General features: G+C 69.6%; 56 protein-coding genes (1 of these 56 running past the window's edge). 28 read left to right on the top strand and 28 right to left on the bottom strand.

Features of this window, described 5'->3' with window-relative positions; all coding sequences use genetic code 11:
* Positions 1-145: 145 nt before the first annotated feature.
* Positions 146-574 (bottom strand): SRPBCC family protein, encoded by a 429-nt coding sequence (locus tag ACWFRJ_RS40810; protein ID WP_453543451.1) that lies wholly within the window; start codon positions 572-574, stop codon positions 146-148.
* Positions 575-735: 161 nt separating this feature from the next.
* Positions 736-1,488 (bottom strand): hypothetical protein, encoded by a 753-nt coding sequence (locus ACWFRJ_RS40815; RefSeq protein ID WP_453543453.1) that lies wholly within the window; start codon positions 1,486-1,488, stop codon positions 736-738.
* Positions 1,489-1,679: 191 nt separating this feature from the next.
* Here ACWFRJ_RS40815 and ACWFRJ_RS40820 point away from each other — a divergent pair, with 191 nt between their 5' ends.
* Both ACWFRJ_RS40820 and ACWFRJ_RS40825 read left to right on the top strand, forming a co-directional pair.
* Complete coding sequence (locus ACWFRJ_RS40820; RefSeq protein WP_453543455.1) at positions 1,680-3,725, top strand: SpoIIE family protein phosphatase; 2,046 nt, start codon at positions 1,680-1,682, stop codon at positions 3,723-3,725.
* Between the two features lie 80 nt (positions 3,726-3,805).
* Positions 3,806-4,318 carry a carboxymuconolactone decarboxylase family protein gene (locus tag ACWFRJ_RS40825; RefSeq protein WP_453543457.1) on the top strand — a complete coding sequence of 171 codons (513 nt, stop codon included), beginning with the start codon at positions 3,806-3,808 and terminating at the stop codon, positions 4,316-4,318.
* A 52-nt stretch (positions 4,319-4,370) separates the two neighbouring features.
* Here ACWFRJ_RS40825 and ACWFRJ_RS40830 read toward each other — a convergent pair whose 3' ends face one another.
* The 4 genes from ACWFRJ_RS40830 to ACWFRJ_RS40845 form a co-directional block, all read right to left on the bottom strand.
* Positions 4,371-5,891, bottom strand: a complete 1,521-nt coding sequence (locus ACWFRJ_RS40830) for a catalase (protein ID WP_453543459.1) — start codon at positions 5,889-5,891, stop codon at positions 4,371-4,373.
* 179 nt (positions 5,892-6,070) lie between these two features.
* Positions 6,071-7,801: a thiamine pyrophosphate-dependent enzyme gene (locus ACWFRJ_RS40835; protein ID WP_453543461.1), complete on the bottom strand. Its 1,731-nt coding sequence runs from the start codon at positions 7,799-7,801 to the stop codon at positions 6,071-6,073.
* Entirely contained in the window at positions 7,801-9,420 is a 1,620-nt protein-coding gene (locus ACWFRJ_RS40840) for an FMN-binding glutamate synthase family protein (protein ID WP_453543463.1), read from the bottom strand. Before ACWFRJ_RS40840 ends, ACWFRJ_RS40835 begins: the two co-directional genes overlap by 1 nt.
* A gap of 71 nt (positions 9,421-9,491) precedes the next feature.
* Positions 9,492-10,319, bottom strand: coding sequence for an alpha/beta fold hydrolase (locus tag ACWFRJ_RS40845; RefSeq protein WP_453543465.1), 828 nt, complete (start codon positions 10,317-10,319; stop codon positions 9,492-9,494).
* A 78-nt stretch (positions 10,320-10,397) separates the two neighbouring features.
* On the opposite strand from ACWFRJ_RS40845, the gene ACWFRJ_RS40850 reads away from it, so the two are divergent.
* The 5 genes from ACWFRJ_RS40850 to dgoD all read left to right on the top strand — a co-directional run bounded on the left by ACWFRJ_RS40850 (position 10,398) and on the right by dgoD (position 14,347).
* Positions 10,398-11,021, top strand: a complete 624-nt coding sequence (locus ACWFRJ_RS40850) for a sigma-70 family RNA polymerase sigma factor (RefSeq protein WP_453543467.1) — start codon at positions 10,398-10,400, stop codon at positions 11,019-11,021.
* Positions 11,022-11,126: 105 nt separating this feature from the next.
* A complete protein-coding gene (locus ACWFRJ_RS40855; protein ID WP_453543469.1) occupies positions 11,127-11,624 on the top strand; it encodes a cupin domain-containing protein in 498 nt (165 codons plus the stop codon).
* Between the two features lie 73 nt (positions 11,625-11,697).
* The gene (locus ACWFRJ_RS40860; protein ID WP_453543471.1) at positions 11,698-12,234 is read left to right on the top strand and encodes a GNAT family N-acetyltransferase; all 537 of its coding nucleotides are present in this window, start codon (positions 11,698-11,700) and stop codon (positions 12,232-12,234) included.
* Positions 12,235-12,355: 121 nt separating this feature from the next.
* Positions 12,356-13,132, top strand: a complete 777-nt coding sequence (locus tag ACWFRJ_RS40865) for an SDR family NAD(P)-dependent oxidoreductase (RefSeq protein WP_453543473.1) — start codon at positions 12,356-12,358, stop codon at positions 13,130-13,132.
* A 69-nt stretch (positions 13,133-13,201) separates the two neighbouring features.
* Positions 13,202-14,347, top strand: a complete 1,146-nt coding sequence (dgoD, locus tag ACWFRJ_RS40870; protein WP_453543475.1) for a galactonate dehydratase — start codon at positions 13,202-13,204, stop codon at positions 14,345-14,347.
* Positions 14,348-14,412: 65 nt separating this feature from the next.
* On the opposite strand, the gene ACWFRJ_RS40875 is transcribed toward dgoD, so the two are convergent.
* The gene (locus ACWFRJ_RS40875) at positions 14,413-14,865 is read right to left on the bottom strand and encodes an Lrp/AsnC family transcriptional regulator (RefSeq protein ID WP_453543477.1); all 453 of its coding nucleotides are present in this window, start codon (positions 14,863-14,865) and stop codon (positions 14,413-14,415) included.
* Between the two features lie 112 nt (positions 14,866-14,977).
* Between ACWFRJ_RS40875 and ACWFRJ_RS40880 the strand changes: the two genes are divergently transcribed.
* Positions 14,978-15,598: a LysE family translocator gene (locus ACWFRJ_RS40880; RefSeq protein WP_453543479.1), complete on the top strand. Its 621-nt coding sequence runs from the start codon at positions 14,978-14,980 to the stop codon at positions 15,596-15,598.
* Between the two features lie 28 nt (positions 15,599-15,626).
* Here the strand turns inward: ACWFRJ_RS40880 and ACWFRJ_RS40885 are convergent, their stop codons facing one another.
* Positions 15,627-16,184, bottom strand: coding sequence for a GNAT family N-acetyltransferase (locus tag ACWFRJ_RS40885; RefSeq protein ID WP_453543481.1), 558 nt, complete (start codon positions 16,182-16,184; stop codon positions 15,627-15,629).
* A gap of 151 nt (positions 16,185-16,335) precedes the next feature.
* Between ACWFRJ_RS40885 and ACWFRJ_RS40890 the strand changes: the two genes are divergently transcribed.
* The gene (locus ACWFRJ_RS40890) at positions 16,336-16,974 is read left to right on the top strand and encodes a TetR/AcrR family transcriptional regulator (RefSeq protein WP_453543697.1); all 639 of its coding nucleotides are present in this window, start codon (positions 16,336-16,338) and stop codon (positions 16,972-16,974) included.
* Entirely contained in the window at positions 16,971-17,651 is a 681-nt protein-coding gene (locus ACWFRJ_RS40895; protein WP_453543483.1) for an ankyrin repeat domain-containing protein, read from the top strand. The genes ACWFRJ_RS40890 and ACWFRJ_RS40895 overlap by 4 nt, the downstream gene beginning before the upstream one ends.
* 23 nt (positions 17,652-17,674) lie before the next feature.
* On the opposite strand, the gene ACWFRJ_RS40900 is transcribed toward ACWFRJ_RS40895, so the two are convergent.
* Together ACWFRJ_RS40900 and ACWFRJ_RS40905 are read right to left on the bottom strand one after the other, a co-directional pair.
* On the bottom strand, positions 17,675-18,277 hold the full coding sequence (locus ACWFRJ_RS40900; protein ID WP_453543485.1) for a response regulator transcription factor: 603 nt from the start codon (positions 18,275-18,277) through the stop codon (positions 17,675-17,677).
* Complete coding sequence (locus ACWFRJ_RS40905) at positions 18,274-19,410, bottom strand: sensor histidine kinase (protein ID WP_453543487.1); 1,137 nt, start codon at positions 19,408-19,410, stop codon at positions 18,274-18,276. Before ACWFRJ_RS40905 ends, ACWFRJ_RS40900 begins: the two co-directional genes overlap by 4 nt.
* Positions 19,411-19,596: 186 nt before the next feature.
* Between ACWFRJ_RS40905 and ACWFRJ_RS40910 the strand changes: the two genes are divergently transcribed.
* Together ACWFRJ_RS40910 and ACWFRJ_RS40915 are read left to right on the top strand one after the other, a co-directional pair.
* Positions 19,597-20,514: an ABC transporter ATP-binding protein gene (locus tag ACWFRJ_RS40910; RefSeq protein ID WP_453543489.1), complete on the top strand. Its 918-nt coding sequence runs from the start codon at positions 19,597-19,599 to the stop codon at positions 20,512-20,514.
* Between the two features lie 37 nt (positions 20,515-20,551).
* The gene (locus tag ACWFRJ_RS40915; protein WP_453543491.1) at positions 20,552-21,271 is read left to right on the top strand and encodes an ABC transporter permease; all 720 of its coding nucleotides are present in this window, start codon (positions 20,552-20,554) and stop codon (positions 21,269-21,271) included.
* Positions 21,272-21,296: 25 nt separating this feature from the next.
* On the opposite strand, the gene ACWFRJ_RS40920 is transcribed toward ACWFRJ_RS40915, so the two are convergent.
* Positions 21,297-22,076 carry an NAD(P)H-dependent oxidoreductase gene (locus tag ACWFRJ_RS40920; RefSeq protein ID WP_453543493.1) on the bottom strand — a complete coding sequence of 260 codons (780 nt, stop codon included), beginning with the start codon at positions 22,074-22,076 and terminating at the stop codon, positions 21,297-21,299.
* Positions 22,077-22,167: 91 nt separating this feature from the next.
* Positions 22,168-23,388, bottom strand: coding sequence for an erythromycin esterase family protein (locus ACWFRJ_RS40925; protein ID WP_453543495.1), 1,221 nt, complete (start codon positions 23,386-23,388; stop codon positions 22,168-22,170).
* A 58-nt stretch (positions 23,389-23,446) separates the two neighbouring features.
* Between ACWFRJ_RS40925 and ACWFRJ_RS40930 the strand changes: the two genes are divergently transcribed.
* Complete coding sequence (locus ACWFRJ_RS40930) at positions 23,447-24,178, top strand: TioE family transcriptional regulator (protein WP_453543497.1); 732 nt, start codon at positions 23,447-23,449, stop codon at positions 24,176-24,178.
* Positions 24,179-24,317: 139 nt separating this feature from the next.
* Here ACWFRJ_RS40930 and ACWFRJ_RS40935 read toward each other — a convergent pair whose 3' ends face one another.
* The 5 genes from ACWFRJ_RS40935 to ACWFRJ_RS40955 form a co-directional block, all read right to left on the bottom strand.
* Positions 24,318-25,562: a cytochrome P450 gene (locus ACWFRJ_RS40935; RefSeq protein ID WP_453543499.1), complete on the bottom strand. Its 1,245-nt coding sequence runs from the start codon at positions 25,560-25,562 to the stop codon at positions 24,318-24,320.
* A gap of 107 nt (positions 25,563-25,669) precedes the next feature.
* Positions 25,670-26,872 carry an NAD(P)/FAD-dependent oxidoreductase gene (locus ACWFRJ_RS40940; protein WP_453543501.1) on the bottom strand — a complete coding sequence of 401 codons (1,203 nt, stop codon included), beginning with the start codon at positions 26,870-26,872 and terminating at the stop codon, positions 25,670-25,672.
* A complete protein-coding gene (locus tag ACWFRJ_RS40945) occupies positions 26,869-27,069 on the bottom strand; it encodes a ferredoxin (protein WP_453543503.1) in 201 nt (66 codons plus the stop codon). The genes ACWFRJ_RS40940 and ACWFRJ_RS40945 overlap by 4 nt, the downstream gene beginning before the upstream one ends.
* A complete protein-coding gene (locus tag ACWFRJ_RS40950) occupies positions 27,066-27,695 on the bottom strand; it encodes a helix-turn-helix domain-containing protein (RefSeq protein ID WP_453543698.1) in 630 nt (209 codons plus the stop codon). The genes ACWFRJ_RS40945 and ACWFRJ_RS40950 overlap by 4 nt, the downstream gene beginning before the upstream one ends.
* Before the next feature lie 244 nt (positions 27,696-27,939).
* Positions 27,940-28,956, bottom strand: coding sequence for a LacI family DNA-binding transcriptional regulator (locus ACWFRJ_RS40955; protein WP_453543505.1), 1,017 nt, complete (start codon positions 28,954-28,956; stop codon positions 27,940-27,942).
* A gap of 225 nt (positions 28,957-29,181) precedes the next feature.
* Between ACWFRJ_RS40955 and ACWFRJ_RS40960 the strand changes: the two genes are divergently transcribed.
* From ACWFRJ_RS40960 to ACWFRJ_RS40990, 7 genes are all read left to right on the top strand, one after another.
* Positions 29,182-30,648 (top strand): extracellular solute-binding protein, encoded by a 1,467-nt coding sequence (locus ACWFRJ_RS40960; protein ID WP_453543507.1) that lies wholly within the window; start codon positions 29,182-29,184, stop codon positions 30,646-30,648.
* Between the two features lie 86 nt (positions 30,649-30,734).
* Positions 30,735-31,643 carry a carbohydrate ABC transporter permease gene (locus tag ACWFRJ_RS40965; RefSeq protein ID WP_453543509.1) on the top strand — a complete coding sequence of 303 codons (909 nt, stop codon included), beginning with the start codon at positions 30,735-30,737 and terminating at the stop codon, positions 31,641-31,643.
* Positions 31,644-31,645: 2 nt separating this feature from the next.
* Positions 31,646-32,539 carry a carbohydrate ABC transporter permease gene (locus ACWFRJ_RS40970; protein WP_453543511.1) on the top strand — a complete coding sequence of 298 codons (894 nt, stop codon included), beginning with the start codon at positions 31,646-31,648 and terminating at the stop codon, positions 32,537-32,539.
* 69 nt (positions 32,540-32,608) lie between these two features.
* Positions 32,609-34,129: an arabinosylfuranosidase ArfA gene (gene arfA / locus ACWFRJ_RS40975; protein ID WP_453543513.1), complete on the top strand. Its 1,521-nt coding sequence runs from the start codon at positions 32,609-32,611 to the stop codon at positions 34,127-34,129.
* A 92-nt stretch (positions 34,130-34,221) separates the two neighbouring features.
* Positions 34,222-35,421 carry a sialidase family protein gene (locus ACWFRJ_RS40980; protein WP_453543515.1) on the top strand — a complete coding sequence of 400 codons (1,200 nt, stop codon included), beginning with the start codon at positions 34,222-34,224 and terminating at the stop codon, positions 35,419-35,421.
* Positions 35,422-35,583: 162 nt separating this feature from the next.
* Positions 35,584-36,000, top strand: coding sequence for a hypothetical protein (locus ACWFRJ_RS40985; protein WP_453543517.1), 417 nt, complete (start codon positions 35,584-35,586; stop codon positions 35,998-36,000).
* Positions 36,001-36,114: 114 nt separating this feature from the next.
* Positions 36,115-36,492, top strand: a complete 378-nt coding sequence (locus ACWFRJ_RS40990) for a hypothetical protein (protein ID WP_453543519.1) — start codon at positions 36,115-36,117, stop codon at positions 36,490-36,492.
* Positions 36,493-36,576: 84 nt separating this feature from the next.
* On the opposite strand, the gene ACWFRJ_RS40995 is transcribed toward ACWFRJ_RS40990, so the two are convergent.
* On the bottom strand, positions 36,577-37,326 hold the full coding sequence (locus tag ACWFRJ_RS40995; RefSeq protein ID WP_453543521.1) for a dienelactone hydrolase family protein: 750 nt from the start codon (positions 37,324-37,326) through the stop codon (positions 36,577-36,579).
* Positions 37,327-37,499: 173 nt separating this feature from the next.
* Here ACWFRJ_RS40995 and ACWFRJ_RS41000 point away from each other — a divergent pair, with 173 nt between their 5' ends.
* Positions 37,500-38,042: a flavoprotein gene (locus ACWFRJ_RS41000; protein WP_453543523.1), complete on the top strand. Its 543-nt coding sequence runs from the start codon at positions 37,500-37,502 to the stop codon at positions 38,040-38,042.
* Positions 38,043-38,165: 123 nt separating this feature from the next.
* On the opposite strand, the gene ACWFRJ_RS41005 is transcribed toward ACWFRJ_RS41000, so the two are convergent.
* The 3 genes from ACWFRJ_RS41005 to ACWFRJ_RS41015 all read right to left on the bottom strand — a co-directional run bounded on the left by ACWFRJ_RS41005 (position 38,166) and on the right by ACWFRJ_RS41015 (position 40,990).
* On the bottom strand, positions 38,166-39,074 hold the full coding sequence (locus ACWFRJ_RS41005) for a DUF2382 domain-containing protein (protein ID WP_453543525.1): 909 nt from the start codon (positions 39,072-39,074) through the stop codon (positions 38,166-38,168).
* A 221-nt stretch (positions 39,075-39,295) separates the two neighbouring features.
* The gene (locus ACWFRJ_RS41010; RefSeq protein ID WP_453543527.1) at positions 39,296-39,799 is read right to left on the bottom strand and encodes a hypothetical protein; all 504 of its coding nucleotides are present in this window, start codon (positions 39,797-39,799) and stop codon (positions 39,296-39,298) included.
* Positions 39,800-40,030: 231 nt separating this feature from the next.
* Positions 40,031-40,990, bottom strand: coding sequence for a YihY/virulence factor BrkB family protein (locus ACWFRJ_RS41015; RefSeq protein ID WP_453543529.1), 960 nt, complete (start codon positions 40,988-40,990; stop codon positions 40,031-40,033).
* 317 nt (positions 40,991-41,307) lie between these two features.
* Between ACWFRJ_RS41015 and ACWFRJ_RS41020 the strand changes: the two genes are divergently transcribed.
* The 4 genes from ACWFRJ_RS41020 (at position 41,308) to ACWFRJ_RS41035 (ending at position 45,976) form a co-directional block, all read left to right on the top strand.
* The gene (locus tag ACWFRJ_RS41020) at positions 41,308-41,913 is read left to right on the top strand and encodes a hypothetical protein (RefSeq protein WP_453543531.1); all 606 of its coding nucleotides are present in this window, start codon (positions 41,308-41,310) and stop codon (positions 41,911-41,913) included.
* A 208-nt stretch (positions 41,914-42,121) separates the two neighbouring features.
* Complete coding sequence (locus ACWFRJ_RS41025) at positions 42,122-42,928, top strand: ABC transporter ATP-binding protein (protein ID WP_453543533.1); 807 nt, start codon at positions 42,122-42,124, stop codon at positions 42,926-42,928.
* Positions 42,925-43,905, top strand: coding sequence for an ABC transporter substrate-binding protein (locus ACWFRJ_RS41030; RefSeq protein WP_453543535.1), 981 nt, complete (start codon positions 42,925-42,927; stop codon positions 43,903-43,905). Before ACWFRJ_RS41025 ends, ACWFRJ_RS41030 begins: the two co-directional genes overlap by 4 nt.
* Positions 43,906-43,909: 4 nt before the next feature.
* Entirely contained in the window at positions 43,910-45,976 is a 2,067-nt protein-coding gene (locus tag ACWFRJ_RS41035; RefSeq protein ID WP_453543537.1) for an iron ABC transporter permease, read from the top strand.
* Between the two features lie 27 nt (positions 45,977-46,003).
* Here the strand turns inward: ACWFRJ_RS41035 and ACWFRJ_RS41040 are convergent, their stop codons facing one another.
* From ACWFRJ_RS41040 to ACWFRJ_RS41055, 4 genes are all read right to left on the bottom strand, one after another.
* On the bottom strand, positions 46,004-46,309 hold the full coding sequence (locus ACWFRJ_RS41040) for an NUDIX domain-containing protein (RefSeq protein WP_453543539.1): 306 nt from the start codon (positions 46,307-46,309) through the stop codon (positions 46,004-46,006).
* 280 nt (positions 46,310-46,589) lie between these two features.
* A complete protein-coding gene (locus tag ACWFRJ_RS41045; protein ID WP_453543541.1) occupies positions 46,590-48,137 on the bottom strand; it encodes a SulP family inorganic anion transporter in 1,548 nt (515 codons plus the stop codon).
* 54 nt (positions 48,138-48,191) lie between these two features.
* Complete coding sequence (locus ACWFRJ_RS41050; protein WP_453543700.1) at positions 48,192-48,833, bottom strand: carbonic anhydrase; 642 nt, start codon at positions 48,831-48,833, stop codon at positions 48,192-48,194.
* A gap of 494 nt (positions 48,834-49,327) precedes the next feature.
* Positions 49,328-50,233, bottom strand: a complete 906-nt coding sequence (locus ACWFRJ_RS41055; RefSeq protein WP_453543543.1) for an NAD(P)H-binding protein — start codon at positions 50,231-50,233, stop codon at positions 49,328-49,330.
* Between the two features lie 149 nt (positions 50,234-50,382).
* Here ACWFRJ_RS41055 and ACWFRJ_RS41060 point away from each other — a divergent pair, with 149 nt between their 5' ends.
* Positions 50,383-51,237, top strand: coding sequence for a LysR family transcriptional regulator (locus ACWFRJ_RS41060; protein ID WP_453543545.1), 855 nt, complete (start codon positions 50,383-50,385; stop codon positions 51,235-51,237).
* Here ACWFRJ_RS41060 and ACWFRJ_RS41065 read toward each other — a convergent pair.
* Both ACWFRJ_RS41065 and ACWFRJ_RS41070 read right to left on the bottom strand, forming a co-directional pair.
* Positions 51,218-51,715 carry a DUF5709 domain-containing protein gene (locus tag ACWFRJ_RS41065; RefSeq protein WP_453543702.1) on the bottom strand — a complete coding sequence of 166 codons (498 nt, stop codon included), beginning with the start codon at positions 51,713-51,715 and terminating at the stop codon, positions 51,218-51,220. The two genes, ACWFRJ_RS41060 and ACWFRJ_RS41065, sit on opposite strands and share 20 nt — an antisense overlap.
* 134 nt (positions 51,716-51,849) lie before the next feature.
* Positions 51,850-53,121, bottom strand: coding sequence for a PP2C family protein-serine/threonine phosphatase (locus ACWFRJ_RS41070; RefSeq protein WP_453543547.1), 1,272 nt, complete (start codon positions 53,119-53,121; stop codon positions 51,850-51,852).
* A 250-nt stretch (positions 53,122-53,371) separates the two neighbouring features.
* On the opposite strand from ACWFRJ_RS41070, the gene ACWFRJ_RS41075 reads away from it, so the two are divergent.
* A complete protein-coding gene (locus ACWFRJ_RS41075) occupies positions 53,372-53,551 on the top strand; it encodes a hypothetical protein (RefSeq protein WP_389915565.1) in 180 nt (59 codons plus the stop codon).
* A 104-nt stretch (positions 53,552-53,655) separates the two neighbouring features.
* Positions 53,656-54,678 (top strand): PHP domain-containing protein, encoded by a 1,023-nt coding sequence (locus ACWFRJ_RS41080; RefSeq protein WP_453543549.1) that lies wholly within the window; start codon positions 53,656-53,658, stop codon positions 54,676-54,678.
* Positions 54,679-54,698: 20 nt separating this feature from the next.
* Here the strand turns inward: ACWFRJ_RS41080 and ACWFRJ_RS41085 are convergent, their stop codons facing one another.
* Positions 54,699-55,022, bottom strand: the 3' end of a protein-coding gene (locus ACWFRJ_RS41085; RefSeq protein ID WP_453543551.1) for a xanthine dehydrogenase family protein molybdopterin-binding subunit. It continues 1,773 nt past the right edge of the window; only the last 324 of its 2,097 coding nucleotides appear in the window; its start codon lies beyond the right edge, outside the window; it ends in the stop codon at positions 54,699-54,701.

The following is a 55,022-nucleotide window of genomic DNA, read 5'->3' on the forward strand; positions in this document are numbered from 1 at the left end:
TCGGCCCCCCCCCAACCCCCCCCGACCCGGGCCTTCCCGCGGGTGGGGGGGCCCCCGGGTCGCAAACATAAACTTCTGCAGAAGTATCTGAAGCGAACGCGGCGCCGTATCTCGTCCGTGGTCCCGCCGTGCAGGGCTCAGGGATCTACCGTGCCGCCGCTGCCTTCTCCGCGATCTTCTGGAACTCACCCAGGTCGTAATTGGCCAGGGTGGAGTCGAGATTGGTGAGGGCGCCCAGGTGTTCCACGAAGCCCTTGGGGTCGTACTCGATCTGGAGTGTCACCCGGCTCGTGGTGTCGCTGAGGCGGTGAAAGGTCACCACGCCCGCGTGGTCCACCCCCTCGACGGTGTGCCAGGCGATCCGGTTCTCGGGCACCACTTCGGTGAGCTCGGCGACGAAGTTCTTCTCCGCGCCCGGCAGTTCCAGCTGCCAGGCGAAGCGCCGCTCGTCCATCGGCTCGACCAGGCGTACGTGGCTGAGGAAGGAAGGCCAGCGCGTCACGTCGCTCCACAGCTCCCAGGCGACGGAAACCGGTGCCTGGACATCGACGGACTCGAGCAGGGACGCGGACATACGCACCTCTCTTTCTGTGCGGGGGAGTGGCCACGGAGTCGGTCTCCGGGCCGGTGGAACATGGACCTCCGGTACCCCGCCGCAGCCGGACCATGCGAAGACGTCACGCCACTTGCGCGGGTGTCGGGGCCCTGCGTGGATGTCACGCCACCGCGTGGGCGTCAGGCCTTCTGGCCGGACGCGGCGAGCTCCTTGAGGTCCACGGTCTCGCCGGGCGCGGGCTCCTGCGGGCTGACCGACTTGCCGTAGTCGCTGAAGGTGGCGGTGTTGGGGCTCTTGCCGCCGGTCGACGTCGTACGCAGGATGTACGGCTTGCCCTCCGTGGCCACGTACAGCGTGACGGTCTCGCCGCCGGAGGTCTTCTTCGTCAGCCGGATCGTCTCGGTGCCGTCGACGCTCGTCGTAGAGCCCTTCTTCATGCCCTTGCGCTCCGACTTGTCCTTGTCCATGGAAGCCATGAGCGCCTTCTTGTCGCACATGTTCTTCGTCGTCGCGTCGTCAGCGGGTGCCTTCACCCACTTGTCCGCCACCTTCGGCACGATCTTGTCGCTGCCGGACTGGCCCTTGAGGGCGTTCTCCCAGTACTTCTCGTCGCCCCGCAGATAGAACGTCCCCTTCGTGTGCCGCACGTCCGCGGACGCACCCTCCGACCGGATGGTGCCGTCACAGTTCTTCTGCTGGTCCACCGACAGGTCGATGGTCATCGAGGAACCCGCGGACTGCTGCATCGTCCCCTTCATGTGCATCGAGTCGGCCTGCTCGGTGGCCTCGACCGCGTCAGCGGCTATCTGATCGGCGCTCTTGCCCGCGAACGGCTTGTCCTTGTCGTCCGAGCCGTCGCCGCCGCACCCGGCCAGGGCCACTAACGCAGCTCCGGCTACCGCGGCCGCCATGGTTCGACTGCCCTTCACCATGTCTGCTCCTTCCCGGGACGCGCCTGCGCCCTCCGCTTCATCCGCGGCCCCGACGGGGCCGCGAAACAACCGGTTACCCCCTCGCCCCGACAGATCACCGGAAGGTCGATTTCCACTTTCTGCGCCGGTCCACGGCCGCGCGTCCGGGGCGCCTGGCGCTTATGGTGACCGAGCGGCATACGGAGACAGACATGACGTCAGCCAAGAAGTCACACATCGATCTGGAACAGCGCCTGCTCCTGACCGGCATGGGCAGCTTCGACTGGGACCTGGACAGCGGTGAACTCAGTCTCGACGCCAGTGCCCTCGTGGTGCTCGACCTGCTCCCCGACGAGTTCAGCGGCACGGTGACCTCACTGCGGGAGCGCGTGCCCCCGGAGGAGGTCGTGCGCATCAGGCACGCCGTCAAGGAGGCGGCCGCCACGGGCGTCGACCTCTACGGTCTCTACTTCCGTGTCCGCCACCGCGACGGCTCGCTGCACCTCAGTCACGCCCGTGGACGCATCCTGCGCGACGACGACGGCAGGGTCGGGCGCGCCGTCGGATTCGTACGGACGGCCGAGCACGACGGGACGGAACTCGCGGCCACCGATCCCAGGGAGGAGCGCCGCCAGGGCATCGCCCTGATGGTGCAGGGCACCACGGAGGCCCTCTCCCGGGCCGTCACGGTCGACGACGTGGTGGCCGTCCTCTCCGGCGCGAGCGGTCTTGACCGGTTCGCCGCCGACGGCCTCGTCCTCGGCCTGGTCGAGGGGGACGACCTGAAGCTGATCGCCCTGGTGGGCCAGACGATGCAGGCCCTCGACGAACTCAAGCTGTACAAGGTCGACGAATCGCTGCCGCTGGTCGAGGCCGTCCTGACCCGACAGCCCAGCTTCGTGGGCGCGTTGCCCGATCTGGGGCAGCGGTTCACCCGCCTCGGGCCCTACATCGACCACATGGAGCTCGACTCGGCGGCGTTCCTGCCTCTGGTCGCGCAGAACCGCGCCATCGGCGGACTCGCCCTCTTCTACCGTGGCCGCAAGGACTTCACCGACGCGGACCGCAACCTCTGCATCGGTCTCTCCGGCATCGTCGCCCAGTCGCTCCAGCGCGCCATGCTCTTCGACGAGGAACGCGACCTCGCCAAGAGTCTGCAGGCCACGATGTTGCCGCGCGGGGTCCCCGACGTCCCTGACTCCGAGGTCGCCGTGCGCTACCACGCGGCCTGGGGCGGCCGTGACGTCGGAGGTGACTTCTACGACGTCATCACCCTGCCCCGCGGGCGCATCGGCGTGGTGGTGGGCGACGTACAAGGACACGACACCCATGCCGCGGCCATCATGGGGCAACTGCGCATCGCCCTGCGGGCCTTCGCGGGCGAGGGGCACCCTCCCGCGACGGTGCTCTCGCGCACCTCCCGCTTCCTGTCCGAGCTGGACACCGAGCGGTTCGCCACCTGCACCTACGCCCAGTTCGACCCCACCACCGGCATCGTGCGCGCCGTGCGGGCCGGACATCTGCCACCCCTCGTGCGGCATGTGGACGGCAGGGTGGGCGTGCCACGGGTCCGTGGCGGGCTGCCCCTCGGCCTTGCCACCGACTTCGGCATGGAGGACTACCCCGAGGTGCGGCTCGACCTCGTGCCGGGCGAGACCATGGTCCTTTGCACGGACGGACTCGTGGAGGACGCCGGTCTCGATCTCGACACCGGGATCCAGAACCTCGCCGACGTGTTGTCCGCGGGACCCGAGACGGCCGAAGACCTGGCGGACCACCTCTCCCGCGCGCTGTGGGAGAGATGGGGCAGCAGTGACGACGTAGCACTCCTGGTCCTGCGCAGGCTCCCCGACCCCGGCACGCTCCAGGAGCCTCGCATCCATCGGTACGTCCACCAGGCCGACCCCGAAGGACTCGCCGACGCCCGTGCGGCGCTGCGGGAACACCTCGCTTCGTGGGGGCTCGGGGCAGTCGCCGACGATGTCGAGGTGGCGGCGGGCGAACTCCTCGTCAACGCCCTGGTCCACACCGACGGGGGTGCCATCCTCACGCTCGAAGTGCTCACAGGACCGCCCCGCCGTGTCCGCCTCTGGGTCAAGGACCGCTCAAGTACCCGCCCCCGCAAGAGGTCGCCGGTGGAGACCGCCACATCCGGCCGTGGACTGCTCCTGGTGGAGGCGGTCGCGTCACGCTGGGGAGTCGAGCCGCGCGGCGAGGGCAAGGCCGTCTGGTGCGACTTCGCCGCGCCGGAAGCCTGATCGACTCCCTCGCTGTCACGTTTCTCCGCCGCGATCCGTCAGGGCAGTGAAAGCAGCATGAAAACCCTGAGGAGACAGTGATGGAAACACGTTCGATCACGGCGCAGGTCGCGACGGTTCCGCGGATGACCGAGGACCCCGCGCAGCTCGTCCCCGAACTTGCCGCGGTGTCGGCGGCGCTGTTCAAGGTCACCGGCAACGGTTCCGTGCCCCGCACCACGATCAGCCTTGTGCAGCTGCGGGCGGGCCAGATCGTCGGCAGCACTTACCTGACCGTGCTGCACACGGGCTTCCTGCGCAAGGCCGGTGAGTCGGAGGAGCGCATCACGTCGGTGGCCTCCTGGCAGGACTCTCCTTACTTCACCGGTGCCGAACATGCCGCGCTCGCACTGGTGGAAGCCGTGCTTCAGCCGTCCGCGCACGGCAATGGCGAGCGGGTCTCCGACGAGCTCTACGCCCAGGCGGCGGAGCATTACGAGCCCAAGGCCCTTGCCACCCTGATGTTCGCGATCGGCCAGGTCAACTTCTTCATCGCCGTGGCACTCATCGCCAAGCCGGTGCCCGGCCGTTCGTTCACCGACCCCTGGAACTGAGAACGCCCGTCGACCGCTGCCTTCCCAGGAGCGGCCGACGGGCGCAGATGGTTCAGGCCTTGCCCTGCATGCTGCTGCGAGCCGGGTTGGCCTGCTCCCCGGCCTTGGGGTCCTTCTGGTCCGCCTTGGCGCGCACTCCTTGCGCGATGCGCTCACCGATGGACTTGTCGATGTTCGACCAGTACGCGAAGGCCCTGGCGAGCACGGGTTCGCTCACCGCGTTGAGCAGATGCCCGACGACGTTGTTCACGAGGCGGTCGCGCGCGGCGTCGTCGAGGACCTCGCGGACCATGGTGCCCGCCTGTCCCCAGTCGTCGTCCTCGGCGTGATCGACGTACGCGGCACGGGTGATGTCACCGTCCGCGTACCAGCTGGGCGGGGCGTAGCGGCTCGTGTCGGCTGCCGGGCCACCCTTGGAGTTCGGTGCGTAGACCGGGTCCTCCGTCTTGTTGTACGCCATGGCCCCGTCTTTGGAGTACGTACGCAGGGGCGCGACCGGAGCGTTGACCGGCAGCTGCTGGTAGTTGCCGCCGATGCGGTGACGGTGTGCGTCGGCGTAGGAGAACAGCCGCGCGAGGAGCATCCGGTCGGGGCTCGGGCCGATGCCGGGGACCAGGTTGTTCGGCTGGAACGCCGCCTGCTCGATCTCGGCGTGGTTGTCCGTGGGGTTGCGGTCCAGGGTCATCTTGCCGACCTCGACCAGCGGGTAGTCCGCGTGCGGCCACACCTTGGTCAGGTCGAACGGGTTGAAGCGGTAGGTGGCCGCGTCGTCGTACGGCATCAGCTGCACGTGCAGGGTCCAGCTGGGGTACTCGCCGTCCCGGATGTGCTCGAAGAGATCCCGGGTGTGATAGTCCGTGTCGGCCGAGGCCATCTGGTCACCCTCGTCCTGGGTGAAGTGCTCGACGCCCTGGTCGGTCTTGAAGTGGTACTTCACCCAGAACCGCTCACCCTGCGCGTTGATCCACATGTAGGTGTGCGAGGTGTAGCCGTTCATGTGCCGCCAGGAGCGCGGGATGCCCCGGTCACCCATCAGCCATGTGACCTGATGGGCGGACTCCGGCGAGAGGGTCCAGAAGTCCCACTGCATGTCGTGGTCGCGGAGGTTGTTGTCCGCCCGGCGTTTCTGGGACCGGATGAAGTGCTGGAACTTCATCGGGTCCTTCACGAAGAAGACCGGGGTGTTGTTCCCGACCATGTCGTAGTTGCCCTCGGTGGTGTAGAACTTCACCGCGAATCCGCGCGGGTCACGCCAGGTGTCCGGGCTCCCGCGCTCGCCGGCGACGGTGGAGAACCGGGCCACGAGGTCGGTCCGGGTGCCCGGCTGGAAGAGGGCGGCCTTCGTGTAGGCACTGACGTCGTTGGTGACTTCGAAGTGTCCGAAGGCGCCGCTGCCCTTGGCGTGCGGCTGCCGCTCAGGGATCCGCTCCCGGTTGAACTGCGCCATCTGTTCGATCAGATAGGAGTCCTGCAGGAGGATCGGCCCACCGGCGCCGACGGTGAGCGAGTGCTCATCGCTCTCGACCGGAGCACCGGCGTCCGTGGTGGTCGCCTTACCTGTGACGTCGCTCATGGGTGACGAGTGCCTTTCGGTGGGTGGTGATCTCTGCGCCGCATAGGGCCGGAGGCGGGTCGGCGTCGAGTCCATCTTGCGGCTTTTATTCACATGTGGCCATTTGCCAGAGTCCGAGTGCCCGACTTGGCGCCGCTGATACGTGGTGAGCGCTTCCGATCCCTCTCAGTGGCCGCTGATCAGTGGCCACCGGGGCTCGTGAGGTTCTCGCGGATCTTGGCGATGGCGAACCCCCAGCCCTGCTGAACGGTCGGCTTGCCCGGTACCGCGATCTCCTCGGGGTTGGTGAGGACGTCAAGGAGGACAGGACCCGGCGTGGAGAAGGCCCGGCCGACTCCCTCGGCGAGGTCCTCGGCGCGGCTCACCCGGATGCCGGTGATGCCGATGGCCTCGGCGACCGCGGCGAAATCCGGGTTGTCGAGTTCGGTGCCGAACTCCGGAAGCCCCGCCTGCTCCTGCTCCAGCTTCACCATCCCGAGCCGCTGGTTGTCGAAGACGACGAGCTTCACCGGCAGCCGTCGGCTGCGGATGGTCATGAGGTCGCCCAGGAGCATCCCGAGGCCGCCGTCGCCGCAGAAGGCGACGACCTGCCGGTCGGGATCCAGGAGCTGCGCGCCGATGGCCTGTGGCATCGCGTTGGCCATCGAGCCGAGGTTGTACGAGCCGAGCAGGCGCCGGGATCCCCGCATCTCGACGAACCGCGAGAGCCACACGGTGGCCATCCCGGTGTCCGAGGTGAAGACGGTGTCATCGGCCGCCAGAGTGTCCACAGCGGCGGCCAGCGCTTCCGGGCGTACGAGGTGATCCCGGTTGTCGAAGGCGGACCGCACCTTGCCGATGAGCCCGCGGTCGTGCCCGGGTGCGGCGAGCCGCTGCTGTCCCTCTTGCCAGGTGGTGAACTTCTTCCGCGCTCCGTCCAGATGGTCGCGCTCCGTGCGCCGCTCAAGACGATCGAGGAGTCCACGCACCGTGGGGCCGACGTCCGCGGCCAGGGCCACGTCGACCGGTACACGCCGGCCGATGTGCTCGGCGACCCGGTCGACCTGCACGACCTTCTTGCCCTGGGGATACCACTCCCGGTACGGAAAGTCGGTGCCGAGCAGCAGCAGGGTGTCGGCGTGGTCCATCGCGTGCGAGGCGGCCGGGTTGCCGATGAGCCCCGTCTGGCCGACCTGGTAGGGGTTGTCGCCCTCGAAGCCGTCCTTCGCCTTGAGCGTGAGCACCATGGGCGCGGCGAGGCGCTCCGCGAGAGCCAGGACATCCTCGCGGGACCCGCGCGCCCCGCGGCCCACGAGCATGGTGACCTTGCCACCGTCGGAGAGGGCCGCGGCAGCGTCGTCGAGCACCGGGTCGTCGGGCCGGTTGGCGGACTCGGCGACGGAGAGCCGGACCGGCCGGTCCTTCGGCAGCTCCTGGTCGCCGATGTCGCCGGGGACCGTCAGTACGGCCACGCCGCGGCGCCCGATCACATTGCGTACGGCGATCTCGAGGAGGCCGGGCATCTGCTCCGGGGAGGTGACGGTGGCGCGGAAGACGGCGACGTCACGGAAGAGGAGGTCGTTGTCGACTTCCTGGAAATAGTCGGTGCCCACCTCGGCGAGCGGCACCTGGCCGGCGATGGCGAGCACCGGGGTTCCGCTCTTGGCGGCGTCGTACAACCCGTTGAGCAGGTGCACGGAGCCCGGCCCGACCGTGCCCATGCAGACGCCGAGGGTGTCGGTGAGCTGGGACTGGGCGCCGGCGGCGAACGCCGCTGCCTCCTCGTGGCGGCAACTCACCCATTCGACGGACCCGCTGTCGCGGATGGCATCGGTGAGGGGGTTCAGCGCATCCCCCACGACGCCGAAGACATGGCGCACTCCGAGTTCTTCCAGGGCGTCGATCACGACGCGGGCAACAGTGCGGGCCATCAGGTGTTCCTCTCGACGGATCGGGGCTTTCGCTGTCCCATCGCGAAGGTGTCCGGATCGGCCGCCTGCCAGTCGGCGGCCCAGCTCTCGGGCGGTGCGGCGAGCAGTTCGCCGGGGGACAGCCATTCGTAGAGCTCGGCGTAGGAGCGGAACCGGCCGTGGTCCTCGCGGCGCCGCAGGAGATGCGGGCCGAGTTCCGCGGCGTCGCGGACGCCCATCGCGGCCATGATCTGCAACGCGCTGCGGACGGTGCTCTGCTGATAGCGCGTGACGCGCTGGGCTTTGTCCACGACGTCCAGGGCGCGGGCGCGGTGCGGGTCCTGGGTGGTGACGCCGGTCGGGCAGTGGTTGGTGTGGCAGCGCTGGGCCTGGATGCAGCCGACGGCGAACATCATCGCGCGGGCCGCGTTGGTGTAGTCGGCGCCCATGATGAGGCGCTTGACGATGTCGGAGCCCGTCGCCACCTTGCCGCTGGCGCCGATGCGGATACGTTCCCGCAGCCCCGTGCCCGTCAGGGCCGTGTGCACGGTGATGAGGCCCTCGGTGAGCGGCGTGCCGATGTGGTCGGCGAATTCCAGTGGTGCGGCGCCCGTGCCACCCTCCACACCGTCCACCACGATGAAGTCGGGGGTGATCCCTTCCGCCGCCATGGCCTTGCACACGGCGAGGAACTGGGTCCGGGACCCGGGGCACAGCTTGAAGCCCACCGGTTTGCCGTTCGCCAGTTCCCGCAGCCGGGCGAGGAAGCGGACGAGTTCACGAGGTGTGGAGAAGACACGGTGGTAAGGCGGTGAGACAACCGTCTCGCCCTCGGGCACACCCCGCACCGAGGCGATCTCGGCGTTGACCTTGCTGCCGGGGAGGACACCTCCCATCCCCGGTTTCGCGCCCTGCGACAGCTTGAGCGACACGCAGCGCACGGCGGGATGCGCGGCCTTCTCGGCGAACTGCCGCGCGTCGAAGTCTCCGTCGCGGGTGCGGCAGCCGAAGTAGCCGGTGCCGATCTCCCAGACGAGATCGCCGCCCGGCCGCAGATGGTACTCGGACAGGCCGCCCTCGCCGGTGTCGTGCGCGAACCCGCCGCGTTCCGCGCCCGTGTTCAGCGCCAGGACGGCGTTGGAGGAGAGCGAGCCGAAGCTCATCGCCGAGACATTGAGGAGCGCCATGTCGTACGGCTGGGTGCAGTCGGGGCCGCCGATCCGGACGCGGGGCGGCTCGTCCAACACCTTCGCCGGCGCCATGGACGGTACGAGAAACTCGTAGCCGCGTTCGTCCATGTCACGCTCACTGCCGAACGGTTCCTCGGCAGCGACACCCTTGGCCCGTTCGTAGACGATGCTGCGCGTGTCGCGGTCGTAGGGCCTGCCGTCGTAGTTGCGCTCCACGAAGTACTGCTGGAGCTCCGGGCGCAGCGATTCCATGAGGAACCGCAGATGACCGAGCACGGGATAGTTCCGCAGCACGGAGTGCCGCCTCTGGGCCAGGTCGTACACCCCGGTCAGGGCAGCGGCCACGAACAGAGCCCCGGCGAACCACCACCACGGGGATACGAGGAGGGCGAGCAGTACACCGCCCACTGCGCAGGCCGTCAGCAGGCCCACCATTGCGAAACGCGTCATGGGCCCCATCTGACCGGAATTCAGTCGGTCATACATGCGCACGGCCGACGCGTCGGGGGCCTTCCGGGGTGCTACTCCAGGAACGCCGCGGTGGTCGCCACGAACTGGTCGGCGTCATCCAGCCAGGGATAGTGACCCGCTGCCGGTTGCACCACGAGAGCCGCATCGGAGAACAGCGCCGCGAATTCGGCCGTCTGCTGAGGAGGGCTGTTCACGTCGAACTCCCCGGTGAGCAGCAGGACGGGTGCATCACAGTCCGCGAGGCCCGAACGAGTGGCCTCCGTGTCGAAGGCGCCCTCTGCCGCGAAGCCGGTGACCGCTTCCTCGTTCCTCGGCCGACTGGCCGCGCAATGCTGCCGGGCGGCGGCGTCCCACCGGCCGTAGAAGAAGGGGCTGATGGCCTCCCAGTCCGTGCCGGAGCCGTCCATGATCGCCTCCAGGGCGGCGAAGGCAGGTGGGAACCACGGCTCGTTCTTGCGAGACAGCGCGAGCTCACGGCGCGTCTCCCCGGTGATCTCGATACCGACGGCCCGGGTTCCCGGGCCGATCAGGGCGAGCTTGCCGATATTGCGCGGATACCGGGCCGCGTACTGCGTGGCGATGTTCGCACCGCCGGAGTGGCCGAGCAGGTCCATCCGGGGGAGTCCGAGGTGCTCGCGCAGGGCCTCGACGTCCTCGACGAGGCGGTCGCACCGGTAGGAGGTGGGGTCTTCGGGGATCGCGGACCGGCCGGTGCCGCGCGTGTCCAGGACGATCAGCTGCCGGTGCGCGGAAAGCCCGCCGAGGTCGCCGAGATAGCGGGAGTCCGCGGGGCCGCCGGGGACGCACACGACAGGGTCGCCCTCTCCGTGCAGGTGGTAGGCGAGTTGGGTTCCGTCGAGTGCGGAGTAGGTAGGCATGACGCGGATCCTGACACTTATAACCAAGTTATACAACCCGGTTATGGGGGGCGGGGCGCTGGACTGTATAACCGAGCCATGGCAGGTAAAGGGGACACTCACCGGAACTCCGGGGCGCTGACCGAGAAGCAGGCCGGGCGGATGCTCGCCGGCATGAACGAAGTCATCCGCGCGGGCGAGGAGATGCGGAAACTGCGCGCGGAGATGATCAAGCTCTTCGCCGACTTCGGCTGGACGCAGGACAAGATCGCCGAGCTCGCGGACATGAGCCAGCCCGCCGTGTCCAAGCAGATGACGAAGCACGCGCAGATGACGGAGCACCTGCAGCCGGGCGACCGGCCGCCCCCGATGAACCTCCACCTCGACCAGCGAGACCTCCCCTGGCTCGAAGGGCGTCTGTGGGGCCTTGCCGAGGAGGTCTCCGAGACCCTGGACGACAGTGCCCGGTGCACCCGCTGCGTCAACGCCCTCGCCCGGGGCAAGAAGCGCTTCACCTCCCAGAGCGTCGACGAGCTACGGCGTCTCCTCGAAGAGGACTTGAGGCAGCATCAGGCGCAGCTGCCGGGTAACTACCGGGAGGCGTACGACGGGATCAGCCGCGCGCTCGACATCCCCGCGAACGTCACCGTCACCGTCACCGGCTCGGCCTCCGTGCGTCGCGCCCTCGCCCGTGAGATCCAGCGCGACCAGCTCGGAAATTGACCCTGCATTCTGGCACCAAATTGCACTCTGGCACAGGTCTTTCGGCTTCATACAGTGGTGATCACAAGGACGCGAGTTCGTCGCAGAACCGAAGGGGACACCACCATGAACAGCAAGAACGCCGACTTCGCCGCTCTCCTCACCCGCGCCGCGGAGGCCGAGACCTCCGCCGACCCGAGCAGTGTGATGACGCTGCTTGCCGACACGGACGGACCGGAGGGCGGGTTCACCGCGTACCGCTCCACTTTCACCGAGGGGGCCGTCGGCGCTCCCGCGCACTTCCACACCAAGGCCACGGAGCTCTTCTTCGTGATCAGCGGCTCTCTCCAGGTCTTGGTGGGCGACGAGATCACCGTCCTGAACGCCGGTGACTTCCTTGCCGTGCCACCGCACACCCCGCACGCCTTCGCCGCCGCACCGGGCTGCGAGGCGGACGTCCTGTTCCTCTTCACGCCCGGCATGGCCCGCTTCGACTACCTGCGCCTCCTCGGCAGCGTGATGCGCGGTGAGACCGACCCGGAGAAGATCGCGGAGTCTTCGGAGCGCTATGACAACCACTATGTCGACAGCCCTGTCTGGCGCGATGCGCTCGCTGCCTCGTGAGCGGGAAAAGGGGACGTAGGCCGAGGTCTCGGGCTCCTGGCGGCGTGCTCGGTGCCGATGACAGACTGCGGTGATGATCCCTGACCTTCCTGGTGGACTGACGGCACGGCACCTTGCCGAGGACGACCATCCGCGAGTGCTCGAGGTGTTGGACGCGTGGTGGGGTGGTCTGAAAGGGCAGGCAGGGGCGTTGGAACGTGCGCTGCTCCTGCCGCGGCTCTACTTCCAGCACTTCACCACCACCAGCTTTGTGATCGAGCGCGACGGGGGAAATGACGGGGGAAATGGGGAACAGCTCGCGGCCTTCCTGGTCGGCTTCCTCTCGCAGACCGAACCCGACGCCGCCTACGTGCACTTCGTCGGTGTCGACCCGCAACTGCACGGGCAGGGCATCGGGCGCGCCCTGTACCGGGCCTTCTTCGCTCTCGCCCGATCGCACGGCCGCCGGTACGTGCACTGCATCACCAGCCCGCAGAACACCGCGTCGCAGTCCTTCCACACCCGGCTCGGCTTCACGGTCTCGACCGTGAAGCCGAACTACGACGGCCCCGGCCTGGACCGGGTGGCCTTCACCATCGACCTTGCCGCGCAGCCGGTCCGTCCCACGTGATGCGGGCGATCTGAGGGCGGAGGGGGTGTTGGCGGCAGCGTGTCGGGTGGTGGTTAATGGTGGGGGCGGGGGATGTCTGTCTGTTTCCGTGTGAGCCGGTGCGTAGGGCGGGGAGTTGCCTGTGAGTGCTGAGTCGTCGGGGCCCGGTCAGCGGTTCGTCGGTCGTTGTGTGGTGGTGAGCGGGGGAGCCAACGGGATCGGCGCGGCGACGGCCGGGCGGCTCGCCGCCGAGGGGGCCGGGGTGGTGGTCGCTGATGTGGATGCCGAGGAGGGCGAGCGCACCGCACATTCCATCCGTAAGGACGGCGGGCGCGCGGTGTTCACGGCGTGCGATGTGGCGGAAGAAGAGTCGTGGGCGCGGGCGGTGGCGGTCGCCCGCGCCCACTTCGGTCCGGTGGCCGGGCTGCTCAGCAATGCCTACACGGTGCGCGGCGGCGCGGCCGACGCGATCGAACCGGCCGACTGGAACCGGCAGTTGGCGGTCATGCTGACCGGTGCGTTTCTCGGCGTACGAGCCTGTCTGGACGACCTGCGCGCCACACGAGGCGCGGTGGTCCTCGTCTCGTCCGTGCACGCTGTCATGGGGCTGCCCGGACGTCCTGCCTACGCGGCGGCGAAGGCGGGCCTGACCGGTCTGGCCCGCCAGCTCGCGGTGGAGTACGCACCCGGCGTACGGGTCAACGCGCTCCTGCCGGGACCCATCCTGACCCGGGCCTGGGACGCCATCGGCGCGGACGATCGGGCCCGGAGCATCGAGCAGACCCCCGCGGGCCGGCTCGGGCGCCCGGACGAGGTCGCGGCGAGCGCGGCTTTCCTGTTGAGCGATGAGGCGTCCTTCGTCACCGGGGCCAGCCTCGTCGTGGACGGCGGCTGGAGCGTGTACAAGACATCGGCCTGAGCCGACACCGACACCAACCTCGCCGCATCGAAACCCGGATCTGCCCCGCCGCTCAAGGAGGTTCACCCGATGAAGATCACTCGCGTAGAGACATTCTCCGTACCGCCCCGCTGGCTGCTGTGCCGCGTGGAGACCGACGAGGGAGTCGTCGGCTGGGGCGAGCCGGTGGTCGAGGGGCGCGCGGCCACGGTCCGTGCGGCCGTCGGCGAGCTGGCCGAACTCCTCATCGGCAAGGACCCGTCGGCCATCGAGGACCACTGGCAGGTGATGACGAAGGGGTCCTTCTACCGGGGCGGCCCGGTCCTCTCCAGCGCGGTGGCCGGGCTCGACCAGGCGCTGTGGGACATCGCGGGCAAGCGGCTCGGCGCGCCCGTGCACGTGCTGCTCGGCGGTCCGGTCCGCGAGCGGGTACGCGCCTACAGCTGGGTGGGCGGAGACACCCCCGCCCACATCACCGATCACGTGACGGCCCAGGTCGAGGCGGGCTTCACCGCGGTCAAGATGAACGCGAGCGGGCGTATGAACCGCCTTGCCACCGTCGCCGACATCGACGAGATCGTCACCCGCGCCACCGCGGCCCGCGAAGTCCTCGGCCCCGAAAGGGACTTCGCGCTGGACTTCCACGGCCGGTTCCATGCCGCCAACGCCCGCCGCCTTCTGCCTCACCTGGCGCCGCTCGCGCCCATGTTCGTAGAGGAACCGCTCCTGCCGGAGTACGGTCACCTGCTGCCCGACCTGGTCGCCTCCTCGCCCCTGCCGATCGCCACCGGCGAGCGCCTGTTCTCACGGCAGGACGTGCTGCCCGCGCTGCAAGCCGGTGTCGCGGTCCTGCAGCCCGACCTGTCCCACGCGGGCGGCATCTCCGAGGTCCGCCGCATCGCCTCGCTGGCCGAGACCTTCGACACCCTCATCGCCCCGCACTGCCCGCTGGGCCCCGTTTCGCTGGCCGCCAGCCTGCAGATCGCCGTCAGCGTGCCCAACTTCCTCATCCAGGAACAGTCGATCGGCATCCACTACAACACCGGCGCCGACGTCCTGTCCTACCTCGCCGACACCGAGGTGTTCCGCTTCCACCAGGGCCATCTCCTGCGCCCGACCGGACCGGGGCTCGGCATCGACATCGACGAGAAGGCGGTGCGCGCGGCCGACGACAGTCAGGCTGACTGGCACAACCCGGTGTGGCGGCACGAGGACGGCTCGTTCGCCGAGTGGTGAGCTCTCCGGGGCCCATGAGGGTTCCCTGGGGGCTCTCCGAAGGCTCCCCGAGCAGCCGCTGACTCTCACAGGGGCAGAGCCCGCTCGTACACCACGTGCTTCATGACGAGCGTCGAGCTCAGCCGCTGCACACCGGGCAGGGTGGCGAGCTTGTCGTCGTAGAGCCGCTGGAAGGCGGGCAGGTCCTTGCTGACGATGCGTACGAGATAGTCGGGATCCCCGAAGAGGCGCTCGGCCTGCAGGATCTCGGGAATCTCGGTGAGGGCGTGCTCGAAGGCGGAGACGGTGTCGCGGTCCTCCTGGCGCATCGTGACGAAGACCAGCGCCTCGAAACTCAGACCCACGGCGCCCGCGTCCAGGATCGCGCGGTAGCCGCGGATGGCCCCGCCGCGTTCGAGTTCGCGCAGCCGACGGTGGCAGGGGGAGAGGCTGAGCCGCACGCGGGCCGCCAGTTCCGTGACCGTCAGACGGCCGTCTTTCTGGAGCTCGGCAAGAATCTTCCGGTCCACATCATCCATGAGGCAGATCCTGCCACTGTGGCTGCTCCAGCTGGCAATACTTGGAAACACCTTTGGGCATATCGGAACTAATCTCCTTCTCGGAACCTGTTTGAGAGGGAGAAAGTACGTCGTGGCTGTCAGCTCCATAACCGCCTTCTGGGCGGTCTCAGTCCTGCTCATCCTCGTGCCGGGGGCGGACTGGGCCTACGCGATCAACGCCGGGCTCCGTGACCGGTCCGTGGTGCCGGCCGTCAGTGGCCTTCTGCTCGGCTATCTGGCACTGACCGCCGTGGTCGCCGCCGGGGTGGCGGCGGTCGTCGCGCGGACACCGTCCGTCCTCACCGCCCTGACCGTCCTCGGCGCCCTCTACCTGGTGTGGCTCGGCGCCACGACGCTTGCCCGGCCCGCCGTCGCCGGGACCGCGTCGCAGGACGCGGAGAGCGGGGCGGTGGGGGCCCGGGTCCTCAAGGGAGTGGGGATCAGCGGCCTCAACCCCAAGGCGCTCCTGCTCTTCCTCGCCCTGCTTCCGCAGTTCACCGCCCCGCACGGCAGCTGGCCCCTTGCGGCGCAGATCGGCACGCTCGGCCTGGTGCACACGCTCAGTTGCGCGGCGATCTACCTGTGCGTGGGCGTGCTTGCCCGCACCATCCTGCGGGCGCGCCCCGCCGCAGCGCGCGCCGTCACCCGTGTCTCGGGCGCTGCCATGATCGTGATCGGCGTACTGCTGCTCGCGGAACGCCTCGCTGCCTGAGGCGAGTACGAGGCCTGAGGTGAGTACGTCACGCGGCGTTCGGCTCGCCCCGCCACTCGTGCGCGAGCAGGGACCAGACCTCCATGTCGTGGCGGACCCCCTTGTACAGGGACTGCTCGCGCAGGGTGGCGTCCAGGTGCATGCCCATGCGCTGGGCGACGGTACGGCTGCGGGCGTTCCCGGCGCTGTTCCACCACTCGATCCGGTGCATGCCGCGCTCGCCGAACGCGTACGCGATCAAGTGCCGGACCGAGGCGCTGATCAGGCCGTGGCCCTCACCCGCGGGCTCGGCCCAGGCGCCGATCTCGCAGTTGCCGGTCTCGGCGTCGAACTGCACGAACATCACGCCGCCGATCAGCGTGCCGTCCCGCCAGATCCCGTAGATCCGACCGGAGTCGGCGGCCTGCCTGTCCGCGTAGTTCTGGAGGGTGGCGCGGGCGGACGCCAGATCGGTGGAGCGGGTGGCCCACGGGATCCAGGGGTCGGTGTTGGACCGGGCCCGGTCGATGTGGGCCAGGAACTCGGCGTCCTGCCAGGGCTCCAGCGTGCGGAGCTCGGCGTTCTCGGTCAGCGGTATGGCATACATGGCTGGTCCTATGCGGCGTGGCACTCGGGTGCGTGGCACTCAGGCGCTTGGCACTCAGGTACGTAACGAACGTTGGGTATGTACTCTAACGGCTATGACGCCGCCAGCCCGTACCGACCATGACGCTCGCAGGACCGAGGTCTCCCAGGCGGTGTGGCGGGTGCTTGCCGCCCGCGGTTTCGGCGGGCTCACCCTGCGCGCGGTCGCCGCGGAGATGGACGCCACCACTGGTCTCCTCACGCATTACTTCCCCAGCAAGCGGGCCCTCCTGAGACACGCACTCGAGGTACTCGACCGGCGCTCGGCCGCTCGCCCGCGCCCGGCGGCCGAGCGGGCCGGGGACGCGGCCGGGACGGTGATGCTGCGGGCGACGCTGCTCGACATCCTCCCCCTGGACGACGAGAGCGCGGCGAGCAACCGGATCTGGGTGGCCTCCTGGGACGTGGCGCTCGCCGACCCGGAGCTCGCCCAGGAGCACGCCGAGCGGTACCGCCGTGCGCGCGAGCGGATGGCCGGGCACATCGCGGACGCCAAGGATCTTGGCGAACTGCCGCTCGGCCCGCGGACCGAGGACACCGCGGCGGCCGCCCAGAGCTTCGTGCTGGGTCTTGTCGTCCAGGCCCTGTTCGCGCCCGTGGAGTTCCCTGCCGAACGGCAGATCGCGCTGGTCGACGAGTACTTGGCGCGGATGGGCGCGGAGGGTGCCGCCCAGGGGGAGCGAGCCGCAGGCGAAGCCGACCCGGTGGGCGGCCCCAGTGTCCCCGGCGGGTCGGCTAGCGTGTCCGGATGATCATTATCGAGCCGATGGAGTGGGACGGGCTCAACGATCGCGAGCGGTACAACGACTGGTACCTGAAGCAGCGGGACCGGTCCGCGGACCTGGCCAGGGACGCCGACTGGAACGGCCTGTTCGAGGAGTTGGGGAAGCATCCCGCGCAGGCCAATTTCGCACGGCCCGGGTATCGCAGCGGCTTCGCCCCGCTGCATCAAGCGGCCTGGCACGGCGCGGACTTCGCTGTCGTCTCCCGGCTGATCGCGCACGGCGCCTGGCGTACGCAGCGCACCCGTGACGGGCGGCGTGCCGTCGACGTGGCGCGGGAGCGGGGGCACACGCATCTCCTTGAGCTTCTCGAGCCGGTCGCGGTGCGGCAGCTTCCCGGACCGCCGGATGTGCTGGAGCGCCACTTCCATACGCTGCTGCGGGAGAAGACCGGCAGCGTCTTCGAGGAGACCGAGTACCGGTTGCCGCCGCTGTCCCCACTGACGGAGGGGCCGGCCGTGGAGATCTTCTTCCGCGTGATCGGGATGATGGGCGGCTTCACCTACTGGCTCGACAGGCTCGATGAGAACGTCCTGGGGGTGCACGGCCACTCGCGGATGGACGGCGACGACGGAGACCACTACCGCGTGACCCCCGAGGGCTGGTCCAAGATCGAACGCGCCCCCATGCCGTCCCCTCCCGCCTGACCGCGCCGACCGGCCGTCCGCCGCTACAGCCAGTCGTGCTCACGCGCATAGCGCGCCGCGTCGTGCCGGGTCCGTGTCTGGGTCTTCTGCATGGCGTTCGAGAGGTAGTTGCGTACGGTGCCCTGCGCCAGGCGGAGTCGGGTGGCGATCTCGGCGACGGAGTACCCGTCGCCGGTCACCCGCAGGACGTCGATCTCCCGGTCGGTGAGCGGGCAGTCGTCGACGACTGCCAGTGCGGAGACGTCAGGGTCGATCCAACGCTTGCCCTCGTGCAGGGTGTTGATGACCGTCGTGATGTGCGCGGGCTCCGCCGACTTGCTGACGAAGCCCTGGACCCCGAGCTTCAGGGCCTTGCGGAGCACCCCGGGCCTGGCATGGCGGGTCAGCATCAGGATCACCTGGTCCGGCTGGGCGCGGCGGATCTCCGCGACAGCGCCGAGTCCGTCCACACCGGGCATCTCCAGGTCGATGACGAGCACGTCAGGCCGGTGCCGCAGGGTGGCCTCGATGGCCGATGCGCCGTCCTGTGCCTCGGCGAGCACGGTGATGTCGCCTTCGAGAGGCAGCAGTGCCGCCAGGGCTTTACGGAGCAGGGCCTCGTCGTCGGCGAGCACCACGCTGGTCATCGGCTCTCCTCCCGCGCCGCGGAGTGCGGCTTCGCCGGGCGGAGGGAGCGGAATTCCGCGGCCGTGAGGAACCGTCCGTCCTTCTGCTCCACCGTCAGCTCGCCTCCGTCGTCGCTTACTCGTTCCTTGAGGGTGGCAAGGCCACTGAGCTCCGGAAGGGGAGCTTCCCGCGCGCCGTCGTTGACGATGCTGATGCCCGACTCCGAGAGAGTGATCCGCACCCGCGTGGCCTGGGCGTGGCGCAGAATGTTGGTCGTCGTCTCGCGGAGTACCTGGCCGAGCAGCCCGTTCACTCTCTCATCGGGGTCGGCCTCGCGGTTGACGCGTACCCGGATGCCCGCGGCTTCGAAGAGGTTCTTCGCGTTCTCCAGCTCCACGGACAGGTTCAGCCGCCGCTGTGCGTGGGCGAGCTCCTTGGTCTGGGCGATGGTGTCACCGACCAAGGCGTGCACCTCCCGCAGTTCCTCCTCCACGCGCTCGATGTCGCTGCGCAGCAGCTTCTCGGCCAGGGTGATCTTCAGCTTCACCACATGCAGTGTGTGGCCCTGGATGTCGTGCAGATCGCCGGCGAATCGGATGCGCTCCCGGATGACGGCCAGCTCCGCCTCGCGTTCCCGCGACTGCTCGATGACCTCGTAGAAGCGCTGGTTGGCGAACATGAGGACGGTTGCCACCACCATGATGCCCGTGGGCAGGAGGACGTACCGGATCAGGACGCCGGTGACATCGGCCGGTGGTTCAAGGAGCTTCGCCGCGCCCACCGCGGCGACGAACGCGCTCAGTGCCAGGGTCGCAGGGACGCGGTGGCTGCGGGACAGCTGAGAGATGAAGTAGGGGCCCACGATCGTGATGCCGTAGAACGCCGTGTGACTGTCGGTCACAAGGACTCCGAGCACCCATACGGCAGCGGTGATGATCAGGCAGGGGAGCGCTACGCGCGAGGTGTCACCGGCTGTCCACCGTTCGATGACCACCAGGGCCGCGACCACCCCCACGGTCAGGAGAGCACCCTCCCACCACGACCTGGCATCGACCGCCACCAGAACCGCCCCCACGGCGGCGAGCGGCGGGATGATCATGGCGAGGTTGACGCCGCGCAGCCGTCCCTGCGTCGTCTGGGCGTGCTCAGGCATCTTGTGGTGGCTTTCCGGGGTCGGGGGTGGGGGAGGACAGCAGAGTCTGCCTGCCCCGCAATATTCCTCCGGCTCAGAGGGCGCCACCAGTGACGCCACGTCATGCCTGCACCCCAAGGAATGTCATGGCGCGGTGATGACACCACGCCCCTGCCGGACGAGCGTGACGACGGCTGAAATCGAAGCATGACCTCGACACCAGTCATCGACGTAGAACGTCTGAACATCAGCTACGGCGACTTTCACGCTGTGAAAGACCTGACCTTCCAGGTGAACAAGGGAGAGCTCTACGCGCTTCTCGGCACCAACGGGGCCGGAAAGACCTCGACCCTGGAGATCATCGAAGGCCACCGTACGGCCACGTCGGGCACCGTGCGCGTCTTCGGACGCAGCCCGCGCGACCGGCACGCCGTGCGGCACCGGATGGGCATCATGCTGCAGGAGAGCGGATTCTCCCCGGACCTGACGGTGAAGGAATCGATCCGCCTGATCGGCGGACTCTCCCGGCGTGAGGACAGGGTCGAGCGCGTGCTCAGCATCGTCGACCTCACGAACAAGGCCGCCACCCAGGTGTCGCAGCTCTCCGGCGGCGAGAAGCGGCGCCTGGACTTCGCCACCGCCGTGTACGGGAACCCTGAGCTGATCTTCCTGGACGAGCCGACCACCGGCCTGGACATCCAGTCCCGGGACGCTCTGTGGGACGCCGTGGACAAGCTGCGCGAAGACGGATCCACCATCGTGCTCACCACGCACTATCTGGAGGAGGCACAGCAGCGCGCCGACCGCATCGGGCTCATGCACATGGGCGCCTTTCACCAGGAGGGGACGGTCGCCGAGCTGACGCGGACGCTCCCGGCCGCCATCCGCTTCTCTCTTCCCGCCACCGACACCGACACCGCCACCGCCACGGCCACCGCCGTGCCTGCGCTACCGCTCCGGGCCGCGCGAGAGACGGACGGGGGGTTCGTCGTCAAGACCTTCCACCTGCAGAAGGACCTCCACACCCTCCTCGGCTGGGCGGACGCCAACGCGGTGGAGCTGGAGGAACTCCAGGCCGGACCGACGCGGCTCGATGACGTCTTCCGCGCCATCGGCAGCGCGTAGCCCACTCCCGGACCTTCCCGAGAAGAGGACCCTCACGATGCTCCCCATCGCTCTGAGCGAGCTCATCCAGATCTTCCGCAACCGTCTTGTTCTGCTCAACAGCTTCATCATTCCCGTGGCGGCCTGCGCGTTCTTCGTCTACAAGCACGAAGCCTTCGCGGACCTGCGCAGCCTGGGATACATCGCGGCGGTGGTGATGTTCACCGTGGCCGCCTTCGGGCTCTACGCCAGTACGGTGACCACGCTCGCCTCGCGCCGTCAGACGCTCTTCCTCAAGCGGCTGCGCTCCACCCCGGCAAGCGACGCCGGCATCCTCTCCGGCCTCGTACTCCCGGTCACCGTCCTCGCACTGGTCCAGGTGACCGTGATCCTCGCCGTGCTTGCCGGGGTCGCGGGCGCGCCGGACAACGTGCTCCTCCTGGCGGCGGCGGTCCTCTCCACGGTGGTCATGATGCTCGGCCTCGGCCTCGCCACGGCGGGACTGACGAACTCCCCCGAGCACGCTCAGGTGACCACGCTGCCCGTCAGCCTCGGCACGATGGCCGTCACCAACTGGGTGGCCATCACCGGCACCGAGGAGCTCACCCTGCTCAAACGCCTGCTCCCCGGCGGCTCAGCCACCGAACTGGCCCTCAACGCCTGGAACGGCGGCGTTCCCGTGGCGGAGTCCCTGCCCCTGCTGCTGCCCACACTGGGCTGGGTCATCATCTCCGTAGCACTGGCCTTCCGCCTCTTCCGCTGGGAACCGCGCCGCTGACCTCCTCGTCCCTGACAGGGGTGTGTCAGCGCCTTGCTGCTCGTGACCTGTGTGCCGCGACGCCCGTGAGGTCCGGTTCGATCTCCGGATGCAGGACGAGTGCGTCGTCGTAGTCGCCGTTGTGCTCGTGGCGGTAGGGGAGCGGCGTGGTGTCCGACAGCGTGCGGAGTCGGTCGCGCAGTTCGGCTGCGTGGGAGAGGTAGCCGTCGGCGTCGAGGCGGTCGGCGCCGTAGACGACGTACGGCGGGAGTGCGTCCATCCCCGTGTACCAGAAGGTGCCGTGCAGGAGCGGGAACAGCACCTCGTCCAGCTGGCCGTGGATCCCGCGTGCCCCGAAGCCCGACTCCCGCGCGCCGACCGTGGTGATGACCATGGCGCGCTTGCCCGCGAGGCCGCCGTCCCCGTAGCGCAGGGTTCGCCCCCGGTGGTCCTGGAGCCCGAACGCGAAGCCCTGCACGAGTACCCGGTCGAACCATCCCTTGAGGATGGCCGGCGGCCCGAACCACCACAGCGGGAACTGGAACACCAGTGCGTCCGCCCAGGCGATCTTCTCCTGCTCGGTGGTGATGTCGTCCGTCAGTTTCGCCGCGCTGTAGGCGTGTTCCTGCTCGGCGCCGACCAGGAGCCGGTCGGCCGTTTCGCGGTGGAAGTCACCGGAGTCGACCACGGGCTTCCAGTCCATGGCGTAGAGATCGGACTCGCGGACCTCGTGCCCGAGGTCACGCAGTTCCTGTATCCCGTCGTCACGCAGGGAACCGTTGAGGGACCGCGGTTCGGGGTGTGCGAATACCCAAAGAATCTTCATGGCATCGATCCTCCGCCGCGGCCCGGCGGGCGACGAGTGGCCAGATGGCCAGGGAGTGCAAGGATCTGGCCAGAGGGGGGAGGTGAGGGTGTCAGCTCTGCGGTATGTCCTTGACGAACACGATGCCGTCGATGTCCGTCAAGTGGGCCGGGTCGAGCGGGGCGTAGCCGAACCAGGGGGATGCGCGGTGCGCGGGAGGTGTGTCGGCCAGGGCGGCTGCCAGACTCGGGGCGTCGATGACGCGGCGGTCCTCCGGGAGCGTGTACAGGAGCCCTTCGAGGGTGTCCGGCGGCGGCGTGTCCACTCCCTGGTGCCGGATCGTGCCGAGTGCCGTGGCCACGAAGGCGTACTCCTCCCCGAGCTGCGCGCTCACCAGCGCACCGGCACTCCACCACTCCAGCGGCATCCCGCCCATCCGCATCGAGCTCTTGGGCCGCTGGAGGTGTGCGTTCTGGGCATGGACGAGTGCCGGGCCCCGTTCAGCGAGGGCCAGGAGGTTGTGGGCCATCATCTGGTCCCTGGTACCCGCAAGGCGGGTCATGCGGGCCGTCGACGTGTCGGCCATCCAGTGGTGATAGCGCAGCAGGCCGATGGCGGCACGCCCGTACAGGCGTGCCCGGTCCCAGTCGTCCCGTGAGGTCGTCGCGAGCAGGTGTGGCGTCTGCCGGTCGAGCAGTGCCACCAGATCGTCGGCGAGCAGCCGCAGTCGACCGGCCTCGGGCGACTGCCCCGTGGACCGGGTCGGGTCCCACATCACGGCGGGATCGGTCCACCGGTCGTCGGCGCCGAGCAGGCGGTCGAGGGTGTCCGCCGTGCAGGGGAGCAGGTCGGCGTCGACGTGGGTCGCGAGGTAGTCGTGGAGTGCGGTGAGGGCCTGGCGGGGGCTCTCGGCGTGAGTCATCTCCAGCGGGCCGTCGAAACCGGCGAAGCGGAGCCGTTCGGAGGCGGGCCTGCCTTCGTCGGCGGCGCGGACGTTGTGGGCGCGCATCCAGCGCACGAGCTCGCGGTTGGCCGCGGAGGCGCCCCAGCCGTGGCTGATGCCCTGCTCCATGACCTCGTCGAGCGTGCCTGTGCCGGAGGTGACGTACTCGTCCACTACCAGGCCCATCACGCAGTCGCTCTCGATCGCGATCGTCCGGTAGCCCTCCTGCTCGACGAGCTGCCGAAAGAGTTCGTTGCGCAGGTCGAGCAGAGCGTCCTCGCCGTGGGTGGGCTCGCCCAGGGCGAGCAGCCGGGGCCGGCGGGCCGGGAGCAGCCTCATGACCGTGGCGGCCTCGACGGCATGGGCGGTGTCTTTGACGTCAGTAACCATGCCTTAAACGGTATCGTTGAACCTTCGGTTGAAACTTTTCCGCGATATCGTCGGCTCTATGGGGAGAAACCTTCAAAGTGGTGATCGGCTGCGGCCGGTCGATCTCGCGCGCGGGCACGGTCTGTCCACGCAGGCGATCAGGAACTACGAAGAGGCGGGCGTCCTCCCTGCCGCCGCCCGCACACCTCACGGCTACCGCACCTATACGTCGCTCCACGCGACGGCCCTGCGCACGTTTCTGGCTCTGATGCCCGGCCACGGCCACCGGACGGCGACATCGATCATGCGGGCGGTGAACGAGGGCGCGGTCGACGGGGCGTTCCGCCTCATCGACGAGAGCCACGCCCAGCTCCTCGACGACCGGCGGACCCTCCAGGCCGTGGAGAGCGCACTCCGCGACCTGGAGCCCACCACGGGGTCCGGATCCGGCGTCGGATCCGAACCCGGCGGCACGTTCATCGGGCCGCTGGCGGAGCAGCTCGGAATCCGGCCCGCGACGCTGCGCAAATGGGAGCGGGCGGGTCTCGTGAGCCCGGTCCGCGACCCGCGGACCGGGTACCGCGTCTACGACGAGGCCGACGTACGGGACGCCCGGCTCGCCCACCAGCTCAGGCGGGGCGGCTACCTCCTCGAGCAGATCGCTCCGCTGATCGCCCAGGTGCGTGCGGCCGGCGGCCTTGAGCCGCTGGAGGCCGCACTGCACGACTGGCACGGTCGGCTCTCCGCCCGCGGGCGGGAGATGCTGAACGGCGCCGCGGAGCTGGACGCGTACCTCCGCAAGCGCGGATGAGGCTTCGGCGGATGAGGCTTCGGTTGCCGGGCTGACCCGTTACGCGCATCGAGTGGCGTCTCACCCTCAAGGTGAGCGTGAGGGTGAGAGTTGGTGGACGTGGACCGACCGGTGCGCGGCAGGAGCGGGCGCCCGTTCTTCACCAGGTGACCGGCAACTGGTGGACCCCGTAGATGACGGCGTCGTACTTGAAAGGGATCTCCTCCAGGCCCGTCGCCACCCGCAGAGTGGGGATGCGTCGGAACAGGGTCGGGTAGATGACCTGCAGTTCCATCCGGGCCAGGGGCTGACCGACGCAGTGGTGCGTGCCCGTGCCGAAGGCCTGGTGCAGGCGAGCGTCACGGGCGATGTCGAGGCGGTCCGGGTCGGGGAAGACCGAGGGGTCCCGGTTGGCCAGCTCGCCGAGCAGGATCACGCCCTCGCCGGCGCGAACGGTCCGGCCCGCGATCTCGATGTCCTCCAGTGCCGTCCTGCGTCGGCCCAGGTGCACGATGGAGAGATAGCGCAGCAGTTCCTCCACCGCGGAGGCGACCACCTTGGGGTCGTCGGTGTCGCGGATGACGGCGAGCTGGTCGGGGTGCTGGAGCAGCAGCAGAGTTCCCAGAGTGATCATGTTGGCGGTGGTCTCGTGCCCGCCGAGGAGCAGCAGTACGCCCATCGCGACGGCCTGGCGGCGGGTGAGCTCACCCGCCTTGATCTGCTCGCCGAGATGGGAGAGCAGATCGTCGCCGGGGCTCGTGAGCTTCTCTTCGACCAGGTGGTCCAGATACTCGCCCAGGTTGGCGTGCGCGGCCTGCCGTGTCTCGGGGGTGGCGACGGCGGAGACGATGTCCTTGCTGTTGCTCTGGAAGAAGGCGTGGTCCTCGTACGGCACGCCGAGCAGTTCGGAGATCACCAGGGAAGGGATCGGCAGGGCGAGGGCCTGGACCAGGTCGGCGGGCTTCGGCCCGGCGAGCATGTCGTCGATGAAGCCGTCCGTCATCTTCTGGACGACGGGGCGCATCGCCTCGACGCGTTTGATGGTGAACACCCCGCTGACCATGCGGCGCAGCCGCGAGTGCTCCGGGTCGTCCAGGCCGACGAAGCTCAAGTCGGTCGCGTTGCCCGCGTGCTGATGGGCCGGATCAGGGGCGACCGGGCTGGGGAAGCCGGGGTTGGAGAACTTCGCGCTCAGCCGGGCGTCGGCGAGCAGCGCCTTCTGCTCGGCGTGGTCGGTCACCACCCAGGGGGTGCTGTCGCCCCAGGAGCGGACCTTCGTCAGCGGGCCGCGCTTGGCCAGGTCGCGCATCTGCGGCGACGGGTCGAAGGGGCAGACGGCTGAGCGGGCCGGGGGGAAGTCGGGTATGTCGGCCGGGGCGGTGTCTGTGGGGGGCACGCTGGTCATGTCCGTCCTTCTGTGGTGGTCGGGAAGTCGCCGGGGGAGGGATGGGGGTGGGGCCGCGGCTTTCGGCGAGGAGGGGTCCGGGGCGACCTCACCCCGGACCGCCGGCGTCACGGGTTCGGCGCAGTGGCGCGCGTGGTGGCGCGCGTGTCCGCGTCGACGAGGGCCTGGCGGTGCTGGCGGGCCTGCTTGGGCATGTTCCAGCCGAGTACGGCGGTGGGCCGTCCCGCCCGCGAGTAGCGGACGGTGAAGCGGTGGTCCTGCTCGCTGCCCTCCACGACCGTCGCCTCGGCATCGGCGGACGCCGTCCCGTAGACCTGGATCTTCGTGTCGAACTGGTCGGTCCAGAAGTAGGGGATGGGCGTGTAGGTCCTGCCCGTGCCCAGGATGTTCGACGCGACGACCGCCGTCTGCTCGACCGCGCTCGTCCGGTTCTCCAGGCGCAGCGACATGTCCAGGGTCTCGTGGTGCCAGCGTGCTACGTCGCCCACCGCGTAAATGCCCTCCGCGGCACGGCAGTTCGCGTCACACATCACCCCGTCGTCGAGGCGCAGGCCGCTCCCGGCCAGCCAGGCGGTGGCCGGAGTGCAGCCGATGGCGACCACGACCACGTCAGCGGGCAGCGTCTCGCCGTCCGCCAACAGCACACCGCTGACCTGACCCTGATCAGACGTCAGGCCGCTGACCGCGGTGCCGTTCATGAGACGGACGCCGTTTCGGATGTGCAACTCCGCCAGCAGACCGGCGACCCTGGGCCCGAGCTGACCGGCCATCGGCGCCGACTGCGGACCGACCAGCGTGACGTCGCGGCCCAACTGCCGGGCCGTGGACGCGATCTCCGCGCCGAGCACCCCGTTTCCTACGACCACGACCCGCGAACCGCCCAGCAGATCGTTCCGTAGCGCGACAGCGTCTTCGAGCGTACGCAGCACGTGCACGCCGCGCAGACCCTCCTGGCCGGGCAGCGTACGAGCGCGCAGGCCCGTGGCCACGACGACGGCATCGGCGCTCAGAGTACGACCGGAGGCCGTACGGACCGTGCGCGTCGGTACATCGAGGGCGACGGCCGCGTCGCCGAGCAGGAACTCGGCGTCGAGAGCGTCGAGGACTTCCTGACTGCGCAGTTGTGCCCGCTCGGGTTCCCAGGCGCCGGACAGGACCTGCTTGGACAGCGGCGGACGGTCGTAGGGGAGACGGGACTCGGCGCCCAGCAGGGTGATCCGGCCTTCGTAGCCCTGGCGGCGGAGAGATTCGGCCGTACCGAGACCGGCGGCGGAGGCGCCGACCACCAGGACGTGGCCGGGGGCGTTCACGAGTTCACGCTGAGGTGGATGGCGGCCGTGGGGCAGACACCGGCTGACTCCCTGACGGCGGCGTGCTGTTCCTCGGGCGGTTCGGTGCTGAGCAGCACCACGATGCCGTCGTCGTCCCGCTGGTCGAACACCTCGGGGGCGATCAGTACGCAGCTTCCGGCGCCGCAGCACTTGTCCTCTTCGACGGTGATCTTCATGGTCCGGTGTCCTCCAGATGGTTGTGGGGGGAGCGGGGGGAGGTGACGGGTGCGGTGAGCAGGCCGACGAGCGCGTCGCAGAGCGAATCGGCCGTGCGCTGCCAGGAGTCGTGCAGGGGCACTCTGCCGTCGGCCAGGGCGCGTTCGCGTTCCGCGCACGCGTGGGTCATCAGATCGCGGGCCATCGCCGCGCGCTCCGCGCGCACTTGGGCCGACAGCATGTGAAGACGTCGACCCAGGCCGTCCAGGGTCTGTTGCAGATACGGCCTGACGAGCGCCTCGTCGGTGACGATCGCGCGCAGCAGGGGGTCGGTCATGACCTGAACCGCGCAGCGGGCGTGCCAGGAAGGAACGCCGAGCGAGTCCAGATACTCCGGACCCGGGCGCACCAGGCAGTCCACCCAGTCCCGGATGTCCTCGCTGTCGCCGATCTCCTCCAGATACCGCTTCCGGATGAGGTCTGTGGCCTCGCCGTGCCGGGCCATGATGGCGCGCACCAGGACGGCCCTCGACGCGAAGTGGTAGCTGACGGCGGTGACATTGCCCTGCCCCGCCGCCTCACCGATCTGGCGGTTCGACACGGCGGAGAGGCCCTGCTCGGCGAAGAGCCGCTCCGCGGCCGACATGATCGCCCCACGGGTCTCCGCCACGCGTTCGGCCCGCAGGCGGGTGAGCGGCTTCGTCTCCTGGCGTCCGGCCACGTGCGGCCTCCACGGTTCGGCGGTTCGGCGGTTCGGCGGTTCGGTAAATCGTGCTGGCATCAGAAGTCAAACGCATGCTTTTTCATAAGTCAATCAACTGACTTAAAATTGGCCCGTACGTACGTTACGAGTGAGGCGGCTGCCCGCCGGCCCCTGCCCGCTGCCTGGTTCAGCCGGTCGCGCGCGTGCTCTCCCGCACCGTCAGCTCGTATCCCGCGGTCAGCCGTGTGGGCGGTGCCATCGCCCCGGCGTCGATCCTGCGCAGCAGCGCGTCGACGGCCAGTTCCGCGATGCCGCGCTTGTCCGGGGCGACGGTGGTCAGGCTCGGCACGCTGTAGCGGGACTCCTCGATGTCGTCGAAGCCGACGACGGCCACGTCGTGCGGGATGCGCAGGCCGTGCTCGTGCGCCACCCGCAGCGCGCCGGATGCCAGCAGATCGTTGAAGCAGAACACCGCGTCCGGCGGGTCGTCCAGCATCAGGAGCGTACGCATCGCGGTGGCTCCCTCGGCGCGGGTGAACGCCCGGGTGTCCGGTGCGAGTTGGGGGTCGTGCGGGACGCCCGCCGCGTGCAGTGCGGTCAGATAGCCGTGCATGCGCTGGACCGTCGTGGCGTGGGCGGGGCCCGAGGGCTGACCGATGACGGCGACGCGGCGCCTGTCGAGGGACAGGAGGTGGTCGGTGGCCTCGCGCGCGGCCGCGGAGTTGTCGATCAGGACGTGGTCGGCCGGGATCTCGTACGACTGCTCGCCGAGGAGTACCAGCGGTACGCGGCGTTCGCGGGCGGCGAGTACCTGCTCGTCGAGCCGGAGCGGGCTGAGCAGGACGCCGTCGATGAGCGGATCACTGAGTCCGCAGGCGATGCGGAGTTCCTCGTCCGCGCTGCCCCCGGTGTCCTCGATGAGCACGGTGCAGCCGCGCTTCTTCGCGGCCGCGATGACCTCGGCGGCCAGTTCGGCGAAGTACGGCGCCACGAGTTCGGGGACGGCGAGCGCGATGATGCCGCTGCGTCCGGTGCGCAAGTGGCGTGCCGACGCGTTGGGTTGGTAGTCGAGGTCGGCGATGGCGCGCAGGACGCGTTCGCGTGTCCGGTCGGCGACTCTGGCCTCGCCGCGGACGACGTTCGACACCGTCTTGATCGAGACCCCGGCGCGCTCCGCGACGTCCTTCAGGCGGGTGCCTGCCACGGTGTTTCTCCCTCCCCCGACAGCAGCAGCGTACGTCATGGTTCAACGTTGTAATCGGCAGGGCCCGGTGTGGATCCGTCGAGTACGTGAACAGGTAATGCGTCCCTAGGTGTTGACGCCGTATTGCCAGCTGAGTACAACGTTGTAAACGCAGCGAGCAACCAGAGGTGTGGTTGTCGTCGCGGCGGCATTCCAACGTTGCATTTCGCATCAGCCTTGTCCGTCTTGCCTGCCTTGTCTGTCCTGTTCTCCCTGTTCTCCCTGTTCTCCCTGTTCTCCTCGTTGTCCCTGTTCTCCTTGTTCGCCGTGGAAGGACGCATGCCCATGCGGGACCGCATACCGACCCCGTCGCCGCCCGCCCCGTCCCGCCGCCGTGTGTTGCGCACAGGGCTCGCGATCGGTGCGACCGGCGCCGCCGCGCTCACCGCCACGGGCTGCGGCAGCACCCTGGCGCAGGGGTTCACCGGCGGCGCGCCCTCGCCGTCGCGGCTGAACTTCTGGAACCCGTTCACCGGCGGCGACGGCGAGCGGATGCTGGCGATGCAGGACGCCTACCGGGCCTCGCACCGCTCGACCGACCTGAAGTCGGCGACGTTCCTGTGGGGCAACCCGTACTACACGAAGCTCACCCTGGCCACGCTCGGCGACCGCCCGCCGCAGGCCGCGGTGATCCATCTGTCGAAGCTGCCCACGCTCGCCGAGGCCGGCCTGCTCAGCGAGCTGCACCCCGAGGACCTGGCCCGGCACGGCCTGACCGAGGACAAGTTCGACGCGCGGCCCTGGCGCAAGTCCCAGTTCAACGGGAAACCGCACGCCGTGCCGCTGGACACGCACCCCTTCGTGCTCTACTTCCGCACGGACATCGCCGAGAAGGCCGGACTGCTAGACGGCAAGGGTCAGTTGGTGGACGTCGATGGACCCGACGCGTTCATCGACGCGCTGCGTGCGGCGAAGGAGGTCACCGGCGCCTGGGGCGGTTCGATCGCCTCGGTGAAGGACGCCTCGATGCAGTTCCGCATCTTCTGGTCGCTGTACCGGCAGGTCGGCGGTGGGGATCTCGTCGCCGACCAGGGCAAGCGGGTGGTCATCGACACCGCCGCCGCGGCCGAGGCGCTCGCGTACATCCGCCGCCTCAGCCAGGAGAAGGTGATTCCCGCGAACACCGACGGCAAGGGCGCCATCACGCTGCTGACCACGGGCAAGGCCGGGTTCCTGATGGACGGCGTCTGGCAGGCACTGGCGGTCCAGTCGGCGAAGGTGAAGTTCGACATGCGGCCCCTGCCGCGCATCTTCAAGGACGCGCCCTACGCCTGCGCCGCCGACTCGCACGCCCTGGTGCTGCCGAAGGCCCCCACCGAGAAGGCCCAACGCCTCGACCTCTCCCTGGGGTTCATCGCCTCGATGCTGCACTCCAGCAAGTTGTGGGCGGAGGGCGGCCATGTGCCGGCCTGGCTGCCGACGCAGCGTTCCCGCGCGTACAAGGAACTGGAGCCGCAGTCGCACTACGCCACGGCCGCCGACGGCGCGGTCTACGACCCGGCCGCCTGGTACGGCGGCGCGGGAGGCACCATGCAGACCGTGGTGGGCGACGTGGTGACCACCGTGTTCACCGGTGACGCAAGCCCCACGGCGGGCGCCGCCCGCCTGCGCCGCGAGCTGCAGACCCTGGCCTCGCGCCCCGCTCCCGTATGACCCGGCACCGTGCTGACGACTTCCGCCCGACCCCCCTCGTTTCACCCTCCCTCGGATCCCGTACGCCTTGACCGAAAGGCCGAACCGTGGCCACGACGACCGCGAACTCCCCGATATCCAGCAGACGCGAACGCTGGGCAGGCCCGGGGATGCTGCTGCCCTTCGCCCTCTTCTACCTGGTGTTCCTGGTGGGGCCGCTGATCTACACGGTGGTCGCCGGGTTCTTCGACACGAGCCTGTTCAAGAGCGGCCTCGGTGAATTCGCGGGCCTTTCGAACTACAAGGCGGCGCTCGGCGACGCGGAGTTCTGGCGGACCCTGGGCAACACCTTGTGGTTCACGGTCCTGACGACCGTGCCGCTGGTGCTGCTCAGCCTGGTCCTCGCCCTGCTCGCCGACCGGTTCGTGCGCGGCCGCTGGTTCTTCCGGTTCGCGTTCTTCGCGCCGTTCGTGCTGCCCTCCGCCGTCGTCTCGCTGCTCTTCATGTTCATCTACGCCGATCAACTGGGCCTGGCCCAGGAGGCGGTGAAGTGGTTCGGCGTCGACACCCCGCCGTCGTGGCTCGGTGACCCGGACTGGGCGATGATCTCCATCGCGGCGGCCACGGTGTGGTGGACCGTCGGCTTCAACTTCGTGCTCTACCTGGCCGGTCTGCAGGACGTGCCGCGCGAGGTCCACGAGGCGGCCGCCATCGACGGGGCCGGGCCCTGGCAGCGCATCCGTCACGTGGTCGTGCCGATGCTCGGTCGTACGACGACCCTGGTGACGGTGTTGCAGGTCATCGCCTCACTCAAGGTCTTCGACCAGATCTACATGATGACGAACGGCGGCCCCGACGGCAGTACTCGCCCGTCACTGCAGCTCATCTACGACACCGGGTTCGTCGAGGGCCGCGTGGGCTACGCGTCGACCGTGTCGCTCCTGCTGTTCCTGGTGATCCTGTTCGTCTCCCTCGTCTGGTTCGCCCTCGTACGCCGCGCCGAGAAGGAGAACTGACCATGACCGCGATCGCCACGCGACCGGAGCCGGAGACCGAGCCCCGCGGCACCACCGCGCCGCAGGGCCGCCGTCGCGACTCGGAGCGCCTGTTCAACCGGGTGGCCCTCGGCACGCTCATCGCCCTCGCGGTGCTGTGGCTCGTGCCCCTTGCCTGGGCGCTCGCCACGTCGGTGCGGCCCGCCCAGGAGGTCGTCACCAACCCGACCGCGTGGTTCACCGCGCACCCGACCCTGGAGGCGTACGGGCAGATCTTCGACGCGGGCAAGCTGCCCTACTGGTACGCCAACAGCTTCATCACCTCGATCCTCACCACGGTCCTCACGGTGATCATGGCGTCCCTCGCCGCGTTCGCCCTTTCGCAGACCCGGTTCAGGGCGCGCCGGGCCGCGTTCGTGATGCTCCTCGCCGGGATAATGATCCCGGGGCAGGTCCTGATGATCCCGCAGTTCCTCGCGCTCCAGTCGGCGGGGCTTCTGAACACCTACTGGGGTGTCGTACTGCCCCAAGTACCCAACGTCGTCGCCGTGTTCGTCTTCAAGCAGTTCTTCGACGGGATACCGCGGGAGCTGATCGACGCGGCACGCGCGGACGGCGCGGGCTGGCTGCGCACCTACTGGCAGATCGTGATGCCGATCTCCCGGCCCGCCGTCTCCGCGGTCACGATCTTCGTGTTCGTGGGCGTCTGGAACAACTTCCTGTGGCCCCTGCTCGTGGTGACCGACCCCGAGATGATGACCCTGCCCGTCGGACTCACCTCCGTCCAGGACGTGTTCGGCGTGCCCTACGCCCAGCTCATGGCCTCCGCCGTGCTCGGCGCGATCCCGCTGCTCGCCGTCTTCGCGCTCTTCCAGCGCCGCATCGTCGAGGGCATCGCGGGGACCGGCCTCAAGTAGCCCAGCCACCCTCCGTACGACCTGAGAACCGCACCATGAAAACCGCACCATAGAGAGAGGCACCAGAACATGCCGCACACCGCACGGTTCGTCATCGACCCCGAGTTCAGCGTCGGCGACGTCGACCCGCGTCTGTACGGAACCTTCGTCGAGCACATGGGACGCTGCGTCTACACCGGCATCCACGACCCCGAGCACCCCACCGCCGACGCCGACGGATTCCGCGGAGACGTGGCGGAACTGGTACGCGAGCTGGGCACCGGCCTCGTGCGCTACCCCGGCGGCAACTTCGTCTCCGGCTACCACTGGGAGGACGGCGTCGGCCCTGTCGCCGACCGCCCGCGCAGGCTCGACCTGGCCTGGCGCTCCATCGAGACCAACCGCGTCGGAACCAACGAATTCCTTGGCTGGGCACGTCAGTTGGGCCTCGATCCGATGATGGCCGTGAACCTGGGGACGCGCGGCATCGACGCCGCCCGCGCCCTGGTCGAGTACTGCAACCACCCGGGCGGCACGGCCTGGTCGGACCTGCGCATCAAGCACGGTGTGCCCGATCCGCACGGCGTGAAGCTGTGGTGCCTGGGCAACGAGATGGACGGACCGTGGCAGACGGGCCACAAGTCGGCCACCGAGTACGGGCGGCTCGCGGCCGAGGCGGGCAAGGCGATGCGCCAGGTCGACCCCTCCATCGAGCTCGTCGCGTGCGGCAGTTCCAACTCGCGGATGCCGACGTTCGGCACCTGGGAGCGTGAGGTTCTGGAGCAGACCTACGACGAGGTCGACTACCTCTCCCTGCACGCCTATTACGAGGAGTTCGACGGCGACCGCGCCAGCTTCCTCGCATCGGGCGCCCACATGGACCAGTACATCCGCGACGTGGTCTCGACCGCCGACCACGTACGGGCGGCGCGCGGCGCCAAGAAGCACATCAAGCTCTCCTTCGACGAGTGGAACGTCTGGTACGCGGCCCGCTTCGTCGGTGAGCGCAACCTGGAGACCGCCGAGACACCCCGCCTCATCGAGGACACGTACAGCGTGACCGACGCCGCCGTGGTCGGCTCGCTGCTCATCACGCTCCTTCGCAACGCCGACCGGGTCGCCATCGCCTGCCTCGCCCAGCTGGTCAACGTCATCGCGCCCATCCGCACCGAGCCCGGCGGCGCCAGCTGGCGCCAGACCATCTTCCACCCCTTCGCCCAGGCGGCCAGGTTCGCCACCGGCCGCGTCCTGCGCACCGACGCCACCGGGCCCCGCATCGACACACCTCAGTACGGCGATGTCTCCACCCTCGACACCGTGGTGACGCACGACGAGGAGAGCGGCGCGATCACCGTCCTGGCCGTCAACCGCGACCAGGAGCAGCCGTTGCGACTCGAGGCCGCGCTGCGAGGGGAGGCCGCCGGATACCGCGTCGTGGAGCACCTGGTCCTCGCCGATCAGGACCCCGACGCGGTCAACACCGAGGCTGAGCCGGACCGGGTGGTGCCGCGCCGCGCGTCCGGGACGCACATCACCGCAGAGGGCGCGCTCGCGGCCGAACTGCCGCCGGTCTCCTGGAACGTGATCCGTCTCGCGCCCCAGGGTGACTGAGGCTCCGCCACGCCAGTAGTTCGACCTGTTCCGTCCTGTGCCCCACACGCGCACCCACACGCGCACCCACACCGCAGAGTCAGGAGAGGCCCATGTCAGCGCACCACCCCGCACGACCACGTCTCCTCCGTCCCACCGTCCTGTTCCCCGTGCTGCTCGCTTTTCTGGCGGCACTGTTCGTCTCGCAGTCAGGGTCGTCGGCCGATGCCGCGACAGGCACCCTGTTGCGTGACGGCACCGGCCTGTACCCGCGTGCCGTCAGCCTCGCCCACAGCGGCGACGCCAACGGCCGGATCCTGGCCTCCGTGGTGACGTTCTCCGGGAACAACGGGCTCGGCGCCATTCACGAGAGCACGGACGGCGGCGCGTCGTTCCGTGAAGTCGGAACGGTGCGCGACCCCGAGGCCGCGGGCGGGCAGGGACTGTGCTGCTCGACGCTGTACGAACTGCCGCAGCGGGTGGGCAACATGCCTGCGGGGACGCTGCTGTGGGCCGCCTCCGTAGGTCAGGACGAGGCGAACCGGCGTATGGCTCTGCGGGTCTTCAAGAGCAATGACGTGGGCCGCAGCTGGAGCTACCTGTCCACGATCGCCACGGCGTCGAACGACAAGGGGCTGTGGGAGCCGGAGTTCTCCGTCGACGCCTCCGGGCAGCTCGTCGCGCACTACTCCGACGAGACCGACGGCACCCACAGCCAGAAGCTGGTGGCAGCCCGCACCGCGAACGGAGTGAACTGGACCGGCCACCACGACACCGTCGCCAGCACGCTCGCCTCGGACCGGCCCGGGATGGCGGTGGTGCGCAAGATGGGTAACGGGACCTACTTCATGTCGTTCGAGATCTGCGCGGCCGCGGGACAGTTCCAGTGCGTCGTGCACTACCGGACCTCGTCCGACGGCTGGAACTGGGGCGCCGTCACCTCCCTGGGCATCCGCCCGGAGACCGCCGACGGCAAGTACTTCAAGCACGCGCCGAACCTGGCGTGGGCGCCGGAGGCGGGCAACCCCAAGGGCAGGCTCTTCCTCGTCGGCCAGGTCATGTACAACCGCGACGGCAGCAAGGCGGCCGGAAGCGGGCGCACCGTCTGGGTCAACAGCGCGGGCGGCGCCGGAAAGTGGCGGGAGATCCCCGCGCCGGTCGCCGTCGAGTCGACGACCATCGACTACTGCCCCAACTACAGCTCAAGCCTGCTGCCGTCGGCCGACGGCAACAGGCTCCTCGAAATCGCCACGGACTGGTCAGGCTCGGTCTGCAAGCCGTACTTCGCCACCGGGTCGGTGCCTGCGGCCTGAGCGCGCGACGCCGGCCGAGGTGGCACCTCACCTCGGCCGGCGTCGGCGGGTCCTACTCATGACACGAACGAACGGCGCCCCTGGGCTCCCGGTTGCAGCCACATGGGGGAGCCCGCAGCGAGCCTTCGATGTCCGGACGCCGGTAGCAGCTACCGAGGGATCATGACCTACGACCCCCTCGACGAGATGTTCCGGCGGATCGACCTGACGCAGGCCATGGAAGCGCAATTCGGCACCAGTCGAACGTGGCCGCTGCACCTACGTGCCGCCCACTCCCAACTCGAGCAACTGCGCAGACTGCTGGGTGACATCCACTACGAGGCGTTCACGGTGAGCGCCCTCGAAGCCGTCCGACGTCGCGCGGAGAGCCAAGAGCCCAGGGACCTGCACGGCCAGTACCTCGGTCGAGAGCTGATCAAGCAAGAACGGACCTTCGGTGAGGACGAGGCCCAAGTCGCATGGGGCATCGCCTTCGGGCTCTCCGTCCTCCTCGACGACGACCAGTACGAGCAGGCCATCACTGCCGCGGCGGCTGCGTGCGGGAACAGCGTCGTCGGCCTCTCGGGAGCCGACGCCTGAGGCGCGCGGCGCCCCTCAATGGGAGGAGGGACCGCCATGCCCGGGGCGACCGTCAGCACCTCCCGGCCCTCAGGGCCACTGGCGCTACGCCGGGTCGATCAAGACAATGGGCGCATGACCGAGCCTGCATCCGCCGAGTACGAGTCCAACCCGACTCCGCTCACCGCCGAGCTCGGCTCCTGCCACTGCCTGTGCGACACCCACCCCGAGTTCCCCGGAGCGTGCGGCGGCTACGCCGAACCAGGTCTCACCGTCGTCTTCAACGCGCCCATCGTCGGCCCGCAGCAGGTGCCGTTGTGCCGCAACTGCCACGACGTCCGCATGGGCCTCGCCCCCCAATGCGACTCCGACCTGGAAGCGGTCACCGACACCTGCACCTGCCACTGCCAGGCCAATCACCCCAGCCGCCCCGGCATCTGCGAAGCCGCCTCCGAGGACGGGACGACGATCGACGGCGAACCGGCCTGCCTCGAATGCGCGGGCGCGTCCTGAGCGGCGAAAGCCGGTCCGAGCCCAATCTGTCGATGTCGTCCCGCATGCCCGGTCTCCGGGGCGAAGCCTCAGTGGCTCAGCGCCTCACTTGTTGACCAGAGTCCGGCCGAGGAGGGGGAGCAGGCGATCCCAGTGGCGTTGCAGCGCGGCGGGGCTGAACGCGTCGGTGTCGGACATGGTGAAGCCGTGGATGGTGTCGGGGTAGGTCTCGATGGAGTGGCCGACACCTGTGGCATCCAGGGCCTGGTCGAGCTCGCTGATGGCCTCGGGCGTCAGGTCGCCCTCGGCGAGGCCGAGATGGACCTGGGCGGTGAGCTTCGGGACGAGGCGGTGCGGGCTGTCGGGCGCGTCGGTGACCAGGAAGCCGGGGTGGAATCCGGCGACGGCGGCCACCTGATCCGGGTGGGCCGTTGCCGTGCGCATCGCCAGGGCGGCGCCGAGGCAGTAGCCGATCACGCCGACCGGCCCCGCGCCGACCTCGGGCTGGGCGGTGAGGAACCTGAGATAGGCGTCGGCGTCACGCAGGACGCGTTCGGTGGTGTGCTCCTGGACCAGGGGCATCAGCTGGGCGAAGACCGCGGGCCTGAACTCTTCCCCGATGTGCTCGGGGAGTTCGATCACCGGTGCCGGGCCGTGCCGGTAGTAGAGGTTGGGGACGAGCACGTAGTAACCGTGCTCGGCCAGTTCGCGGGCCTTCTCCTCCAACTCGGGCCGCAGGCCGAAGGCGTCCGGGTACAGCAGCACCCCCGGGTGCCGCTCGCCACGGTCGGGGAAAGCGGCGAATGCGTCGGCCTGACCGTCGGTGGTGGGAATCTGCAGTGACTTGGTGGGCAAGTTGTTCCTCCTTGGACTGACGCCAGTTCACAGCCCTACAGGGGTTGAGGTCAACGGGAGATCAATGTGACGCGCGCGTATGCCGTGACGACTGCCGCTCTACGCTCTTCGCACCGCACCGCACCACACCGCACCGCACCTTGCCCTCGCCCGCCCACCCCAGGAGCGCCCGCGTGACCGAACAGCCGACCAAGCCCTTCCTGTACGTCATCGTCTGCGCGGCCGGGACAGCCGACGGCGTCGGCAAGTTGATCACTGCGGCACAGGAGCAGAACTGGGACGTCGGCGTGATCGCCACCCCGCAGGGACTCGGCTTCATCGACGAGCGGGCCATCGAGGCCCAGACCGGCCGCCCGATCCGATCGGCCTGGCGCACTCCCGACGACCCCCGCCCTTTCCCGTCGGCGGACGCGATCGTGGTGGCCCCTGCCACCTTCAACACGATAAACAAATGGGCGGCGGGCATCGCCGACACACTGGCTGTGGCCACCCTGTGCGAGGCGTACGGCGCGGGCATCCCCACCGCGGTGCTGCCCCGTGTGAACGCGTCCCTGGCCGCGCATCCCGCGTACCACGAGAGCATCGCCCGCCTGCGCGCGATGGGCGTGCTGCTCGGCGACCAAGAACCCCACCGCCCCACGTCCGGAGACGACGCCCCCTTCCGCTGGGAGGAAGCCCTGGAACTCCTCACACCCGGGCCGCCTGCGCGGGCGTGACCACCGGCGTTCCGACGCCGGACAGGGCGAACGCGGAGGGAGGGAGCACTCCTGCCGAGTGCTCCCTCCCTCCACCGTCAGCTGCCCACGATCAGGGCGTCCTGAAAGGCACCCTGAAGGGCGTCAGTGCCGCGGACCCTGCTTCCGGTCGCGCATGCCTTCGCCCTTGGCGTTGCGCTCGCCCTTGGCGTCGTCGAACTCGATCTGCTCCTTGCGCACGGTGTCGGAGACCTCCTGGGTCTCGGTGACCTTCTCGGTCTCCAGGCGGACCCGCTCGACCGGCACGGACTCCTTGCTGACCACCGCCCTCTCGGCGTGCAGGGTCACTTCGGTCTGCTCCTCGCCGATGTTGGCGCGCACGCTGCGGTCACCCTCGCGGATGGGCTCGCGTACGACGCGCACCTCCTCGTGGGAGATGGGCACGGAGGTCTTCACTTCCTCGCTGACGACCACCTTGCGCAGCCGGGCGTGCCCGACCTCTTCCTCTTGCGTCCCGACACGCAGTCGCTCCTCGGAGCGCACCATCTCGTGCTCGTGGGCGGCCTTGCTGTCGTCGGCCGCTCCGGAGCGGGTCGCGAACTCACGCGCGCCCGCATTTCGGCCCTCGCCTGCGCCCATGCCCATACCGGTACCGGCACCGGCCATACCCGCGGCCCCAGCCTGGCCGCGACCACTGGCCGCCGGCTTACGGGGCTGCTGGGCGCCACCGGGACGGGTGAGGCCGTAGTGGGCGTAGAGGTCCTGCTCCTGGTCCGGCTCGAGGTGCTGGTCGGCGTCCACGCGCGGGGCGTCCTTGACGGCCTCCTTCGTGGCTGACACGTGCAGTTCGTCCTGCTGGCGGCGGGCCCCGGAGAGCGGCACGAAGCTCTGCTTCATACCGAAGAGACCGGTCTTGACGGTCACCCACTCGGGACGCCCAGTTCGGTCGTCGAGATACACCTGCTCGACGCTGCCGATCTTCTCGCCGGTCCGGTCGTAGGCCGTAAGGCCCGCGAGCCCATCGGCGCTGGTGAAGGCCTCGCCCTGAGTCATGGGTGATCACTCCCTCGCAGCGCGCGACGGGCAGAATCGAATCTCGCCACGGACGTCGCACGCGTCCTCTCCATCGCGCGCCCCACCGGTGCATGACGCAACCAGGAGAGTGACTGAGCGTGCGCGCATGGCTCGCCGAGAGCCTTTCGGCAGGCTGTTTGCGGCGATCGGGCCGATCTGGCCCCCCGCTCCTTCCTTAGCCCATACGAGTGAGGAGGTGATTAAGGGAGGGATGCCCCCGCTCGGAGGGGAGGTGCCCCCACCGGGAGGGCCGCCCGCAGCAGGACCTGTTCCGTTTCGGACGGGAAGAAGCCGGTGATCCCCTGCATCAGGCACAGTGCCGTGGTCACGCGCCGGGGGAGCGGCCGCGGCAGTCCCACCGGAGCGAGGGCGGGCCCGCACGGCTGGGTTCGCGCCCGGTCCAGTTCGTTCTCGGCGTCCTGGACCTCACCGTTGCGGATGTGGACGAGAGCGCGCCGGACACTGCCCGACGCCTGCTCCGAGACGCTCAGGAGCGCGGCTATGCCGGTTGCGGTGGTGCTCGACGGGGTGGTGGTGCCCGACGTGGTGGTGGTGCCCGATGTGGCGGGCTCGAAGGGCGGCCGGGTGGCGGCCGTCGCGGATCCGGTGAGGGCGCACTCGCGGGCAGCCAGCCGGAGATGGGTGCTTGCCTGGTCCAGGATTTTGACGATCGCACACAACCGTCCCGTGTCGAACGAGGCCATGGGATGACTCCTCTTCGATGCCGCGTGGCGATGAACACGCGCACGAGTATTTTGTCCTTCAGGCGTATCACCGGTACATGCCCGGCCCGAACCCCTGCGAGGGGAGCGCACGCGGCGCGCAGGGAAGGGCGCACGCGGGCACATGGGTTCGGATTTCCGCCTGGGGGCGCACGGTTCGGCCGCGCACGGGACGACTTTGGGGCTACGGCTCGGGGGCTCAGCCCCTGCCGGTCACTGCCCTTCGGCGCCCTGCGCGGGGCACCGCACGGCCGGGGCGCGGGCCATCTCCACCGTGAACTGCGCTCCGGCGAGCAGCGCCAGGTTGGACACCCAGAGCCACACAAGGAAGACGACCACTCCCGCCAGTGAGCCGTACAGCTTGCCGTAGGTGCCGAACCCCGAGGCGTACAAGGTGAACAGACCCGAGGAAAGGAGCCACAGCAGCGCGGCAAGCAGTCCGCCGGGCAGGCTGCGTCGCCAACCGCGCTCCGAGGGCGGCGCGTTGAAGAAGAGTACGAGGACGAGCAGGACCACCAGGCAGACCAGAGCGGGCCATTTCAAGACATTCCACACGGTCTGCCCCGCGTCGCCGACACCGGCGTACCGCCCCACGGCCTGGACGAGCGAGCCGCTCAGTACGAGCACGACCGCACTTGCGGCAAGCAGCGCGAGCAGCGCGACGGCGGTCATGAGCACACGGTGCGCCTTGCGCCACGCGGGCCGCGTGTCCTTCACGCCGTGCATCGCGTGCAGCGCCCGCCGGAAGACGGCCGCGTAACTGGAGGCGGACCACAAAGCGCTGACTCCGCCGGCGACCACGACCGTCACGGCGGCGGAACGCGCGCCGGCCATCTCGGTGAGCGCCTCGTTCAAGGCGCTGCCCGCCTGCGCCGGCGCCCAGTCGGTGACCTCGGCGATGAGCGTCTGCGTCGTGCCGGGACTGACGAGACTGATCAGGCTGACCGTGACCAGGAGGGCGGGCAGCAGAGCGAGAATCGCGTAGTACGTCAACGCCGCGGCCCAGTCCGACACGTCGTCGTTCCACATCGACACCGGGGTACGGCGCAGTGCGGCGCCCCGCCGCGCCCACAGGGAAGGGGCATCGGCCCGCCCGGCAGGAGCGGCGAGAGCGCCGGGCCCGTCCGCGACGCCGGCGGATGCCGCACGCGCAGGTGTCGCGGAACTGTCCATGGGGTTACTCCTCGTTGTCTCTTGCGGACGGCGCCCTGCGCCGCCTTCCCGGCTCGACCCCTTGGACACGTGTCGCGCGGGTCCGTCACGCGGAAGCGGGCGGAAAGTAATCTTCCCCTTCCCGTCGCGCGCCGGTCGCGGCGGGTACCGGCGAACCCGTGCACGTGAACACGCTTGCGGACGTTGCCGTTCCATGACATAGCGGACGGAGCTGTGACGTGGGCGGGGGCAACGGGTGCGGGGTGTCGCGGGTCGTACGTGGCATGAGGGTCGGGCAACAGGCAGGCCGGCCTTTCGACGACGGGGAGTTGACGATCATGAGCGTTCGTATGAGCCGAGGACTGTGTGCGCTGGGGGCCGCGGTGGCAGTGGCGGGTGTGGTGGCCGGTACGGGTCCGGCGGCCGCCGCAGACTCGCCCCGGTTCCTGGCTCCGTCCGAACTGCCGCCGCACGCGACGTCGGCCTGGACCGCGGGACCGGTGACCTCCGGGCAGCCCGACCCGCTGCCGATGTGCGTGGGGGAGGCCCTGCCCTCGATCTCCATGCACCGCGTCTACCGCACGGACCTCGACACCGGCGCCCTCCAGGTGACGGTCGTCGAGCGCAGTGAGCAGCGCGCCAAGGACTTCGCGGCTCTGCTGCGCAAGGACCTCGACGGCTGTGCGGAGAATCTGATGAAGCAGCACCCCGAGATCACCGCGACGCAGAAGTACTACGGAAAGCTGAACGTCGAGGAGGGCGCCCACGTCTACGGCGTCCACACCGAGGCCACATGGGGAGCTTCGGACATCAACATGTTCTCGGTCGGCCGTGACGGGACCACGGTGACGCTCGTCCAGTGGGGGCAGATGGGCAACTTCGCCAACGCGCAGGTGGCGGACTTCAAGAAGACGACCGTCAAGGCGGTCAACAAGCTGTACTGACGAAACGGGAGTGACCCCAGCGCCACCGGTGCCGCCCGTCGTCTCGACCGACGGGCGGCACCGTTCCGTTCCGCGCGTGCCTTTCGCCCGACTTCGAACCCCCTACTTCCGGCCAGAATAAGGTTAGGCTAACCTTCACGCCGTGAGATCAGGTGAACGCGCAGATAGCGCTACACGTCCGCGCGGTCACGAACTGTCCGCCGAGCACATGACCGTGTCGTACGACGGCGTCGACGTCGTCCACGACGCCGCCATCCAGCTCAGGCCCGGCCAAGTGACGGCTCTCGTCGGACCCAACGGGAGCGGCAAGTCGACACTGCTGCGCACCGTCGCCCGGCTCCAGGGCGCCCGGCTCGGCACGCTGACCCTGGATTCCGGCACGGCCGAGGCCGCCGACGGTTTCGACCTCACCGCCCGCCAGTTCGCCCGGCGCGTCGCGCTCCTGACCCAAGGACGCCCCACGCCCGGGGGCCTGACCGTCCGTGACGTGGTGGAGTTCGGCCGCTACCCCTATCGGGGCCGCTGGGGCCAGACGGACGTCGGTGGCGTCGCCGTGGTGGATCGCGTGCTCGCCATGACCGGCGTCGAAGGACTTGCCGACCGAGCCGTCGACCAACTCTCCGGCGGGCAGCTCCAGCGGGTGTGGCTCGCGAGCTGCCTGGCCCAGGAGACCGGCGTACTCCTCCTCGACGAACCGACCACCTACCTCGACCTGCGCTACCAGATCGAACTCCTCGACCTCATGCGTGACCTCGCGGACGACGGCGGCATCGCCGTCGGCGTCGTCCTGCACGACCTCGACCAGGCAGCCGCCATCGCCGACCGGATCGCCCTGCTCGACGCGGGGCGCATCGTCGCCGACGGCGCCCCCGACGACGTACTGCGGCCGGAGCGCCTGTCACAGACGTACGGCATCCGCATCGAGGTCGACACCGATCCCCTCACCGGCCGGCTGCGCACCCGCGCGATAGGCCGCCACCACAGCAGAAGTGAAAGGCTCCACACCTCCTCATGAGACGCCCCTTCATCGCCGCGGCGGCCGCAGGCGCCGTGGCCCTGGTTCTGTCCGGCTGCGGCACCTCGGAGCCCGCCGAGACCAGCTCGGACAAGAAGTCCGAACCGATCACTCTCACTGACGCCAATGGCGCGACGGTGAAGCTCGACGGCCCGGCCAAGAAGGTCGTCGGCACCGAGTGGAACGTCGTCGAATCGATGGTCACGCTCGGCGTGGACCCCGTCGGCGTCGCCGACGTCAAGGGCTACAAGGCGTGGGACTCGGCGGTACCGCTCAAGAACGAGCCCAAGGACATCGGCACCCGCGGCGAGCCGAGCATGGACACCCTCGCCGGTCTCACCCCGGACCTCATCGTTACCACGACGGACATGTCGGCGTCCGCGGTGAAGCAGATGAAGAAGGTCGGCCCGGTCCTCCAGGTCAAGGCCGCCGACGGCTCCGACCAGGTCGGTCAGATGATGGACACGCTCGACGTCATCGCCAAGGCCACCGGCACGACCGGCGAGGCCAAGAAGGCCAAGGAGTCGTACGAGGCCAAGGTCGCCGAAGGCAAGAAGGCGCTGAAGGAGGCCGACCTTGACGGCTCGAAGGTCGCCTTCGCCGACGGCTACGCCGCCTCCAACCAGGTCTCCATCCGCGGCTACACCAGCAACTCCCTGCTGGGCGCCGTGAACGAGGACCTCGGCCTCAAGAACGCCTGGAAGATCAAGGGCGACAAGGACTACGGCCTCGCGACCACCGACGTCGAAGGCCTCACCGGCCTCGGCGACGACGTGCAGTTCGTCTACATCGGCAACAAGACCGACGGTTCGAGCGACGTGTTCACCGACGAACTCGCCGAGAACGGCGTCTGGAAGTCGCTGCCGTTCGTCAAGTCCGGTGATGTGCACCCGCTGGCCGACGGCATCTGGATGTTCGGCGGGCCCGGGGCGATGGAGGCGTACATCGACGCCCTCGTCGACGCCCTGACGAAGTAACGCCGTGGCCGTCACCGCGACTCCCCCCGCCACGCCCGCGCGCGCGGCCTCGTCCCCCTCGGGCGCGGTCGCGGTGACGGCCGGGCTCGTACTTCTGGTCGCCCTCCTGGCCGTCGTCGACGTCACACAGGGCACCAGTTCCGTCGGCCCCGGCCAGGTGTGGAAGGCACTCACCGGCCAGGCCGAGCAGGGCGACTCCTCCGTCGTCATTGCCTCACGCGTGCCGCGCATGCTCGCCGGGATACTCGTCGGCGTCGCGCTCGGCGCGGCGGGCGCCGCGCTGCAGGCGGTGAGCCGCAACGTGCTCGCCGCACCGGACACCCTCGCCGTCAACGCGGGTTCGTACCTCGCCCTGACTGCACTGGTCGCCAGCGGTGTGACGGCGCCGCTGCTCGCCTCATCGGGAGTGGCGTTCGTCGGCGGACTCGCGTCGGCCGCCGTCGTCCTCGTACTCGCGGGGCGGAGTGCCGGAACGGTCCGCCTGGTCCTGGCGGGCAGTGCGCTCGCCCTGGGACTCAACGCCATCACCGAGGCGTTGCTGCTGCTGTACCCCGAACGGACCGAGGGCCTCTACCAGTGGGGCCAGGGGAGCATCAGCCAGAACGGGTTCGACGGCGTGGCCCAGATGGCGCCCGTCATCGTGGCCGCCCTCGCGGGCCTGCTCCTCATCGCCCGCCGCATCGACGCCCTGGCCCTCGGGGACGACGCCGCGCACGGGCTCGGCATCCCGGTCCGCGGCACGCGCGTCACGGCAGTCGTCCTCGCGTCGCTGCTCGCTGCCGGAACGGTGACCCTCGCGGGGCCGATCGCCTTCGTGGGGCTGTGCGCACCGGCCCTCGTACGGCCGCTCGCCGGCCGTTTCCGTGCACTCGTGCGCCATCGGACCCGTATCCCCGTCGCGGGTCTCGTGGGCGCGGCCCTCGTCCTTGGCTCTGACGTACTCCTGCGCGCCGTGACGTCGTCCCAGACCGCGGTCACCGTGCCCACGGGCGTCATCACGAGCATCGTCGGCGCGGTGTTCCTCGTCGTCATGGCGATGCGCACCCGCGACAGCGGCAACGCCTCCGCGCCGGACCGGCTGCGCATTCCGAGCCGGACGGCGTACGTCATCACCGTGGTGCTTCTCATCGGCGCGCTGATCGGCGTCACGATCGCCGCGGTGCTCGTCGGCGACAGCACGTTCCTGCTCGGCGACGTGGTCAACTGGCTGCGCGGCCAGTCGGGCCAGGCCATCACCTTCGTCCTCGACACCCGCGTGCCACGCGTGCTCGCCGCACTCCTCGCGGGCGCCGCGCTCGCCCTGTCCGGCACGCTCGTGCAGTCCGTGACCCGCAATCCGCTCGCGGAGCCCGGTGTCCTCGGCGTCTCCGGCGGAGCGGCGCTCGGCGCCATCATCCTCGTCACCTCGGCACCGGGCTCCGGACCGTGGAGCATCGCGGGCGCGGCGTTCGCCGGCGCCGCTGTCAGCTCCGTGGTCGTCTTCGGGCTCGCGGCGAAGGGCGGCTTCCAGAACAGCAGGCTCGTGCTCGTAGGCATCGGTGTGTCCTCGGGAACGATGGCGCTCATCAGCCTGCTCATCGTGCTCACCGACCGGTTCAGCGCGACCAAGGCGCTGATCTGGCTCTCGGGCTCCACCTACGGACGGACCGGTACCGACGTCCTGCCCGTCGCGGCCGTGCTCGTGGCCGGGACGGTCGTGGCCGTCGCCCGCCGCAAGGAACTCGACCTCGTGTCGCTCGACGAGGACACCCCCCGGCTCCTGGGCCTCGACCTGGCCCGTGGACGCCTCGGTTTCCTCGTCGTGAGCGTGCTGCTCAGCGCCACCGCCGTGGCCGCGGCGGGCACGATCGGCTTCGTGGGTCTCGTGGCGCCGCACGCGGCTCGCGCACTGGTGGGGCGTCGGCACGTACAGGTCGTCCCGGTCGCGATGCTCCTCGGGGCGACCCTCGTCTGCCTCGCGGACCTGCTGGGCCGGACCATGATCGCCCCGGCGCAGCTGGGCGCGGGGCTCATGACGGCCGTCGTCGGCACGCCCTACTTCGTGTACTTGCTGGTGCGCAGCCGCCGGTAGCGGGTAGTGGGTGGCGGCTGCGTGCTGCTACGACGCCATGGATCCGCGCTGCCTGAGCAGCGGCAGCACGTGGTTCCTGACCGCCGGAGCGAGCCGAACATCCCGTTCATGACCGGAAACCCACCGCAGGGCGGCCAGCTCCGCGGCGGGCTCGGGCACTTGGCCGATGCGCGCCTCGAAGACCGTCAGCTTCATGGGTGTCCGCTCAAGGGCCGCCATGGCCTCGACATGGGCCAGGAACTGAGGTTCCAGGGGCTCCACCCCGAGCTCTTCGTCCAGTTCGCGGGCCAGGGTCTCCAGCTGTGCCTCACCCGCGTCAGGCTTGCCAGTCATGCGGTCCATCTTCCCAGGAGCCTCAACAGCACCCATGGCACCCGAACGTAGGCCGGAGCGAGACGCCGGTGGCCGAGACGCAAGTGGCCCCGCCGCGACGGGGGGACGCGGCGGGGCCAACTAAGCGAGTGCCCGGCGAGGCGCGACTCACTCCTGCTTCGGCGATTTGTTTTCAGCGGCGGTGTGTCTTCAGCCTTTCAGCGGTGATCCGGCACACCGCTCCGCCCGCCACCGGGGCGGGAGGCGGGCGGAGCGGCGGATCATGCGGGGGCAGGCGGCGTCAGCGCCGCATCGGAACCTCCGCGGGCTTCTCCGCGTCGGACTCGACATCCTGGAACGTCTTCATCCGCACGGCTTCCGTACCGCTGTCGTTGTGCCGCAGGGCCCAGTTCTCCAGCGTCGTACGGCAGGCGTGGTCCAGGTGGCGCACCGCGGTCAGATCCAGCTCGATGGGCCGGTCCTTGGGCAGGGCCTCCAGCGTCTCCAGGATGCGCGGAAGACGCAGGAACGTGGCGTTGCCGGTGAGGGTGACCACCATCCGGCCACCGGTCAACTCCCGCACGTCCAGGTTCACATGCGAGGTGTCCCAGGCGGACTTGACCACCGCGAGCACCAGGCCGAGCACCACGCCCTCGAACATGTTGGTCACCACGATGGCGATCGCGGTGGTGGCGAGGACCAGGGCCTCACCCCGGTGGGTACGGGCGAGCGGGACGATCGCCTTGACGGGGATCAGCTTGCAGCCCGCGTGGACCAGGACACCTGCGAGCGCCGCCAGCGGGATGACGCCGAGCGCGGCCGGGAACAGCACGGCGAAGAGGAGCAGCCACGCGCCGTGCAGGATGCGTGAGAGCGGGGTGCGGGCACCGGCTTCGACGTTGGCCGAACTGCGGACGATGACCGCCGTCATGGGCAGAGCACCCAGCACACCGCACACCGTGTTGCCGATGCCCTGGGCGACGAGCTCCTTGTCGTACTGCGTGCGCGGTCCGTCGTGCATGCGGTCCACGGCCGCCGCGCTGAACAGTGATTCGGCCGATGCGATCAGGGTGAACGCCAGGACGGTGCCGAGTACGGCCACACTGCCGAGGGACGCCAGGTCGCCGAATCCCGGCGGCTGGATGGCGTCGATCAGACCGCGGACCGTCACGTTGGCCACGTTCAGGCCGAACCCGGCGGAAACGGCGGTCGCCAGAGCGACGGCGGCCAGCGGGGCGGGCACCACACGCACGGCCGCGGGCAGCTTCGGCCACAGCACGAGTACGGCGATGGTGCCAAGTCCCACGGCGGCGGCGGTCAGTGAGGCGGTGTCACCGAGGACGTCGACCAGAAGGCCGGGGAGCCCGGCTATCTTGTCGAGCCCGGAGCGCGGCTGTTCGGCCCCGGCCATGGTGTACAGCTGGCCGAGGATCAGTACGAGCCCGATGCCCGCCAGCATGCCCTGCACTACGGACACGGAGATGGCGCGGAACCACCGGCCGCAGCGCAGCAGGCCGAGGATGATCTGCAGGGCGCCGGTGAGCAGCACGATGGCGCCGAGCATGCCGAGCCCGAACTCCTGTACCGCCTCGAAGACGAGCACGGTGAGCCCTGCGGCGGGTCCGCTCACCTGGAGGGCACTGCCCGGCAGGAAGCCGACGACGAGGCCGCCGACGATGCCGGTGACCAGGCCGAGTTCGGCGGGCACCCCGGAGGCGACAGCCACGCCGACGCACAGCGGCAGGGCTACCAGGAAGACGACGAGCGAGGCGAGGAAGTCCTTGCGCTTGACGCCCGGTTCACGCAGCGGGCTGAAGGGGGAGCGGAGTGAAGCGAGGAAGTTGGACATGAGGGTGGGGGGTCCTGTCGTGGGAGCGGTCCGGTCGGTGAGGCGCGACAGCTCTCACAGCGGACCGAACGCCGGCCGGTCGTCGAACGACGGGCGCTGGCAGGTGACGGTGCCGGTGTGCACCTCGTAGTACCAGGCGTGCAGGGTGAGTGAGCCGTCGGCGACCCGCTCTCTCACGCAGGGGTACGCGCGCAGCCGCTCCAACTGCGCGAGCACGTGGGTCTGCACGGCTTCCGCCACGTCCGCGGAGGCCGGGGCGAGGGAGCGCAGGGCGGCGTCCGGGGCGACGGAATGGTCGAGCCAGTCGCGTACGGCCGGTACGCCCGACAGGTCTTCGCCCCGCAGCAGGGCGCCCACCGCGCCGCAGTGCGAGTGTCCGCAGACGACGATGTCCCGGACTCCGAGCACGCACACCGCGTACTCGATGGTGGCCGCCTCGCTCATGGGGCGGCCGTCCCTGCTGGCGTCGTCGACGGTGGGGTAAGGCGGTACGACGTTGCCCGCGGTACGGAGTTCGAAGAGTTCGCCGGGGCGTGCGCCGGTGATCAGGGTCGGGACGACGCGTGAGTCGGAGCACGTGACGAACAGGGCTTCGGGCGATTGCCCGGCCTCGAGAGCCTGGAAGGCCTCGGTGTTCTGCGGGTCCGCGACGTGTGTCGCGGCGAAGGAACGAGCGTTGTCGATGAGGGTCTTCATGGTGTGGCCTGCCTCCTGCGTCTCTGTGGCGGAGCCGGGACGCGGTGTGGTCGGGTCGATGGTGACAGTGAGGCGCTGCGGGCCGCTGAGTGACAGCGGGCACCACGTCGCCCCGGTGACAGCCTGTACGGCAGCCGTGTCTCCCACTTTGCCATCGCATTAACCTTTAATGACAGAGCAAAATTCTGCCAAAGATTGAGTAATAAACGCCCCTGAGCAGGGATTTGGTCGAACCCTCAACCGTTGGGCAAGGGTTCATGTGGAGATCATGTGGACTGCGTGAAGCTGTTCTGTTCGCGCCACCTTGCAGTCGCGACGTTTTTCGCACGCCGAGTTGGCCTTGGGGGCCGTCGGTCGGGCGGGGCCACGACGTGGATGTCCGACGCGAACGACCGGTCCTGGGTGGATGAGCACTTCGCCGCCCTCGATGCGTGGTTGCGGCCTCACGCGGGCAGTTGCTGAACCCGTATCGGCGCTGCCTGACCCGGCTTTACCTAGGGCTTGCCCGCTTGGCCCAGAACTGCCGGCCTGAGCACCTCCTGGCACCACTGGCGGAAGCCGGTCGGCGCGGCTTCGGGAGTGCTCGGTGCGGTGGTGCCGTAGAAGCCCTGGGCGTTCATGGCCTCCGTCATGTCGACCAGACCCTGCGTCCAAGCCTCGCTCACCCCGTGGTGCAGCATCGTCGCCCTGTAGTCCGCGCTGCTGGTTCGCTGGGCGCGCACCGGGCGGTCGAGCACCTCGGAGATGACCTGCGCCATGCCCTCGGGGGACAGGTCGTCGGGTCCGACCAGCGGGATGTCCTCCTGCCCCGTCCAGGAGTCGTCCAAGAGCAGCCGGGCCGCCGTGGCGGCGATGTCGTCGGTCGCGCAGGTGCGCAGAACCTGGTCGTCCGCCAGCGTGAGGAAGAACGCGCCCGCGTCGCGGATCGACTCGGCCTGGCCCAGCAGGTTCTCCATCAGGAACGGCGGGCACAGGGCCCGGTAGTGCACCCCTGTCTCCGCGATCGCCCTGTCCATGGCGAGTGATGCCGATACCTGCCCTGCGTTCTGTGCCACCCCGCGGCCCAGCGTGGAGACGCCGACGACCCGCTGGATGCCCCCGTCGGCGATCACCTCGCGCAGTGGTTCGGTGAAGTCGTGGAAGTGGCCCTCGACGCTGTCGGCCTGAGGTGTCGGAGGCACCAGCCAGAACACGCGGTCGGCGCCCTCGCATGCCTTCTTCAAGACGGTGGGGTCGGCGTGCGATCCCTGCACGACCTCTGCTCGCGCGCGCACACGCGACGGCAGGCGGGCCGGGTCGCGGGCGATCACCCGGATTCCCGCGGTGGCGTCCGGGCTCTCGAGGAGGCGGTTGAGGACCTGTCGGCCGATCTGGCCGGTGGGGGTGGTGACGACGATCATGAAAAACTCCCGAGGGGTGCTCTGTCGGATGTCGTCGAGCCTGCTGCGTCGCGCACCCGAACTGAAGGATCGATCCGCTCCGGCTTGTTACCCTCAGAGCAATACCGAGCCGAGGGTAGACAGCAGAGATCGAAGGAAGGGCGTGAAGCGTGGAGTCCCGTCCCCTGCGCTACTTCCTCGCCGTCGCCGAGGAACTCAACTTCGCCCGCGCCGCCGAACGGCTCGGCATCTCCCCGCCGCCGCTGTCCCGCGCGATCCGCCAGTTGGAGACGGAGCTGGGCGTCACCCTCTTCAAGCGCACCACCCACAGCGTGGCCCTGACCCCGGCCGGAACAGTCCTCCTCGCGGAGGCGAGGATCGCCCTGGACGCTCTGCGGGCCGCCGGACGGCGGGCCCAGCGCGCGGCCGACGCCGATCCCAAGCTGGTCCTTGCCATGAAGGCCGACGGGGACGCCGGACTCCTCGAGCCGATCCTGGCGCGCTTCGCGGCGGAGCCGACCGCCCTGCCGGTCGCCGTCCGGCTGTGCGGCTGGCGCGAACAGCCGCGGCTCCTGCTTCTGGGCGAAGCCGATGTGGCCCTGGTCCACGAGCCGTTCGACCGCACAGGTCTCGACGCCGAGACGCTGGTCGCCGAACCGCGCGTCGCGGCCCTGGCCGCCACCCATCCGCTCGCCGACCGGGATCACCTGTCCCTCGCCGACCTGGGCCTGCGCCCCGGCGACGTGCACCAGTACCTCGACGACATCTGCGGCGAGAGCCGCGATCTGGCCCAACTGCTCACGTTCGTCGGGCTCGGGGGCCCGACCCCGCTGCTTCCTGCCTCCGTCGCCGCCCGCTATCCGCGCCCCGGTGTCGTCTACCGGTCTGTCGCGGACGCGCCACCCGTGGTCTTCGCCATCGCCTGGCCACAGCAGTCCCGTTCGACGGCGACGGCGGCGCTTGTCCGCGCCGCCGTGGCCGTTGCCGCGGCCGTGACCGAGGAAGTCAGCGCGAAGAGCCCGTAGCGTCGTCGGCGTCGGGATCGATGATGTGCACCGCGGCCTCCTCGGCGGAGGCCGCCCCGCCGTCGATGCCCATGTCCTCGCCGATCATGTCCTGTTCGGCGTCGTCCTCAGCGTCCTGGCTCGCCCCGTCGTCCGGGGCGAAGAGACGACCGGCGCGGGCGTCTCCCACCTCCGCCACGTCGATCGGCTCGCCATCGGTGTCGGTCGTGTCCCCGATGCCGTCGTCGTCCTCGGCCGGTCCGGGAACTTCGAGCGCGGGGTCGGGCCGCTCCTCCGAGAGACGTTCCGTCAGGCTCTCGCCGTCCTGCTGCTCCTGAGCGGTGGTGCCGGTGTGGGCCACCCCGAGGGGCCGTTCGGGAGGCGACCAGCCCTCGTCGTAGGGATCCGCCCCACGGTCGCTGAGCGTGTCCTCCGCGTCGAGGATGCCCTCGTCCTCGCGGACGTCCTCCGTGTCGGGCTGGTAGACCTCGTCGCCCATGACCTCGTCGTTTCCCACGGTGCTCGTCCTCCTTCATGCGCGACTGATGCTCGTTTCCTGCCGTGTATCCACCCTGATCCAGAACACACGTTCCGGCATGCCGGGGCGGGGGCGCAGATGCGACGGGTTGGCGGTCACCGCGTTCCCGGCGGTCGCCACTCGAGGAGCAACAGCGTCGCGTCGTCGCGCAGTTGGTTGTCCTGCCGGTCGAGGATGGAGTGAATGAGCTGACGCAGGGCCTCCGGCGCCGGTTCGCCCGCGGCGGTCGCGCGGATGATGCTGTCCGTGAACCGCTCGAGGCCGAACTCGGCGCCGCCCCCGGTCCGCAGTTCGGTGACGCCGTCGGTGTACATCAGCACCCGGTCACCCGGCTCGAGTACTTCCTCATGGACCTGCCACGCCACGTCGGCCAGCACGGCGGGCGTGCCCATGGGCGGCTGGGCCGGGCGCTCAAGGGCACGGTCGAGCACGCGATGGTCCCGGATCAACAGGGGCGGCGGGTGGCCGCAGTTGCACCAGCGCAGCACTCCCTCGGCCAGGTCGAGCTGGGCGAGGATCCCCGTGCAGAACTGCTCGGGCAGCCATCCGGCCAGCGCGTGCTGGACGGTGTCGACGAGCTCGGGCAGATCGGCCTCGGCCCTGCGGGCGTTGCGGCAGCCGGCCATGGCCACGGCGGTCGTGACACCCGACGCGAGGTTGTGGCCCATGGCGTCCAGGATCGCCACGTGCAGCGTCGAAGGGGTCAGGGAGTGATCGAAGGCGTCACCGCCGATCTCGTACGCCGGTTCGAGGACGGCGGTCGAGATCACATGGGAGTTGCCGATCGTCCTGGGCGGCAGGAAGGCCCGCAGCATCTCGGCCGGAAGTTGCATGGGCTCGGACCGCGTCCGGCGGGCGAAGCTGTCGCTCGACGCCCGCTTCGAGGTGATCGTCATGGCGAGGATGGAGGCCAGCATGCGGCAGCGCCGCAGCAGCGCGACGTCGATGACCGACGCCGTGGCGCCGATGACTCCGAGGCGCTCGGCGCCGTCGATCAGCGGCAGCCAGGCCACGATCCTGCCCTGGGCCAGTTCCTCGACGCGCAGCGCGTGCGCCCGGTAGGCCGAACCGGCGACGGAGGTGTCCACACCGAGGGTGGTCGGCCCCTCGGCCAGCGGCACCAGATACCGCTGCTGGATGTCCACGAGATACACGTCGATCCGGTCGAGCCCGACCGCGTCGGCGAACTGCTGCGCCAGGCCGGGAAGCTCCATCGGAGATGCCGCGTGCGCCGAGGCGAGCAGTTGCTCAAACAGTTGTTCCCCGGGGCCGGGCTGTCGGGGGCCGCGCTTCCCGGTTCCGGGGCCGGAGCCGGGGTTCTCGGGACCGGCGCTCCCGGGTCCCGGCTCCCTGGGCTGGCTCGACATCTGTGATCACCGCCTCATCAGCAGTCTCACACCGGGTCCCGGATCCCGCCCGGGCTCGGCCGTGCGGGACGCGCATTTCGCGTACACCCCGGGAATTCCGGCGTACACGTGCTCTCCCCGGTGCGTCGGGTCGGCCGTCTCAGCGGTCGACCCCGGTCCGCAGAGCCACGCAAGCGCAGCGTAAGGTCGCGGACCGGCCGCATGCGGCCGAACCGACCAATACCGTCACCCGAACAAGGAGCCGCTGGTCATGCCAGCCAATGACGCCGCTCAGGCGCCTATCTACGACACCCTCGTCCAGGAGCACGGCGACGTCCTCGCGACAGCCCGCCAGGCCGCCGAGGAGACCCAGCAGAGAGCCGAGGCCGTGCTGGACTTCAGGGGGCCGATCTCGGTCGTCCCGGACGCCCCGGCCGTCGAGTCCGCGTAGGCGCCCATCGAGGGCATCCGGTTGCCTCGCGTGCCCCGCGGCCCTCGATGGGCGACGCTGGAAGCACACGTACGCCGTCGCGGTCACGACGGCCGGAGGTGCCGATGGATCCCGTCGAGGCGCTGGAACGGATCGCCTTTCTGCTGGAGCGCGGACGCGCCCCGACCTACCGTGTGCGGGCCTTTCGCACCGCGGCCGCGGTGGTCGGCTCCCTTGCCGACGGCGAGGCCGCGCGGCGCGTCGCGGACGGGTCCCTGGAGTCTCTGAAAGGGATCGGCCCCAAGACCGCCGCAGTGGTCCGCGAGACGTTCGCAGGCGATGTACCGGAGTATCTGGAGCGGCTCGAGGCTGAGGCCGACGCCCCGCTGGTCAAGGGCGGCACCGGGCTGCGGGCGCTGCTGCGCGGCGACTGCCACCTGCACTCCGACTGGTCCGACGGCGGCAGCCCCATCGAGGAGATGGGCCGGGCGGCCCGGGATCTCGGCCACGAGTGGGCCGTGCTCACCGACCACTCGCCACGGCTGACCATCGCACACGGCCTGTCGCCCGAGCGGCTGCGCGAGCAGCTGGCGGTGGTGGCCGACCTCAACGCACGCTGGGCGCCCTTCCGGCTGCTCACGGGCATCGAGTGCGACATCCTCGACGACGGATCGCTCGACCAGGAGCCCGAGCTGCTCGACCAGCTCGACGTGGTGGTCGTCTCCGTCCACTCCAAGCTGCGCATGGACGCCGCAGCGATGACGCGGCGCATGGTCGCCGCCGTCAGCGACCCTCGGGCCGACATCCTCGGGCACTGCACGGGCCGACTCGTCACAGGTCGCGGCAGGCCGGAGTCGCAGTTCGACGCGGACGCGGTGTTCGCCGCGTGCGCGGATGCGGGCACGGCGGTGGAGATCAACAGCAGGCCGGAGCGGCTCGACCCGCCGCGTCGGCTGCTGCGCCGGGCCGTGGACGCCGGAGTGCTGTTCTCCGTGGACACCGACGCGCACGCGCCGGGGCAGCTGGACTGGCAGGTGTTCGGATGCGCGCGGGCCGAGGAGTGCGGGGTGCCCGCCGAGCGCGTGGTGACGACCTGGACGGCGGAGAAGCTCCTTGCCTGGACGGGGGAGAGCCGGGCCGCTGCCTGAGGAGGGTTGGCGGTTCAGTTTCAGAGCGCGCGCGTCAGGACCCGGTCCGGCGTGAGCGGCAGTTCGCGCAGCCGCCGCCCGGTCGCGTGGTGCACCGCGTTGCCGATGGCCGCGGCCGTCCCGACGATGCCGATCTCTCCGATCCCCTTGCTGCCCATGGGGTTGAGATGGGGGTCGTCCTCGTCGATCCAGTGGGCCTCGATCGCGGGTACGTCCGCGTGCGCCGGTACGTGGTAGGCGGCGAGATCGGCCTCCGTGAAGTCGCCGAAGGCCGGGTCCATCGTGCTGCCCTCGGTCAGCGCCATGCCCAGGCCCATCGTCATCGCGCCGATGAACTGCGAGCG

The organism is Streptomyces sp. NPDC055239 (genome assembly GCF_053606205.1).

Bases quoted from the DNA above. Each gene is read 5' to 3' on its own strand.
- ACWFRJ_RS41050 (WP_453543700.1), bottom strand. From the start codon at position 48,833: ATGAAGACCCTCATCGACAACGCTCGTTCCTTCGCCGCGACACACGTC.
- ACWFRJ_RS41005 (WP_453543525.1), bottom strand. From the start codon at position 39,074: ATGACTCAGGGCGAGGCCTTCACCAGCGCCGATGGGCTCGCGGGCCTT.
- ACWFRJ_RS40810 (WP_453543451.1), bottom strand. From the start codon at position 574: ATGTCCGCGTCCCTGCTCGAGTCCGTCGATGTCCAGGCACCGGTTTCC.
- ACWFRJ_RS40850 (WP_453543467.1), top strand. From the start codon at position 10,398: ATGGCAGGTAAAGGGGACACTCACCGGAACTCCGGGGCGCTGACCGAG.
- ACWFRJ_RS40925 (WP_453543495.1), bottom strand. From the start codon at position 23,388: ATGGTTACTGACGTCAAAGACACCGCCCATGCCGTCGAGGCCGCCACG.
- ACWFRJ_RS40840 (WP_453543463.1), bottom strand. From the start codon at position 9,420: ATGACGCGTTTCGCAATGGTGGGCCTGCTGACGGCCTGCGCAGTGGGC.
- ACWFRJ_RS40945 (WP_453543503.1), bottom strand. From the start codon at position 27,069: ATGAAGATCACCGTCGAAGAGGACAAGTGCTGCGGCGCCGGAAGCTGC.
- ACWFRJ_RS40855 (WP_453543469.1), top strand. From the start codon at position 11,127: ATGAACAGCAAGAACGCCGACTTCGCCGCTCTCCTCACCCGCGCCGCG.
- ACWFRJ_RS40845 (WP_453543465.1), bottom strand. From the start codon at position 10,319: ATGCCTACCTACTCCGCACTCGACGGAACCCAACTCGCCTACCACCTG.
- ACWFRJ_RS40905 (WP_453543487.1), bottom strand. From the start codon at position 19,410: ATGCCTGAGCACGCCCAGACGACGCAGGGACGGCTGCGCGGCGTCAAC.
- ACWFRJ_RS40950 (WP_453543698.1), bottom strand. From the start codon at position 27,695: ATGTCGGCCGCGGAGCGGCTCTTCGCCGAGCAGGGCCTCTCCGCCGTG.
- ACWFRJ_RS40885 (WP_453543481.1), bottom strand. From the start codon at position 16,184: ATGTATGCCATACCGCTGACCGAGAACGCCGAGCTCCGCACGCTGGAG.
- ACWFRJ_RS40980 (WP_453543515.1), top strand. From the start codon at position 34,222: ATGTCAGCGCACCACCCCGCACGACCACGTCTCCTCCGTCCCACCGTC.
- ACWFRJ_RS40835 (WP_453543461.1), bottom strand. From the start codon at position 7,801: ATGGCCCGCACTGTTGCCCGCGTCGTGATCGACGCCCTGGAAGAACTC.
- dgoD (WP_453543475.1), top strand. From the start codon at position 13,202: ATGAAGATCACTCGCGTAGAGACATTCTCCGTACCGCCCCGCTGGCTG.
- arfA (WP_453543513.1), top strand. From the start codon at position 32,609: ATGCCGCACACCGCACGGTTCGTCATCGACCCCGAGTTCAGCGTCGGC.
- ACWFRJ_RS41070 (WP_453543547.1), bottom strand. From the start codon at position 53,121: ATGTCGAGCCAGCCCAGGGAGCCGGGACCCGGGAGCGCCGGTCCCGAG.
- ACWFRJ_RS41075 (WP_389915565.1), top strand. From the start codon at position 53,372: ATGCCAGCCAATGACGCCGCTCAGGCGCCTATCTACGACACCCTCGTC.
- ACWFRJ_RS40875 (WP_453543477.1), bottom strand. From the start codon at position 14,865: ATGGATGATGTGGACCGGAAGATTCTTGCCGAGCTCCAGAAAGACGGC.
- ACWFRJ_RS40935 (WP_453543499.1), bottom strand. From the start codon at position 25,562: ATGACCAGCGTGCCCCCCACAGACACCGCCCCGGCCGACATACCCGAC.
- ACWFRJ_RS41045 (WP_453543541.1), bottom strand. From the start codon at position 48,137: ATGTCCAACTTCCTCGCTTCACTCCGCTCCCCCTTCAGCCCGCTGCGT.
- ACWFRJ_RS40910 (WP_453543489.1), top strand. From the start codon at position 19,597: ATGACCTCGACACCAGTCATCGACGTAGAACGTCTGAACATCAGCTAC.
- ACWFRJ_RS41055 (WP_453543543.1), bottom strand. From the start codon at position 50,233: ATGATCGTCGTCACCACCCCCACCGGCCAGATCGGCCGACAGGTCCTC.
- ACWFRJ_RS40900 (WP_453543485.1), bottom strand. From the start codon at position 18,277: ATGACCAGCGTGGTGCTCGCCGACGACGAGGCCCTGCTCCGTAAAGCC.
- ACWFRJ_RS41040 (WP_453543539.1), bottom strand. From the start codon at position 46,309: ATGACTGGCAAGCCTGACGCGGGTGAGGCACAGCTGGAGACCCTGGCC.
- ACWFRJ_RS41065 (WP_453543702.1), bottom strand. From the start codon at position 51,715: ATGGGCGACGAGGTCTACCAGCCCGACACGGAGGACGTCCGCGAGGAC.
- ACWFRJ_RS40815 (WP_453543453.1), bottom strand. From the start codon at position 1,488: ATGGTGAAGGGCAGTCGAACCATGGCGGCCGCGGTAGCCGGAGCTGCG.
- ACWFRJ_RS40820 (WP_453543455.1), top strand. From the start codon at position 1,680: ATGACGTCAGCCAAGAAGTCACACATCGATCTGGAACAGCGCCTGCTC.
- ACWFRJ_RS41020 (WP_453543531.1), top strand. From the start codon at position 41,308: ATGAGCGTTCGTATGAGCCGAGGACTGTGTGCGCTGGGGGCCGCGGTG.
- ACWFRJ_RS40920 (WP_453543493.1), bottom strand. From the start codon at position 22,076: ATGAAGATTCTTTGGGTATTCGCACACCCCGAACCGCGGTCCCTCAAC.
- ACWFRJ_RS41030 (WP_453543535.1), top strand. From the start codon at position 42,925: ATGAGACGCCCCTTCATCGCCGCGGCGGCCGCAGGCGCCGTGGCCCTG.
- ACWFRJ_RS41080 (WP_453543549.1), top strand. From the start codon at position 53,656: ATGGATCCCGTCGAGGCGCTGGAACGGATCGCCTTTCTGCTGGAGCGC.
- ACWFRJ_RS40930 (WP_453543497.1), top strand. From the start codon at position 23,447: ATGGGGAGAAACCTTCAAAGTGGTGATCGGCTGCGGCCGGTCGATCTC.
- ACWFRJ_RS40860 (WP_453543471.1), top strand. From the start codon at position 11,698: ATGATCCCTGACCTTCCTGGTGGACTGACGGCACGGCACCTTGCCGAG.
- ACWFRJ_RS40915 (WP_453543491.1), top strand. From the start codon at position 20,552: ATGCTCCCCATCGCTCTGAGCGAGCTCATCCAGATCTTCCGCAACCGT.
- ACWFRJ_RS41010 (WP_453543527.1), bottom strand. From the start codon at position 39,799: ATGGCCTCGTTCGACACGGGACGGTTGTGTGCGATCGTCAAAATCCTG.
- ACWFRJ_RS40895 (WP_453543483.1), top strand. From the start codon at position 16,971: ATGATCATTATCGAGCCGATGGAGTGGGACGGGCTCAACGATCGCGAG.
- ACWFRJ_RS40985 (WP_453543517.1), top strand. From the start codon at position 35,584: ATGACCTACGACCCCCTCGACGAGATGTTCCGGCGGATCGACCTGACG.
- ACWFRJ_RS40970 (WP_453543511.1), top strand. From the start codon at position 31,646: ATGACCGCGATCGCCACGCGACCGGAGCCGGAGACCGAGCCCCGCGGC.
- ACWFRJ_RS40990 (WP_453543519.1), top strand. From the start codon at position 36,115: ATGACCGAGCCTGCATCCGCCGAGTACGAGTCCAACCCGACTCCGCTC.
- ACWFRJ_RS40825 (WP_453543457.1), top strand. From the start codon at position 3,806: ATGGAAACACGTTCGATCACGGCGCAGGTCGCGACGGTTCCGCGGATG.
- ACWFRJ_RS41015 (WP_453543529.1), bottom strand. From the start codon at position 40,990: ATGGACAGTTCCGCGACACCTGCGCGTGCGGCATCCGCCGGCGTCGCG.
- ACWFRJ_RS40830 (WP_453543459.1), bottom strand. From the start codon at position 5,891: ATGAGCGACGTCACAGGTAAGGCGACCACCACGGACGCCGGTGCTCCG.
- ACWFRJ_RS41025 (WP_453543533.1), top strand. From the start codon at position 42,122: ATGACCGTGTCGTACGACGGCGTCGACGTCGTCCACGACGCCGCCATC.